Consider the following 52,518-nt stretch of genomic DNA (forward strand, 5'->3'; position numbering starts at 1 on the left):
TATATAGACCGCGATAACAAAGAAGGTGGAAATATTCCCATTGAGAAACTGGATGATCTGTTACCAGAACTTGGATTTGCCCCCGGCAGCCAGCTGGTCGTAAAACTCGATGTCGAAGGAATGGAAACGGAAGTGCTGGAAGGAGCCAGGCAATTCATCCAGCAAACACCTCAACTTCGTATTATTTTTGAACGTTATGAAGGGGACAATACTGTAAACGATAAATTAAGCTCATTGGCTGATTTTACTTTTGAAAGACTCGATGAGTTTAATTATCTCGCCATCAAAAAATAAATACCGGTAACTGTTTTTGCTAAGGGCAATACGTTTTAATGGACGTGTTGCCTTCGTATTTTGTGAAGGAAAACCACCCCAATAGCCAGAAGATGAATGATATATTATTTATATACATAACGAAAGTAAATGAGTTGTCATCGATCTATTTTGAAACTATTTCCCCTCACATAAATTATTGATTAACAAATATCAATAAGAATCACTTAAATTGATTCTTTAGGAATGAAACACGTATTCTATCCCGGTTCCGTAAAAAGTTATTATTTTGGAAGCGTTTTTACTTAAACTAATCCGGTAAATATATCTTATTAAATAGCTAATAATCAATAATTAATAAATAATTAAGAAGATGAGTAACAAGATCAATTTAGCGCTACAAATCATTCCTTCAGTGCCTTCTGAGCAGGTTTATGCAGTCGTAGATGAAGCTATTGCCGTGATCCAGGCATCCGGTGTAAAATACAGGGTATGCCCTTTCGAAACAGTGATGGAAGGAACCTACGAAGAGCTGATGGAAGTGGTTCGTAAAACCCAGGAAGTATGTTTTAAAGCAGGTGCATCTCAGTTATTAGTGTATATAAAAATGCAGATAAGAAAAGACAGCGATGTGACCATGGAAGAAAAAACAGGGAAGTATGACAGCATATAGTTAAATTTTTTTATCTTACCGACCGAACAAAAGGAGAGGAACTTATGCGATATGCCGCCCCATTGGATGATAATTCAAAACTGGTCACTAACCTTGTCATCATTCTTACATTAGTTTTTTTATGCAGACAGATGACTGATATTTCTCACGACTCTGTTACTACAACAATATTGCTGTTTATTCTGATACCGGTTATCGTGGTCGCCTGGAGCCTGAGCCCCCAATATTATACTATCACGGCAACGGCTATACTTATCAAGAGGCCGCTTTATAGTATCACCATTGAGATGGAAGATGTGGTAAGACTGAGAAGTATAACTGAAGAAGACCTGGGTAGCAGTTCCCGTTTACTGGCTTTTGGAGGTGTATTCGGATACCTGGGTACCTACCGCTCCAGCGAAATAGGGAAGTACCAACGCTGGTGTACCAACCGGGAAAACCTGGTGCTGATAGAATCCGATAAACAAAAATGGTTGATCAGCCCTTCAGAAGCAGAGGATTTTGTAAAGAAGGTCAATAAGATCATTAACATAGCAGCGATCTAATAAGGTAAGCACCTGCATAAAGCTATAAAAGCGAAGATCCGGACAGCCACAAACTGTACCGGATCTCCGCTTTTATAGCTTTCACTTTCTCAATTTTCAGCGTATAATGGATCAGGTTGAAAACGGGGGGAATATCCTTTTTTCAATGTTCTCTAAATGCCCATACACTCGCATTTGCCATTCTCAAATCCCCGTTGCACTAGCTTTGAATATTATACAATACGCCATACACTCCCTTTAGATAATCTTCAATTTGCCCCGAAAACACGTTCCCCGAATTATGTTATATTTATAGTAATCAAAATTATCTCTCATGGCAAAACAAATGTCTATCCTTCCCTTTACGGGAAAACTCGGCCCGCTCATTGGGTATAAGCGCAATGGCAACTACTTCCTGCGCTCGATGCCTGAAAGCGTGCAGCAAACGGCTGCTACCCGCCGCGCATCCAGGCGCTTCGGCATCGCCAGCCGGAAAGGCGCTTTTATCCGGCATGCTTTCTACGGCAACCTGGATATCCATTGTGACGGCGGCCACATCAATCGTCTCAACAAGCTGCTCATTGCTGCCGGCGATCATCATGCAGCCATCACAGGCTTCCGCTTCAATCAGCATACCGGAGTAGATCGTTTTTTTCCGGTGGCTCCCCGGCTTCTCCCTAACGGGATATTAAATATTCCCGCACAAACCATCGCCGGGTATAAAGGTATGGCTGCCTTCGAAGTAAAAGTGATCGCAACGCGCATTGATTTTAGATCACGTCAGGTGGCGGGTAGCGAAACGGTTACGCTCATGATAGATCCCGATACCAATTTCCAGGAAACAAATGTTTCGCTGGATGTACCCGGGCAGGGCTCACTGGTAGTAGTTTTCCAGGTAAGAGCGATGTACAAAGACGGTCCATCGCGCAGCAGACAATATATGGCTGCCGATATCATTGCTGTGGCAGCACCACAGGTACCCAAATATGCTCATAAACGCACCTACCCAAAGCGGAAGATATTGCTTCCCGGCCTTACCTATACACACGCATATCCAGCTATCATTCAACTGGAATAAATCTAATTTGCCCCCGGAGATATTTTGATGAATACCCCCCTATACCTGCTTCCTTTTGAATAATACATCTCTTTCCTCAGCTACCCCCTGGTAGGGAAGCAGCCCTGCTATGGCCATTTCCGACCTCCATCCGTTTGCTGATTCAATTTCATCCCGGTTATACATCCGAACGTCATCCCCGCATCAAGTCCACCTCTACTGCACTGCTTCTATAGGTACTAAGCGGGTGCTAAGCATAGCCTGGACGGAGCCTACATAATGAAAAGGCAATGCTGACTATAATGATGGGTGTTCTTAATGCACTATAAACTTTATGCTTAAAATTCACACTATCCCCTAACTTTTCAACTTGATCCCGTATATTTAAGTAACAACTTCTTAACCAAAATCTATCGCCATGAAGTCATTGTACGCTATGACGCTGGCGGGCGCTTTCCTTTTCTTACCCTTTTTGCTGCTCGCTCAGAATCACACTATTATTGGTAAAGTAACTACCTCCGGCACAACCGAAGGAGTACCCGGCGTCACTGTCCAGGTAAAGGGCCATGCTTCGGGAACCGCTACGGGGGTAGATGGAACTTACCGGCTCACAGTACCCGATGCCAACAGCATCCTCATTTTTACTTCAGTAGGTTACCTGTCGCAGGAGCAGCCATTGAACGGGCGCACCACAATCGATATCCAGTTACAACCCGATACCCGCAAGCTGGAGCAGGTAGTGGTAACTGCTATGGGTATTAAAAAGGAAAAGCGCGCATTGGGATATGCGGTCCAGGATGTAAGTGGGGCCGACCTGATGCAATCTAAGCAATCGAATGTAGTGAATGCGCTGCAGGGTAAAGCGGCGGGTGTACAGATTTCCAGCGGAGGGGGCGCACCGGGACAAGGTTCCCGTATCCTGATCCGGGGAATCAATTCCCTGGACCCCAGCCGGAACAGCCAGCCCTTGTTTGTAATAGATGGTATCACCATGGACAATGAAACAGACGTTGTCGGTAATAATGAGACCCGGGGTATGAGCAATGGTGCAGCAGATCTGAATCCCGATGACATAGAAAGTATTTCTATTCTGAAAGGCGGCGCCGCTACCGCCCTGTACGGCTTACGTGCAGGTAACGGTGCGGTGATCATCACCACCAAGTCCGGCAAGGCGGGTCGGCTGAAAGTCAGCTTTAGCACTACCGCCGGCTTTGAAAGAATAGGTAAAACCCCCGATGTACAAAATACCTATAGTCAGGGTAACAATGGCATATACGATAACCAGAGCTTCTGGCCCTCCTGGGGACCAACGGTGGCGGATGCACGAAAACTGGACTCTACCCATCCGGAAGTGTTGTACGATAAATACAAGCAAGCCTATAATACCGGCAGCCAGTTCCGTAATACCCTGGGGATCTCCGGTGGCACTGAAAAAGTCGTATATGCGGCATCGTTATCCCAGTTTAACCAGAACGGGATACTCCCTTTCAGTAACTATAAAAACTACTCGGCCAGGGTGAGTGGCAGTGCGCAGGTAAGCGAAAAATTTAAAATGGGTGTTTCTCTCAACTACATTAACTCCGGCGGTAACCGTGCTAATTTTGACCGTTACGGAGAGCAACTGGTGTACTGGTCGCCACGCTGGAATATACGCGACTATATAAAAGAAGACGGTACCCAGCAAACTTATGGAGGTACAGACAACCCCATGTACACTGTGTATAGTAACCGTTTTGTAGATAATGTAAACAGACTGATAGGAAATATCAATTTTACCTACAGTCCCTTCAAATGGCTGGACATCCTCTATAATGCAGGAACAGATACTTACAACAGCGGCATGACACATGCCGCTCCGGGACCCAAAGGAGTAGTAGGAGAAGTCCCGAGCACCGATAACAGTTTTGGTTTCGTAGATGAATATACCATCAACAAACGGGCGCTTTCTTCTACCCTGATCTTCAATTTCAAAAATAAGATCAGTTCCAAGTTAAGCTCCGATCTCAAAATCGGACAGGATATCTTTTCAAGAAAATTTAAACAGGTATCTGTTGAAGCAGATACACTGGACATACCAGACCTGTTGATTCTGCAGAATGCTAAAAAGGTGCTGACCTCACAAAATCTCCAGAACTATTACCTCATGGGTATTTTCGGCGACTGGACCCTTAACTGGGATCGGTGGCTATACCTGGACCTGACCAGTAGAATCGATATCAGCTCCTCACTACCCAGGGCTAACCGTTCATTCTTTTATCCATCTGCGAGTCTATCTTATCTGTTTACAGAACACCTGAAAATCCCCGAAAGGATTTTATCGTACGGAAAACTCCGGGTTTCCTGGGCCAGGATTGGGAAAGACGCGATACCTTATAATACAGGTTCCGGTTATATTCCACTCGTAGATGGTCCTATCGGAGGCTCCGCCATTGGCTGGACCCGCGACGACCGGCTGGGAGATCCTAATCTGAAACCTGAGTTCACCAATACTTTTGAAACAGGAGCGGAGCTACGTTTTCTCAATAACCGTTTAGGCGTAGACGTGACCTGGTATACTTCCAAAAGTACAGATCTCCTCATCCCGCTGAAGTTGTCGAATGCAACAGGTTACGAAGACTATTATACCAACATAGGATCCATTCGTAACAGCGGAGTGGAAGTCTCATTAAATGCTACTCCTGTCAAAACCAAAAACTTCAACTGGGACATCCGGATCAATTTCTCATCCAATCATAACGAAGTACTCAGTCTGGGTAAAGACTTAGAGGAAATAGACGTGGCCGAGCACTTCGGATACGCCGGTTCTACCGCTACCATGAAATACATTAAAGGTTACCCTGTGGGCGCCATCTTCGGTACCAGTTACCAGCGGTATTACGGTAGCGACAAGGAAGATCCGCTGATGATCGATTACAGCAAACCGATGATCATCGGACAAACCGGCAACAGTGCAGGCTTCCCTTTGATCAACAGCACACAGAAATACCTGGGTAATTCACAGCCTAAATGGATCGGTAGCATTACCAACACCTTTAATTATGGTCCGTTCAGTTTATCTGTATTGATTGATACCCGACAGGGCGTAAAAAAATACAATCAGCTGGCTAACTTCCTCGCCGCCTTCGGTGAGTCTGCGGTTACAGCCAACCGGTTTGACCAGACGGTATTTCCCGGTGTACTGGCAGACGGCTCTCCCAACACACAGAAAGTATACCTGCAGCAGGCAAAGGGACCTGATGGACGTAACTATGGTGCCGGATACTATCGCAATGCATATCGCGGGGTAACGGAGAATTTTGTGGAAGATGCTTCCTGGATCAGATTGCGCACCCTGAGCTTTACCTATCAGATTCCAACATCCCTGTTGAGTGCCACCCATCTGATTTCCGGCGCCAGCATTACACTTACAGGTAACAATATATGGCTGCATACCAACTACAGTGGCTTTGATCCGGAATCCAGTTCAAATAACTCTGGTAGTAATGTGGATGCTTTTGCAGGGTTCACGTACCCGACTACACGTAGTTTCCTGGCCACCCTTCAAGTTACCTTCTAAAACTGCTGATCATGAARAAACTACTCACAATATTAATATATGCATCAGTGCTGGGCATACTGCTCCAGGGCTGCGCTAAATCACTCGATATCAATGATAACCCCAATCAGGCTACTGTTCCACCGTTGAATGGTTTGTTGGTATCTGCTACTTATCACACCGCCACCAATGTATACCGGGTGAGCAATATCACTTCTTACCTGGTACAATACCTGGCATCACCCAACGCCGATGGTGCTACGGATACGTACCAGTCTACCGACTACAGCACTACCTGGAAGAATCTATATGATAACATGACCGACATTCATGATATGATAGATCAGGCAAGTAAGCAGGGAGCTGTCCGCCATGTGGGCGCCGGCGAAGTCATGATGGCCATCAACCTGGAAATGCTGAACGACTTATGGGGTAGCGTACCTTATTCCAGCGCATTCAATGCACTTGTTATTCAACCACCTTACACAGGGGATGACAGTGTGTATATCTACTGCTTGTCCTTACTGGATGATGGTATCCTGCAGTTGAAAAAAACAGATACCAAATACGAACTGGATGCTTCCAAAGACCTGCTTTTTGGTGGTAATACCAGTGCCTGGATAAAAACTGCTTACGCAATTAAGGCACGTATACTCAATCATATCTCTAAAAAAGGTACTTATAATGCTGCTGGTGTATTAGCCGCGCTGGCCAATGCGTATACCACCAATGCGGACGATGCGCAGATGCTACGGTTTCAGTCGCTCAGCCCCTGGAATCAGGCGGCCGTTAACAACACCAATAATAGCCTGGATGGTTGGCTCAGCGCTCATTTTGTAGATGCACTGAACGGGAAGACTTATGGCGTATTTGATCCCCGGTTGCCACTGATTACCGATACCACCAGGTTTGGAGATTACCGCGGCACCATCAACGGCGCCGGCCGGATAGGGTCAGGTACCAATAAGGAAGAATGCTACCTTTCACTGAAAGGCTTTTATTCCAGGCCTGGCGCGCCTTTGCTGGTTGCCACCTATGCAGAGTGCCGGTTTATTACTGCCGAAGCAGCGTTCAGGAGCGGTGATAAAAAGACTGCTTATGATGCTTATATACAGGGTATTACCGCCAATATGGATAAGGTGGGTGTGGATACCGCAAAGCGGAATGCTTACCTCCGGAATCCCGCAGTGGGCGTGGGTGAGGGGGCTATTACACTGGATCTTATTCTGAAGGAGAAATATGCTGCCCAGTTCCTGCATCCGGACACCTGGAATGATGCCCGTCGCTATGATTATAAATATAAAAATTTCAATCTCCCCGAAAATGCCCAGCTGACAACGTTTATCCGGCGGCTGGCTTATCCGGATACAGAGAAAAGCCGTAATGGCGCTAACATGCCTTCCGTGAAATTAACAGATCATATCTGGTGGGACCAGTAGGAGAATTACGAATTTCAAATTACGAATTACGGATTGATAAGGGGAGATGTAAATGAGGAAAAACTCATTCGCACATATCTCCTTATCAATCCGTAATTCGTAATTCGTAATTCGTAATTTGAAATTCGTAATTCGTAATTCCCCTAATGGAAGAAGTAGTAGCCGAGCAGTATCGCGCAGAGCATGCCGAAGAAATCGGCGATGAGACCCGCCGCCAGTGCGTACCTGGTCAATTTAATATTAACTGAACCAAAGTATACCGCGAGTACATAAAAGGTAGTTTCCGTAGTGCCTTGTATAATGCTGGCCAATTTGCCCACAAAGGAATCCACGCCATGTGTTTTCAGGATATCTACCATCAGCGCCCGTGCACCACCACCACTCAGCGGTTTCATAAAGGCTACCGGTAACGCAGGTACGAAATCGGTATTGACGCCCATCCAGGCAAATAACATCCCGATACCGCTGGTAATAAAATCCAGACAGCCGGTAGTACGGAATACGCTGATCGCTACCAGCATACCCACCAGGTAAGGAATGATCCGCACAGATACCTGGAATCCTTCTTTAGCACCTTCAATAAAGGCGTCATATACATTTATCTTTTTTGCCATACCAGCCACCAGGAAGGTAATAATAATCGCAAAAATGATCGCGCCGCCAAGAGCAGCGGTTTTAGGGCCTATCTCTGCCGGAGGCAAACTATTTACCCAGAACCATAGCAGGGCCATGATACCGGCAAATATGCCCAGGAAGATCAGTACCGGCAGCTTGAACAGGTTAATCCGCTGAAAAATGGATACGGTGACCATACCCATGATAAACGCCATAAAAGTGGAGATGACCGTGGGAATGAAGATATCTGCGGGGTTGGCGGCACCAGCTGCCAGCCGGATGGCGATCACCGAAGTAGGAATCAGTACCATCCCCGCCGTATTCAGCACCAGGAACATAATCTGTGGGTTGCTGGCTTCTTCCGGTTTGGGATTGATCTCCTGCAATTCCTTCATGGCTTTAAGCCCCATGGGAGTGGCCGCATTGTCCAGTCCCAGCAGGGTGGCGGAAAAATTCATCATCATAGACCCCATTGCCGGGTGTCCTTTGGGTACGTCAGGAAATAATTTCGAGAAAAAAGGATTGACCAGCCTGGAAAAGCGGTTGATCATACCAGCTACTTCGCCTATCCGCATGATTCCCAGCCATAACGTCATGATCCCGGCCAGACCCAGAGAGATCTCCGCACCGGTTTTAGCACTGGCAAACATGCCGTTCATAATGTCCCCGAAAACCGATGCGTCCTGTAAAACTACCGACTTGAAAACTGCTACAACAAATGCAATAAGAAAAAATCCCAGCCATACGTAGTTTAATGCCATTAGATTATTGGTTTATTCAATCAACAAATAAACTAAAATAAACCTATCTTTGCGCAAATTTTAAAAAATGGCTTTGCAAGTTGGAATTGTAGGATTGCCGAATGTAGGAAAATCGACTTTGTTTAATGCGGTGAGCAACAGCGCTAAGGCGCAGGCCAGCAACTACCGCTTCTGTACTATAGAACCCAATGTGGGACAGGTGGATGTGCCTGACGAACGTATGTATAAACTGGAAGAGCTGGTAAAACCGGAACGCGTGGTGCCTACAACTATCGAGTTCGTGGACATCGCCGGCCTGGTAAAAGGCGCCAGCAAAGGAGAGGGACTGGGTAATAAGTTCCTCGCCAATATCCGTGAGGTAGACGCTATTGTACACGTGATCCGTTGCTTCGAAGATGAAAACATTCTTCGGGAAGAAGGGGAAATCAACCCGGTGAGTGACAAGGAAATCATTGATACCGAGCTGCAGCTGAAAGATCTGGACAGCGTGGAACGTAAAGTATCCCGCACAGAGAAAATGGCGAAGACCGGTGGCGATCCTAAAGCAAAAATAGAATTTGAAATACTGAAAAGATGCCAGGAACACCTGGAAAAAGGTCGTAATATCCGCGAACTGGCCCTCAGCAAAGAGGAGCGCGTAGCGATTGCCGACCTGTTTCTCCTCACCGAAAAGCCCGTTTTATATGTGGCCAACGTAGATGAGGCTTCTCTTCACACAGGTAATAAATACTCACAGGCCCTGCAGGAAGCTGTGAAAGCAGAACATGCTACTGTGATCGTGATGAACAACACTATTGAAGCCCAGATCTCCGAAATGGACGAACCGGCTGATAAGGAACTGTTCCTCAGTGAATACGGTTTGACCGAGCCAGGTTTGAACCGCCTGATCCGTTCTGCCTACAACCTGCTGGAACTGATCACCTATTTCACTGCTGGTGTGCAGGAAGTACGTGCCTGGACCATTCACAAAGGCTGGAAAGCACCACAGGCTGCCAGCGTAATCCATACAGATTTCGAAAAAGGATTTATCAAGGCAGAAGTAATTGCGTACGAAGACTACGTAAAATACGGTTCTGAATCAGCTGCCCGCGATAACGGACGCCTGCGCATAGAAGGAAAAGAATACATTGTTGCCGATGGAGATGTGATGCACTTCCGTTTCAACGTTTAAGATACTTCATGAAAATATCCGTGAAGGTTACAACACTCGACGGGTCGGATTTATTCCGGCCCGTCACTATTTAACCCCCTAACGTCCACGCATATATAATTTTTATCCACGCTTTCCAATTTGTCCTTCCAATTTGTAATTCTTTTATTAGCTTAGCCGACTATTATTAATGTTAGCTCATGCGAATTGTCAGGAACGTAAAACTCTTTTTCCGGGAAGGAAACTCGGATAAGACCTATGAAATTGACCTTTGTGAAGTTGGCCCGGAACAGTATCTTGTCAACTTTAGATACGGAAAACGGTTTGGAACTCTGAAGGATGGTACCAAAACGGTAAGCCCTGTAGCACTTACCGCCGCCACTACTATATTCGATGCCCTTGAAAAGGAAAAACGAAGCAAAGGCTATCTGGGAGAACAGGAAGCTGTTCAGGATTTATCATTTGTACCGGTAGATACAACCCTGGTAACAGATGTAAAACACCGCGCTGTTTTAAGACGCCTGCAGGACGCCATCGAAGGCACTTCCAGTTATAAAACCAACTGGAAAACTTCACGCGTCATCTGGAAAGCAGGAGAATGGAAAATAAAAGAAGCGGTACCCTACCTGATAAAACTGGTAGAAAAAGGAGATGCACTGYAACGCTATTCCGCACTGTGGGCATTGGCCAAATGTGCCGATCCTGCTGCTATCCCGGTACTTCGTTCCTATGCGGATAACGGCTCCTGGCCGCTGAATATCCGGATGCTGGCGGCTAACGGTTTGCTCCTGGTGTTACCTCCGGAAGAACGTAGTGCACATGTACTTTCCTATTTACAACGCCTCCCTGAAATATTCCAGACCACCATCAGCTCCAATGATGTGGCCGCACTTTTCAATTTGTTACAGGAAAGAGTCCTCACACAACAACAACTGAACTATCCGTTGCTGGAAGACCTGTACCTGGTAGCTTACGAAAACAGAACAGTGGCACAGGCCATGGTGGCATTGTTACACCAGTTGCCATTAAGACCATCCTATTTTCAGCATATCCGCCACATTTTTAAACAGGCGGAACTGCGGGATGATCAGGGAATGGTGGCGCTGCTGGCCGCCAGATTTGAACGGGAAGCTTCCATGTTCGTAAATCCTGGTACCAGATTAGACTACGATGGAGAAACAGTGGTGCCTAAAGTATTTATACCGGAATTGGAAGAATCCTTCCAGGCGGATAAGGAACTGAAGCGTCCCACCAGTAAACTCGCGTACTCAGACAGAACACGCGCTTATCTGCATCGCCGCGTGCTGCGTGAGCTCCAGCAATTCGGGGCATCAGAAGATACCCGGTATGTTCGCCTCTCTACGGCGCTGCTGCTGCAATATGAAGAGGAAAGAGATGCCACAAAGGAATACCAGGTCCGCGATTACGGATATGTAAACGGCCGGTATGTTACCATCTATAAACAGTTTCCGGCTAACTCCCGTGCGGTATACCTTAATTATATACTCCGCGGTAATGCCTCCAACATGCTATTGTTGCCCGGCAACAAAGAATGGATGTTCAAGGAAGAGGATGCTGCAGAGAAGAATAAAACAGTATTGGGTGCCAATCCGGATGCTGCCAGAAATCAGGATAAGAATAACCTGCTGAAGAAGTTATTCGGCTGGCTGGGGGGAGCAGAAAAAAATATCACCGCGGCAGCAGTGCCACCGGAATATCAGGCGGAGAAAGCGCCGGCACCTCCTGTGAGCGATGTTCCTTACCTGCATTTATGGCAACAACTACCACAGGCTTTCATCCAGTTGCTGATTTCTGCACGGATGGAAGTGGTGCATATTTTTGCTATGGAGCAACTGAAATCACATCCCGACTATCGCAGCCTGAAAGATAAAATGGATGAAAAGGTGATTGCCGGATTATTGGCCAATCCCTTCAGCATTCCTTCTATGTTTGGTCTGGAACTGGCAAAGGAAAGATATAACCCTGCCAAACCGGAACTGGGCTTATTTTATGTATTGATAAAAAGCCCGCTGGAGCTGGCACGTATACAGGGGCTGCAATGGATCAGCGAAAATCAGGCAATCTGTTTCGGAGACGCCGACTTCCTCATGCAGCTGATCTTTTCACCCTATAAAGAAGTACGCAACTTTGTACGCAAGCAACTTAACGAAAGTTATCTGCCACTAGACAAAGCCCGCATACTCAGCACTAAGGCCATCAAAGGTTTACTGGAGCTGAAAACAGCTACAGATGCCGGTAACGACAACCTGAATGACGCTTGCAGTATCATCGAACACTTCTGCCGCGAAGCACTAACGGAAACGGGTATACCGGTAATAGAAGACCTGCTGAAAAGCCCGGTAGCTGCCTGTCACGCTTTTGCCGCCAGGTTGCTGCTGCTCAAGCAGGGACATTTCAATTACACCGAGATATCTGATGAGCTGTTACAAAACCTCCTGAACAATACTTTCCAACCCGTAAGAGCAGCTGGCGTGGATATACTGGGCGCCATGGGATCGAACGAATTGCTGGCAAGACCCGAACTGATACTCCATATTATATTAAATACGTACACGGACGTACGAAATGCGATTCGTCCGTTGATCAGCCAGTTGGTGCAGCAGGATAATCGCCTGGCCATATACCTGGTAAATGAGCTGGTACCACGCCTGATGCGTAAGGAAACTGCGGAAGGCATGCATGCCGATATTGCGGCCATCCTCAGTAATGAACTGGTCGATTATTTACAGGATGTAGATACAGCTACTGCTTTGCGCCTGCTGTATTCCAATTACAGATCGGCCCAGGAGTTTGGACTGGTAGTGCTGAACAAGTATATCCCTGCACAGGCATTGTCGCTGAAACAGGTGATTGCTACCGGCAACCACGAACTGCTGAGCGTAAGAGAATGGAGCTGGAATTTCTTCCATAAAAATGTAGAACGCATCCGTTATGAACGTGATGCCGCCATTGGATTACTGGATGCAAAATGGGAAGACACCCGGCAAAATGCCATGGAGTTTTTCCGCACACAGTTTGGAGAAAATGACTGGTCACCGGAAACACTGGTCGCCGTCGCAGACAGTGTAAGACCGGATATACAGGCTTTTGGTCGGGAATTGCTGATGTGTTTCTTCCGGGAAGCAGATGGCAGCACTTACCTCATGAAGCTGAGTCAACATCCCAGTGAGTCCATGCAGTTGTTTGCCACCAATTACCTGGAGCGCTATGCGGCAGGTAACCTGGATTACCTGCAACAGCTGGAACCCTATTTCCGGATAGTACTCAGCCGTGTAAATAAAGCCCGTGTTGCCAAAGAAAGGATCTTCGGATTCCTGGAAAAAGAAGCCGGGAAATCCGCGGAAGCAGCCACCTATATCGGACATATCATTGCTCATATTTCCGCTACAGTAGCCATTGGAGACAAAGCACGCTGTATTGATATCATGCGCAACATACAGCAGCAATATGCCGTTGAACTGCCTATTCAGATATTACCAACAGCGATCAGAGTATCTTAAAAAGTAATCCATTTTATGTTATTTAACTACAGATATAGCGGCAACTCCCAGGTGTACAGCAATGCCACTTCTGCAGGCATTTCATTTGCACCGGATACCCGCCGTGACCCGACTTTCTTTGTGGGCAAGCTGCATAAAAAAATAGCTTTCCGTGAAGCCATATCTGCCCTGCATGATGTAGTGGTATCTGATCTGCGCTTTAAACCCAAAGATAAAACCGCCTACAAAGAATGGGCTGCTCAGCAGGAATCAATCTGGCTGGCAGAGTTCATGAACCAGTACGATGCAAAAGCAGCCGACCAGCGCATAGACGCGCTGAGAGGAGAACTGCAGGGCATCGCACAGGAAAAGGACAAGGTCATGGGGCCGTTTTACAAAGCACGTAAGCAATATTTCGACTTTTTATATCAGAAAGACCGCGATGCCTGGTTTGTACTGGATCCCGTTATCAGTGTGCATCCGGATGAACTGTTCTTTGAATGTTTCAGTCAGGATGAATCTACTTACGGTAAACTGAGCGCCAGCTACAACGTATTCAAGGAAGTGAACGAGTTTGAATGCGGCACTACCAACATTGACTATTCTGCCGCTTTATATAATGAGTTCCAGAAGATCCGGGACTATAAGGAAACAGATTTCAAAATTGATCCGGGAGGCTTCCAGGTACAAACTTCCCAGGAAGAACTGTACCATGAAGTAAAGATAGATTTGCCGGATAGCTGGGTAAGAGGATTTCTGCAGGTAAGTTCAGCGATGACACTACCCGCGGCCAGCTTTGACCTGCATCCAATGGATGTATATAATTTCTGCTCCTGGCTGCGCAGATTTAAAGAGAAAAAAGGTCCCCGTTCCATTCGTTTTATACTGGAACCCGGCAAGCCGGTGCGTGCTGTATTTGAACCATGGAATCATGAAATCGTATGTGCGAGATCGTTATACACCGGTCCGCAGCGCAGAGAAATCAGGATATGGGGGAGGAGGAGAATGCTGATCCTGGAAAGACTGATTCCGATTGCCCGCAAGTTCACGGTGCATCTTACCGGGAACGGATTACCATCTTTTTATGTAGCAGACCTGGGCGATATGCAGTTCACACTGGGCCTCAGCGGATGGACAGCCAATGACTGGTCACGTGCCGGACAGTTTGACCTCATGGCGCCCAGAGCAGCAGTAGATGATGCCGCCAAACTAAAAGTGTTTGCTGATCTGAAGACAAGGTGGATGGCAAAACCGGAAACAATCGTTGCGGCTACAGGATTAGATAAAGCTACGGTATTGGGCGCATTGGGAATTTACACCCAGGCAGGTAAAGTGATCTTTGATCTGCATACCGGCTTTTACCGTTTGCGGGAACTCAGCCGGGAACCATTGCCGCTGGATGAACTGCGTTTTTCCAATCCGCAGGAAGCAGATGCCAACAGGTTTATAAAAGAAGGAAAGGTAACGGTTACCGCAACAGACATTCCTGGCGTTGGTTTACAACTGAAAGGAAATGTACAGGCGCCACATCGTGTATACCATCCCGTTATAACTATTGATGCAGATGAAAGATTAAGTGAAGGACATTGTGATTGTAACTTTTATGCTTCGAATAAATTATACAAAGGTCCCTGCGAACACATGCTGGCACTGCGTATAGCGCATTCGGAAAGTAAAGCGGTAAAATAATTTTCGGGGAGATATTTTATTTTCCGAAATTATTTTCTACCTTGCTGACTCGTTAATAACAAAGATCTTTGTAAAGAGGAATTGATTGCACTTGCGCCCGAAAAGGGACGAATGATGTTTCGTCATTCAGGTATTTTGACTATACATGCTTCACTAAATGCAATCTTTACTTTGGGAGGGGCCTACCATACGCATATTTCCGGTAGAAGCCCCAGGGGCTGAAATATGCGTATGGTAGGCCCCTCCCTGGAGTTGATTGATTTAGTCAATGGTTCGCACGAAGGCGATTTCCTCTTTACAGAATTTTGTTTCTTTCCCACTCAGCAAGGCTGTACAGCCGATCAGATTTCACCCGCATCATCTCAGCATTTTATTGTTTTTTTTTAAGCTATTGGGCTATTATATGTCATCAGCATTGCGTTGAGTCGTCATAAAATAACCGAATAAGAAAATGAATAAATACCAAAATATTTATCATGTCTTTAACCCGTCAACAGCTGTACGATCAAATACGTGCATCCTCTAAAGAGGAATATATACTGGAAGAAATGACGCGCCTGGGATTCTGGCCCAGAAGTGTTGGACAACCTGCTCCGGCAGTAACGCTCATCCGCAAGGAAGGAGAATTACACCGGCAGCTGAATGAACTCCTGGCCGAAAAGCAAAGGTACCGCAGCAGAAGATTGTTGCTGGAAGACATGCGTAAAGAACGCATGGCCAAGGCGAAATTAAAAAGAGTAGAAACCAAAAAACGCCGGGAAGAAGCAAGGGTAAAACGCGCGGCAGAATGGGCGACAGAAAAAAATCTGCACATCGTTTATCTTGGGGAAGAAGTCTCCGCAGGATTAAATAAAGTAATTCCTGATACCACACAACTGGAGAAATTCGGTTTGCCGGTATGGTCCGATGCAGTGGCATTAGCCAATGCCATGGGCATTACCATAGGTAAACTGCGTTACCTGTCTTTCAATCGTAAAGTAGGTCACCATACCCATTATCAGCGTTTCCAGATCCCTAAAAAATCAGGTGGTACCCGCGTGATTTCTGCCCCCATGCCACAGCTCAAAGCAGCTCAACACTGGATCCTGGAGAATATTCTCTATAAAATAAAAACCAACGAATCTGCCCATGGCTTTGTGCCTGGCAAGTCTATCGTTACCAATGCCGCCCCGCACGTAGGACAGGATATCGTTATCAATGTGGATCTGAAAGATTTCTTTCCTTCGATCGAATATAAAAGAGTGAAAGGCTTATTCTGCAAGCTGGGCTATGCAGAACAGGTAGCTACCATCCTGGGACTGATATGTACAGAACCGGAAGTAGATGAAGTGCTGTTGGACGGTCGTAAATATTATGTGGCTAAAACTGCAAGGCATCTTCCACAAGGTGCACCTACCAGCCCGGCCATCACTAACCTGATCTGTTATAAGCTGGACCGGCGTTTTGCAGGACTGGCCGCAAAATACGGTTACGCCTATACGCGATATGCAGATGACATGACTTTCTCCGCCAAAGGAGCTGCCGCAGATAAAGCCGGACAATTATTACGCGCCGTGAAAATGTTTGTAAAGGAAGAAGGATTTACCCTTCATCCCGACAAGCTAAAAGTGATGCGCCGCGGAGATAAACGGGAAGTAACAGGCATCGTAGTAAATGAAAAGCTAAGCCTGGACCGTACTACCTTACGCAAGTTCCGCGCACTGTTGCACCAGATAGGACACACAGGCTTATCCGGTAAAAGCTGGGGGAAAGGAAAAAATATTATCAGTAGCATGGAAGGCTACGCCAACTTTGTTTACATGGTGAAGCCAGACCTGGGAGTAAAGCTGAAAGCTACGTTGGCAGCCTTGCTGCAAAGGGAAGATATTAAAGCAGAAGCCCGTAGCATCTGGACTGGTGAGCAGTTGCCGTCAAAGGAAAACGGTACATCTGCAGTAACCCGTGCTCCGGTAAATACTGATACGATAACGCCAGCATCCACCACTCCGCATAGTATAGACGGAACTGCTGTCCAAACACCTCAGGCAGCCCCCGGAAATCCGGCAGGAGATAAGCCTGCCGCTTCGGACAAACCCTGGTGGGACGTTCTGTAAAGCACGTATCTGAAATAGAAAAAGGCCTTGCGTATTTGTCTTCCTGAAAATTATTTAACAGGAAGACAGCCACGCAAGGCCTTTAATATTTTACAGGCGATGTGCCGATGACAGCACCTGATAGTGTATTATCTGTTACAACGGATGGCGCATGATCATGTAGGAATAACAGCGGCCCGTTGTATAGTTACAGGTGATGTCGCTATCGACACCACCTGTTGAATAATTACAGGTTATACCCCAGTGAAATATAGTACTGTGAACCAATGGTTGGGTTACCCCATGATTGAATATATTTCTTATTCAATAAATTCACTGCACCCAGTTTCACGGTTGTTTTTGCCTTAGGGAAAAATTTGCTGACCATCGCGTCAAGTGTACCAAATGCAGGTATCTCGCTCAGTGCAGCCACGTTTACTGCGGGACCCACAAAAGAAGACTGCCATATGAAAGACTGCTGCCATTTCCATAAAACGTTGAAAGCAAAATTTGAATTAGCAATGTTACGATTGCCGAAATTCAGACTGTAGCGAACTTTAGGAGTATTGTACATAGCCAGGAAAGAACCAAGGTCTTTGGCGTTAGTCAGTTCATTATAAGATACGTTACCTCCGAAGGTGAAATTGAGCGGCAGACTGTAATCCAGTCCAAGCGCCCATCCCCATGAATGCACTGTTTCCTGTGCGCTTACCGGAACGGAGAATACGTTCCTGGTAGTAGCACTGGTAGGTTGAATGAGTACCTGGACGCCATTCATGTTTTTGAAATCATTTTTATAGATATAAGCATCGATCAGCAGTTTTTTTGCCACCAGTGCCTTGTATCCGATTTCATATGCCTGTATTTTTTCCGGTAAAAACTCATTAAAAGTGTATTGTTTAGGAGCACCAGCCTGCACAGATTGTAAGGAATACACCGGACCTTTATCCAGACCATAACGTTCCCGCAGGAAAGGCAAGCCACCGATCAGATGTGCCTGTGGCGTTACCAGGTCTATATATTGATCCTGGTTATGCGGAATGCGGAAACCTGTCTGATAGGAAACACGGATGTTTTGTGTTTCGAGGAAAGTATACACTGCTGATAGACGTGGACTGAACTGACCTTTAAAGTTCATGTTCTTATCGTAACGTACAGAACCCGTTAGTTTGAGGTGGTCGTTGATCAGTTTTTTCATGATCTGTACATATCCACCATATTCGTTGATACGGAACTCTTTGCCGTTATCATCCAGCGCAAATAACGTCTCTTCAGAATTCAGTGCGTAGCGGCGATAGTTACCACCAACCAGGATTTCGGCAAAGTGTACAAGGTTGTGGAAGTTGTACATAAACTCCGCCTGATAAAGATTGGTTTTATCAGTGAATTTAGCACCTACACCACTGGCATCTCCTGGGATAGCCTTGTTCTTTACTTTATCTGCTGCGGCATCAAATTCTGGTGTGCCCGGAAGTAAACGGCCTTTGTCTGCAATGCCTCTGGCGGCAGTGTTGTAGGCGTCCCGTTTACCATTTACAGCAGCCTGGGCTGCTGCCAGTGCAGCTGTTGGGGTAGCGCCACCCTGTAAAGCGGCACCATAGGCTTGCGCAAAGTTGGTGATGGAGTTGGTTGCATATGTACCGAAATATTCGCCATACCACTGCTGGCTGCTCTTCCAGGCTTCATTAATACCAGAAGCCAAAGTACCGCCGGCATAGCTGTCGCCGGACCTTTCCTGGGTAGTGTATAGTCTTACATAAAAGTCAGGGCTTCTCAGCTCCACTTTATACTGGCCCATATTGAAATTCTTCAGGGAGTAGCGATCGGCTCCGGTGTACACGGTAGTACCGGCACCATAACTGCCCTGTATGAGGGCTTCCAGGTTTTCCGTGATCTTATAGTGAAGGGCACCATTCAGTTTCAGGTTTTTGGTAGTATAGTCAACCACATCGGCTTCATTGTAGCCGGTACGGGTAATGCTACTGCTACCTGCACCCGGAATGGCAGCGTTCAGGATTTGTTGGGGTGTTACTGTGCCACCAAACATACCTGAAACCTGTGCCAGTTGTGTGGCAAGGGCGGATCCGGGAGTGGCAGCCTGCGCTGCCAGGGTGTTATACATATTCACGGTATTTTCATCTCCGTAAATATTTACCCCATTGTATCCCTCATTATTAGCACGGGTACCGTCCTGCAGCGTATGTCCGTTAGTGAGACTCTGATCACGGTGATCGTAAGCCTGCCAGTCCTTCGCCTGCAGATAGCCGATATTTAATTTAAACGCCACTTTGTTATTAAAAGCATGTGCATAGCGTACAGATACGTCATAAAAACCGGTGGTGGCATCGGTTCTGCCGTTATCATTCAGGAAGCCAGTCTTTACCTGTGCACTTACGCCCTGGTACTGAAAGGGATTTTTACTGGTCATCAGCACAATACCATTGAGCGCATTGGGCCCATAGAGGGCAGATGCAGCACCCGGTATGAGCTCTACGTTGTCCAGGTCCAGTTCGGGAATACCCACCATATTACCTACGGCGAAGTTAAGGCCGGGGGCCTGGTTGTCCATACCATCATTCAGCTGTAGTACACGGGTATTACCATTGCTGTTAAACCCGCGGGTGTTCACAGATTTGAATGTTAAACTCTGTGTGCTCATTTCTACGCCTTTCAGGTTGCCGATAGCATCATAAAAGGAAGGAGCGGGAGAGGCTTTTAAAGCACGTGCATCCAGTTTTTCAATGGATACCGGTGATTGCAGAATACTTTCCTGCACACGGCTGGCAGCTACCACTACTTCCTGGCCGAGGGTTTCAGTGGTGCTGAGTTCTATATCCACTTTCTCTGTGGCAGAACTGATTTCTTTTTCTTCCGTTTTATAACCCACGTAGGAAAATACGAGGGTCAGCGGAAAGGAATGGGTAGTTTTAAGGGTAAAGGTTCCTCCGCTACCGGTAATAGTGCCGGACGTAGCACCTTTAATACTTACTGTAGCACCGGGTAGCGCGTTGCCACCTTTTTGATGTACCACCCCATTAATAGTCGTAGGTGTTTGCGCTGAAATTACCTGGGTAAGGGATAATAAAAGCAACAGGGAGCCCCATAAGGCTTTGATAAAAATGCTTTTCATACTCAGTGGAGTTTTAATGGGTTTAGATTTGGTCAATTTAAATATACCGAAAAAAAATTGGTTTTAATGGATTGGTAAAAAGGGATTAAAATAAAAATGCAGCGGAATTTTCCGCTGCATTTTTATTAAACGTATATCGCTGAAATACAATTACTGTTTACTTCATCCATTCCTGCAGGATGCCGCCGATTTTTTCAAACTCTATGAGGAAACCATCATGCCCATACGAAGAATCGATTTCATGATAAGTTGCATTTGGCAGGTAGGCAGCCATAAACTGCTGTTCCTCCGGTGGACATAAAATATCACTACTGATGCCTATCAGGAGCGTTGGCTGCTGAATATGGGAAAGGGTAGCGGTAATATTTTCATGGCGGCCACGCGCTATATTATGGCTGTCCATGGCTTTGGTGAGCAGCCAGTAAGTTTGCGCATTAAACCGTTTTACCAGTTTATCGCCCTGGTAGTTGATATAGGAAGAAGCCCGGAAATGATCTGTCTTTTCCTTGTCCTCATCAGATTGTGCCCGTACAAAGGTCTGGTAGTTACGATAGGTAAGCATTCCAATGGCCCTTGCTGCTTTAAGACCTTTAGCCCCGGCACTATGACAATCGTTTTGCCAGGTGTCATCGGCTTCAATGGCCAGCCGTTGCGCGGTATGAATAGCAATACCCCAGGCGCTTTCGGCAGCTCCGGTACACAACAGGAACAGCCGGTCAGTAACTCCCGGTTCTGTGAGTGCCCATTCCAGGGCCTGATATCCGCCCATAGAGCCACCAATCAGCAAATGGATACGTGGAATCTGCAGGTGTTGTCTTAATAATACATGCGCCTGTACCATATCCCGGATGGTGATGGCCGGAAAGCTCTTGTACCAGGGCTTTCCGGTTTCAGGATTGATGGTATGCGGGCCGCTGCTGCCATAACAGGAGCCTATAATATTTGCACACACGATAAAGTGTTTCGCCGGATCTATCGCTTTGTCTGGTCCTATTAAACCTGTCCACCAGTCAGCTACATCGCTGTTTGCCGTTAAGGCATGACATACCCATACCACATTACTGCCATCCTCATTCATAGTACCATAAGTATGGTACGCGATGTGTAATCCTGGTAATACCTGACCGGACTCTAACCGGAATGCTGCTTTACTGTGAAATACCTTTGCCGACAATGCTTCTTTGAATTTGCGCAAAACTAGTGAAAATTACGAATTACGAATTACGAATTACGGGATAATGTAGAAGAGCTGCGCTTACTCCCTTCTACATAGTCTCGTAATTCGTAATTCGTAATTCGTAATTCTTTTATTTTATCTTTGTTGAAGAAATACAATAATCATGAAGATAGCATTACAAAGAGTAGACGACGGATTTAATATGGAGGCGGTAGATGAAGGCGGCCATAAAGTACTGATGGACTCATCTCTGGAGAATGGCGGTAAGAATAACGGGGTAAGACCTATGCAAATGGTCATCATGGGCCTGGGCGGTTGTTCAGCCATTGATGTGATGATGATCCTGAAGAAACAACGCCAGGAAGTAATTGATTTCCGCATAGAAATTGAAGCGGAAAGAGAACAAGGCAAAGAACCTTCTCTCTGGGAATCAGCCCATCTTATTTTCCACCTCAAAGGTAATATCGATGCCGATAAAGCTGCTCGTGCAGTAGAATTGTCTATGAACAAATACTGTTCTGTGGCGGAAACCCTGCGTCAGGGTAAAACAAAACTGACCTGGGAAGTGAAACTGAACGCATAAACTGCTGTAATTACCATATCCATGAGCAAAGACAGAAATCAATACCAACCGGATACCAATGCTGTAAGAATTCAAATACCCAGAACTGATCAGATGGAACACGCTTCACCGATGTTCCTGACTTCCAGTTTTTGCTTTGATAATGCAGAAGAAATGCGCGCTACCTTCGCGGATGAAACCGACTTTAATATCTACAGTCGTTTCAGTAACCCCAACGTAGACGAGTTTGTACAGAAGATGTGCGCCCTTGAAGGAGGAGAAGCTGGTTATGCTACCGCCTCCGGGATGAGCGCTATTTTCGCCAGCTTCATGGCCCTGCTCAAAGCAGGCGACCACCTGCTGTCTGCCCGCTCCATCTTTGGATCTACCCATACCGTTATCACGAAGTTCCTGCCTAAGTGGGGAATTGAAACTTCCTATTTCGACATGACTGATCCTGCCGGCATTGAAGCGATGATCAAAACCAATACCCGGATGATCTTCGTGGAAACACCTTCCAATCCCGGACTGGAAATCATTGACCTGGAACTCCTGGCGGGTATTGCCAATAAGCATAATATCATTCTGAACGTAGACAACTGCTTTGCTTCGCCGGTATTACAACGGCCTATTGCTGCCGGTGCTCACCTGGTTACGCATTCTGCTACCAAGTGGATAGACGGACAGGGACGTGTACTCGGAGGCGTGGTAGTGGGTAAAAAAGAATTGATTAAAGAGATCCATACTTTCTGCAGAAGTACAGGTCCCGCTATGTCCCCGTTTAATGCATGGGTACTGAGTAAAAGCCTTGAAACACTGTATGTAAGAATGGAACGTCATACGGAAAGTGCGCTCAAACTGGCGCAGGCACTGGAAAGTAACCCACACCTGTTGTCCGTAAAGTATCCTTTCCTGCCCAGCCATCCCCAATATACTATTGCTAAAAAGCAAATGAGCGGGGGCGGTGGTATCGTTTGCTTCGAATTGAAAGGAGGCCTGCAACAGGGCGTGAAATTCCTGGATTCCCTGCAACTGCTGTCACTCACCGCTAACCTGGGAGACAGCCGCAGCATTGCCTCTCATCCGGCCAGCACCACCCATGCAAAACTCAGCGAGGAAGAAAGAGCTATCGCAGGGATTACACCGGGGCTGATACGGATTTCTGTAGGGCTGGAAAATATTAAAGATATTCTGGAAGATATAGAACAGGCGCTGGAGAAAAGTAAATAAAAATCATTGCACAGCTGACTAAAAGTAAAAAGATACTCCGTCCCGGAAGCTTACTTTAGTCAGCTGTTGTTGTAAGACAGGCACTGTAGCAAATCAATCTGGTAAGGAGTTTAGTTAACTTTTGTTGTAAATAAGTCTGGCATTGTAGCGAATCAACCTTTTTCTGTAAATCAACTTGTTTTAGTAATCTACCCCTATGAGAAAAGCATTACTATTGTTGACGCTGGTTTGTTCCCATCCATTTTTTACGAAGGCACAAAATAATCCTCCTGCCTATGATCATAAGATCATTGCAGTGTTGCCGGTCAGGGCAGTATTTGCTGAGTATAAGAATTTACTGGACAGCGGTATACAGGCATTCCGGGCACTTGAGCTAAAGTATGGTGTTCAATTGCAGGAGGCTTTGTATGAAACCGTTGCCGGTGATACTACCCGGCTCTTGGTGGAAGTGCAGCCCTGGCAAACAACGGATTCTATTTTGAAACGGGCAGGAGTAGATCTTCTTAAGATTCCCTGGCTGGATATGTCCGCTATTACGAAAGTTTTAAAGGTGGATGCATGTATTGTGACTACCATGAAATGTACCCAGCCACAAACGATAGGCTTCTTCACATCAGACTTGCTGCCCGTTTCGTTGATAACTGGTGCGGCAAATACAGCTTTTGCGATAATAAGGGACAGGATTAACAGAGATAAAAAAATATTTAGTTTTAGCCTTAAGGATGGTAAGTCCGGCAATGAAATCTGGACCTTCTCCCAAATGGTAACTTCCAAAGAACTGGTATTGGAGAAAGATAAAATGGTGCTTTCATCTTCCATCTTTAAAAAGTTCAGAAAACGATTCCCTTATTGCGATTAGTCCCCACATTTTTTGGACTTTTCTCCTTATATTAGAAAGATGAAATCCTTTGCACATTTTCTCCTTATCCTCATCGTGGCTTATGTAGCCGGTATGGTATTGCCCTGGTGGAGTGTAGCCCTCGTGGCTTTTCTTGTCACCCTGCTGATGCCTTTGTCTCCCGCCAAATCTTTTTTCAGTGCCTTCCTCAGCATATTTGTGTTGTGGATGATCCTGGCATTTTATACAGATGTAAGGAACGATCATATCCTGGCAAACAGGATGAGTGAAATGATTCTGAAGGTGCGCAGTGCACCCCTCATGGGAGTGGTAAGCGCCTTCCTGGGAGCATTGGTAGCAGGCTTTGGTGCAACTACAGCTGCGTTCTTAAGAGCTACCAAAAAACCTGCAAATAAACCTGCCTGATTACTTATCATGGCTGTTAAAATTCTGATAAAACAGTTTACCAGATAGGCTGGTAAACCGTTCGCATTTACATTTGGGACTATGATGAAATACCTGTCTGCCCTGTTTTGTATTTTTATTTCCAGCTATTGTCAGGCGAATGTGATCAAAGGCCGTGTAATGGACGGAAAAGATCAGCCACTTCCTTTTGCTACTGTATTTATTAAGGGAACCACCATCGGCACCACCACGAATGCTGCCGGACAGTATCAGCTGGATCTGCCACCAGGACAGTACACTGTAGTTTGTCAATACATCGGATATAAACGGACAGAACTCCCCATTAACGTTAACGCACCTACGCAAACGCTTGACTTCCGGCTGCAGCCGCTTAATATGCAGATCAAAGAAGTAGTAGTGAAAGCGAATGGAGAAGACCCTGCCTACGCCATTATACGGCAAGCCATTAAAAAACGACATGTCTATCAGCAACAGGTAAAGGAATATACCTGTATGTCTTACATCAAAGGCACCATCGGGATGATTAATGTTCCTGGAAGGATTTTGGGACAGAAGATAGATAAGGAAGACATGGGGGTAGACAGTACCGGTAAAGGCATAGTATTTCTCTCTGAATCAGTCATTAAAATATCCGCCCGGCAGCCCGATAAAATAAAACTGGAAGTCATCTCTTCCCGCCAAAGTGGTGGCGGTATGGGATTGAGCTTTCCTGCTATTATTAGTTTCTATAATAATAACGTGGCCGCTGTCAGTAGTCAGATGGGGCCTCGCGGATATATTTCTCCCATTGCCGAAAATGCGCTTGCCTACTACAAGTACCAGCTCGAAGGGGAGTTTATCGAAGATGGTAAAACGATTAACAAAATAAAGGTAATACCACGTCGCAAACAGGAACCTTTGTTTTCAGGATATATTTTTATTACAGATGGAGACTGGCGCATTCACAGCACGGACTTAATTCTTACAAGTGAGTACCAGCTGGAACTGATAGATACGCTCGTAATACGTCAAACACATGTGCCCGTAACGGCAAACGTGTGGCGGGTGAAAGACCAGGTGCTGCGTATTACTTTCAATAAATTTGGTTTCCGGATGGGTGGTACATTTGTAAACGTATATTCAGATTATAATGTGCATCCCAATTTTCCGCCGAAGTTTTTTGACAATGTGTTCCTGAAATATGATACTGCTTTTGATAAACAAAAACATGCCTATTGGGACAGCATCCGCCCGGTACCGCTGGAACCAGATGAGGTAAAAGATTACCACGTAAAAGACAGCACCGCCCAGGCCGCCCGGGATTCCTCTTTTTCCCGATATCACCTGGACTCATTGAAACAGAAACAAAAGCGTGTCAAACCCATGAGCATATTGTGGAATGGTGTAAAGCATAAGTATTATTTCCGTCGCGACAGTAGTATCCAGTTTCATTCACTCAACGTAAGAGGACTGGCGAAATCGCTGAAATATAATACCGTAGAAGGTCTTGCACTCGCCGTAGAACCAGAACTGATCATTAATACCGGAGAGGAAACCAGTTTACGCATCGCTCCTTATGTGAGATACGGTTTGAGCAATACTCACCTGAACGCCTACACGGAGATTGATTTTATAAACAACAGCCGGATCCGCAAACGCTACGGACAAAATACCTGGACGCTGGCAGGAGGGAAGCGTATTTCTCAGTTTAATAAGGATAATCCAATTGACAATATCACCAATGAGTTTTATACCCTGTTCCTGAAAGAGAACTATATGAAACTCTACGAAAACTGGTTCGCCAATCTGAAATACAGTCGTACGTTTCAGACAAATGACCGGTTATCTGTTGGCGTGAATTATGAAAGCAGGATGCCGGTGGAGAATACCACAGACTTTGTGTTCTTCAAAAATGATAAGAAAGCATTTACGCCCAATCACCCATATGAACTGGCAAATGTACCTTTTGAAAAGCACCAGGCCTTAGTGGTAGATATGAGCTTTACGTTTCAGCCAGGGCAACGGTTTATGGAACTCCCGGATCGAAAAGTCCCCTTTGGCTCCAAGTATCCGACCTTTAGAATTGAATATAGTAAAGGGATTCCGGACATTGCCAACAGCATAGTCGATTTTGATAAATGGAATTTTTCCGTGCAGGATAATATGAACTTTAGACTTCTCGGTGAATTCCGCTATCATATTGGCGTGGGTGGTTTCCTGAACGACCGGAATGTGCAGATACCCGATTACCAGCATTTTAATGGCAACCAGACCTTCTACAACATCAAGTACCTGAATAGCTTTCAGCTGGCGCCGTACTACCAGTATAGTACCACTGCCGCTTTTTACACAACCGCCAATGTGGAGCATCATTTCAATGGATTACTCACCAATAAAATTCCGTTGTTTAACAAGCTGAAATGGAACCTGGTAGCGGGTGCCAATGCTTTTTATGTAAATGGAGATAATAACTATGTGGAAGTATTCGGTGGTATTGAAAATATTATGAAGATGATCAGGGTAGATGTGGTGGCGGGTTACCAGAGTAAAGAAGATACCCGTATAGGTGTTCGCGTAGGCTTTGGAGGGATTCTGGGTAACGTCATCAAGTTTAAAGTCGACTGACAATGATGCCGGGGATTTCGTTACCACCTGTAATAGCTTGCCAGGTAACAAAATCCCCGTATCTCAACACACACAGACCAAGTTAGAATTTCACAGATTTCTTTCTGCTACTTTTCAACTCCTTCTTCTCATCAAAGAAATAAGCGAGTAATCTGTAAATCCAGATACCAACTACTGCATAAATAAAGTAAGTAATGTAAATACTCATAAAATAACATTTTCGGGTTAAACAATATTGCTTCTCTATATCAATTTTCAAAAAGGGTGCCAATCGGGGTTGTAACTTAAAAGCAAAGTTATATACAATAATTATCAAATAGTTATAAAATCAGAAATATTTTTTTGGGTGTTAAATGAACCTTTGGTTGACGGTTTACGTTAGTAAGATAATCATATTTGGACAAGCGCAGTGCACATTTTACTCACACGTACGTACCAAATGTATCGTCATCTTTTGAATTATCAGCTATGAGAAAAATAGCCCTCTATGCGCTGCTGGCCGGAATTATCCTCGCCGCAGCTGCCTACATTACGGAAATGAATGACCTGCCGGGAGCAGTGGAACTGAGAACCCCCGGTTTTGTGGGTTACATCTTCATTATCAGCGCAATAGCCTGGTTTTCTCTACAAGTCCTTTATAACTGGAGTAAAGAGGTAGACCCTTACCACTACTGATATTCCTGTATTTTTGCTACCTTTGCGCCCTGATCAGCTGCTCTTTTATAATTAAAGAGGGTTTGATTGAATTTTGTTCACTAGAGCAAGTGTCCTTAAAATTCAGGTGAATTATGGCATTACACAACAGAGTATCCGCCGCCGAGTTGAAACAACGGCTGGCAATGGAAACATTTAAACGCGTGACTGTTTCTTTCTACCAGTACGCAAAAATCCCCGATCCGCAATTATTTCGAGATCAATTGTACGCATCTCTCTTTCAGCTGGACACATTTGGACGCATCTATGTTGCACATGAAGGAATTAATGCCCAGGTGAGCGTTCCGGCGCATCATTTTGAGGCATTTAAGCAACAGTTGTATGCCATCGACTTCCTGAACGGCATCCGGCTCAATATCGCGGTAGATGATGACGGTAAATCCTTCTTTGTCCTGAAAATCAAAGTCCGGGATAAAATTGTAGCAGATGGTATAGAAGACCCCTCGTTCGATATGGCCAACCGTGGCCGGTATGTGGACGCTAAAACGTTCAATGAGCTCACAGCCGATCCCGACACCGTAATCGTGGATATGCGGAATCACTATGAGTATGAAGTGGGACATTTTGAAGGCGCCATAGAAGTACCATCAGACACTTTCCGCGATCAGCTGCCCATGGCAGTGGATATGCTGGCAGATCAGAAAGAAAAGAACATCATTATGTATTGCACCGGCGGTATCCGCTGTGAAAAAGCATCTGCCTACATGCTGCATAATGGATTTAAAAATGTATTTCACCTGGAAGGCGGTATCATTGAATACACCAACAAGGCAAAAGAACAAGGGTTACCGGTTAAATTCAAAGGTAAAAACTTTGTATTCGACGACAGGCTGGGAGAGCGTATCAGCGATGATATCATCAGCCATTGCCATCAATGCGGTGAACCTTGTGATACCCATACCAACTGTTTAAACGATGGTTGCCATCTTCTCTTTATCCAATGTGAAGCCTGCGCGAAAAAGTACGATGGCTGTTGTAGTGAATCCTGTCAGACGGTACATGCGCTACCAGCAGAACAACAGGCTGAAATGCGTAAGGGCGTAGAGAAAGGATTGATGTTTAATAAATCAAGACGTAAACGAATGCAGGAATAAAAAAATCCGCCCCGCGTTGTATCTTCTCGGCAGGGCGGAGTAGTTGACCATAAAATTGAATCGGCCGGAGTAATCTGGCCTTTCCTTTTTTATGACCATTCTATCAACCTATATGCGAACTAAAGTGGTTAGCTATTAGCTGTTAGCTTTTAGCTTTTAGTAAATGCAGCAAAGATGAACATAACATAATCTCCGCTGCATTTACTAACAGCTAACAGCTAACAGCTAAAAGCTAACAGCTAACAGCTCTCTTACAGTAAATCTTTCTTGCCTTTATATGCTCCGTAGAAAATGATGGGGAATACCAGCAAAGTCAGTACTGTTGCGGTAATCAATCCACCAATTACTACGATGGCCAGCGGCTTTTGTGTTTCGGAACCAATACCATGTGAAATCGCTGCAGGTATCAGACCAATAGCAGCCATCAGGGCAGTCATCACTACCGGCCGTATACGACTCTGGACCCCAAGCCTGATCGATTCATTCAGCGAAAGCCGCGCTTCCAGGTTTTTATGGAATACGGAGATGAGGATCACCCCATTCTGTATACAGATACCAAAGAGCGCAATAAAGCCCACCCCCGCAGAGATACCAAAGTTCATATTGGTAACATGCAGCGCCAGGATACCACCAATCAGCGCAAAAGGCACATTCATTAATACGAGACCAGCATCTTTTACGCTGCCCAGCATTATAAATAACACCATAAAAATGGCGATGATACTGATCGGTACTACCTGTCCCAAACGTTGGGTGGCACGTACCTGGTTTTCGAATTCACCCGTCCAGCCAATGCTGTAGCCTTTAGGCAGCTTCACGGCTTTATTGATTCTGGCCTGTGCTTCTGCAATGGTACTACCCAGGTCACGGTCACGCACAGAGAATTTCACCCCAATAAAACGCTTGTTGCTGTCGCGGTAAATGAATGCAGGGCCTGTGATGGTTTTAATATCTGCAATCTCTTTCAACGGTATTTTATTGTTGTTGATGGTAGGTACCATCAGGTTGGCGAGGTCGTCTTCCGTTTTCCGGTAGTTTTCATCGTAACGAATCCTGATATCAAATTTTTTCTCGCCTTCATACAGTTGTGTAGCTGTTTTACCACCAATTGCCATTTCAATCACCGCCTGCGCATCACCGGTGGCCACACCGTATTGCGCCATCTTGTTATCGTCCAGGTTGATGCTCATTTCCGGCTGACCGATATTCCGGATTACACCAAGATCTTTAATACCCTGCACTGTTTTCAACTGTGCTACTACCTGCTGGGACAAGGCTTCCAGCTTTACCAGGTCGTCGCCAAAGATCTTCACCCCATTGGCGGCCTTGAAACCTGCTACCGCTTCAGATACGTTATCACTGATAGGCTGGGAGAAGTTCAGGATAATACCGGGATATTTTTTCAGGCGCTGCTCCATCTGTGAGATGAGTTCGTCCTGCGTAATTTTGCGTTTCCATTCCTCTTTTGGCGCCAGATCTACCTGGTACTGCACAAAGTAGAAGCCGTTAGGATCGGTACCATCATTAGAACGGCCTACCTGCGACAACACCCTTTTTACTTCAGGGAATCCACCCAGGTCTTCCCGGATGGCATGTGCCATTTTGGTGCTTTCTGTCATCGACATACTCATCGGCAGCTCTGTAGTCACCCACAGCGAGCCTTCATTCAGCTGAGGCAGGAACTCCGTTCCCAGGAATTTGGCAGAAATAAAAGTCAGCACCATAAAAGCCAACGCCAGGGTAATACTTAAACGTTTGTTCCGGTAGGTCCAGCCAAAGCCTTTCATGACAATGCGGTCGAAGAAAATAACCAGCACGTTATGCTTCTCTTTCACATTTCTGTTAAGCAAAATAGAACACAGCACCGGCACCAGTGTTAAGGTAAACAGGAGTGCGCCCAGTAATGCAAAGCCCAATGTCCAGGCCAGCGGAGAGAACATTTTGCCTTCTACTTTCTGGAAAGAGAAGATAGGAATGAGGGAGATGATAATAATGAGTTTGGAGAAGAAGATGGCCTTCGCCAGTTCTCCACCGGTTTGCTTGATCCATCCCAGCTTGGCCATCTTGTTAAAGCGCGCCATGCCATACTTTTGTGCCTTGTGATCAAGCATCACGAAGATACCCTCTACCATCACTACGGCCCCGTCTATGATGATACCGAAGTCAATCGCCCCCATCGACAGCAAGTTGGCACTCATGCCTTTCAAACGTAAACACATGAAAGCAAATAACAGCGCCAGCGGGATAATGATAGATACGATCACGGTAGTACGCCAGTCGGCCATGAACAGGAATACGATCACGGTAACGAAGATGATACCTTCCGCGAGGTTGTGCATCACCGTGTGGGTACAGAACTCCATCAGGTTATCCCGGTCGTAGAAGGTCTCCATTTTAATATCATCCGGCAAAATGGTTTCATTCAGCTCCTTCAGTTTCTCTTTCAGTTTGATCAGTACTTCTGAAGGATTTTCACCTTTACGCATCACCACAATACCTTCTACCAGGTCATCATTTTTATCAATACCTACCTGTCCCACACGTGGGGCAGAGGCTTCGTGCACGTTGGCAAGATCTTTTACCAGCAGGGGTACTCCATTGATATTTTGCACAATAATATTATTGATATCGGGGATGCTGTTCAGCAAACCAATACCACGAACTACATATGCCTGTCCATTTTTTTCAATTACATCACCACCTACGTTCACGTTACTTTTGGTAACAGCCTGGTATAATTCCAGCGGGGTGATGTCGTATTTGGCGAGTCTTACGGGATCGGCAGAAATTTCATAGATCTTCTCCTGCCCACCAAATGCTACCACATCTGCTACACCGGGTACACTACGGATCTGCCGGTCTATCACCCAGTTTTGCCAGGTCAGCAGGTCGCGCGAATCCCGCTTACTGCTTTTCAGGTAGTAACGGAAAATTTCGCCGGTAGGACCGTATGGTGGCTGCACCTCGGGTTCGGCGCCTTCCGGAAGTCCTAAGCCTCCCAACATATTGTTCACCTGCTGTCGTGCAAAGAAATCTTCCACGTCATCATCAAACATTATTTTTACCACGGACAAACCGAACATGGTAACAGAGCGCACACTGGTTTTCTTTTGCACCGCATTCATAGCTACTTCTATGGGCAGTGTTACAAAACGTTCTACTTCCTGTGCACTGCGACCGTTCCATTTGGTAACAATCACGATCTGCGTATTGGTTACATCCGGAAATGCTTCAATAGGCGTATGCAAAAAGGAAAACACGCCTGCAGCAATCAGCGTAGCCACACTGATGAATACAAACAGTTTATTCCTCAGCGAAAAAGCTACAATATTTCTAATGAATTTATTCATAACTCCTGTTCTTTAGAATGCCACTCTGGTCCTTATTCCCACGATATTAACCGGTCCGCGGTCGCTGTTGTAAGCAGGATGCAGCACAAACTGGTAATCAGGGCTCAGGGCAATATGTAGCCTGGTAATGTTACATTGATAGAAAACTTCAGCAATCATTTCGGGTGTGTAGTTCAACTGACCATCGCCAACCATAAAGCCGGAGCCGCCGGCAGCGAGGTAGTTACGGTGATCTTTGGATAACCCATTTACCACCAGTGCTACGCCTACGTTGTCCTGTGCGCGATGCCAGCGCTGTCCGTTTTGCAACCATCCGGCGCTAATGGAACGATCTATTTCCGTGTAGGCCCAGGTTTCATTATGACCGTCATTCCAGGATGCTTTCAGAAAAGCGCCGCCGTCTTTCGTGATCTCCTGGTCTATATTAACAGCGAAACCATATTTGGTACGACCGTCTTTTCTGACACCGGTAATGTCCGGTGTATCTACCGCTACTTTCACCGCCTCATTATAATTACCCATAGGAGCCTGGTTAATGAATGCCATTACACGCACATTTCCTTCATGTTTATTCAGTGTATGCGTGTGCGTTACCTCCACTACTTCTCCATTGGATTTTCCGTAGTGATAATTAAGGGTAGGACCATTAGCAGTGGTAGGTTCCAGCGAAGTCGCTGCCTGTACCTGCCAGTTATCTTTGCGGTATTGTACGGTCAGCGCCATGGTATAGCCACGTACATCGGCAGGATAATCCCAGGCGGCATTACTCATCAGCGACCAGTTCAGGAACTGGGTGCGGGGATCATGACTGTATACGTTCTGATCGAAGAAGTCGGCCAGACAGTATTTACCGCCTATGAAGCGCAGGTAATGTGTAGGAGTGGTGCCGGCTACATTGTTGATATCATCCTCATCTTCCTCCACATGGGATGTTAACGGTAACGTATAAACGCCGTATGCACGTGCCAGGTATATAGTTGGTTTGGGATTACCCACGCGGAATGTTTCTCCGTTAGGGAAACCCGCAATGCCGGTGGCATGGCTGAGACCTTCACCACCGGCGAGTTCCGGGTTGATATATAATTCCAGATTTTTTAGCGGACGAATACCTGCGTAAATGGTGCTGGTAATGGAGGTAGCACCTTTTTCATGGGTAAGAAAGCTGTTAGGCCCGGAATACTTCGCCTGGAAGTCCGGATGCCATTGTGTTACCAACGTTTGCTGGAAATGGAAAGAGTAGGGGATAATGCTATCCGTCTTCTTATCCTGCGCCAGCAAGCGGGTACTGCTTAATGCCAGTATACCTATGGAAAATAATTGCTTCATTACCTGGTTAGTCTTTAAGTGCATCGTAAATGAGCAATTGATTTTTGGAGATTACTTTCTCCTCCGCACTGAGGCCGGATGACAGGTAAGTAATATCGCCGGAAGTTTTAGCTACTTCTACCTGACGCACTGCAATGTTGAATTTGTCTTTAAATACCAGCACATAATTTTTACTGTTATCAAAGATGACGGCCGCAGAAGGAACCGCTATTTTTTGATCGTTATCCTGGTATTTTACATATACCGTTGCAAACATTTCCGGCTTCAGCAGCATGTTTTTATTATCTATGCTGATTCTTACCTGCATGGTTTTGGTAGCTGGATCCAGGAAGTTATATATCTTATCAATCTTGCCATGGAAAGGCTCATCAGGGTAGCTGACCGTAACTACGTCTGCCTGGTAACCCTCTTTAATACGGGCAATATCCGTTTCAAAAACATTGGCCATTACCCACACATCATCCAGTTCAGAGATGGTGAAAATGTTGGCGCTGTTATCCGAACGGATCTCCATATTGTTGTTGATATTTTTTTCAATGATATAGCCGGAGATTGGCGCTGTTACCAGGTAGGTAGCACCTTTACCTTTTTTGTAAATTTTAAACAGGTCATTGAGGCGGTTGATTTCTGCATCTGATTTCTGTACTTCACCTTTGGCATTCACTACATCTTTTTCGGTGCTCAACCGGCTGTCGTACAAGTCCTGCGCTACTTTCAGGTTTTTATCTGCCACATTATGATCAGATTTTGCCTGCGCCAGTTGCTTTTCATAGTCAGCAATTTCCGCACTATGTATCACGGCCAGTACCTGACCTTTTTGTACATAATCACCCAGCTGTACTTTAATATCTTCTACATAACCACTCACCAGCGGATATACTTTCAATACCTTACCACCGTTAGGTGTTACTTTGCCGGAAAGACGAAGCTCATTCAGTACCGGTTGTATATGCGCGGTATCGATGCGTATATTTTTCAGCATGGTATCGCTGAGCACAAAAGTGGTCTTCTCTGAATCCTCTGCCTGGCTGTGTTTGCAGCCACTCCATAAAATGGTGGCCAGCAGCGAAAAGCCAATAATGATGATAGGCTGTTTCATGCGCTTAATTTTTAAATAGTTCTTGTCCTGTTGCATAGTTGAGTTCTTCGTAGGCATTTACCCGGTTGGATAAAAACTTGTTAATATTTTTTGCGTTGTCGCTGTAGCTGTTGAAATAATCAATAAACTGCAGCAGGGAGATATTGCCTTTACTGAAGTTTTTAGCCACTTCCTCAATAAGAGTGTCAAACTCACCCTGGAACTGATGCAGGTCAAATCCTTTGTAACGCTTTTCCAGCGCTATGATACGCTGATAGGCATTGAGTACTTCTGTTTGTGCGATAGATTGTTGTTGCAGCAGTTGTTGTTGTTCGCTGCCAATCTGTAATTGCGCTGCACGGATATTCCCCTGGTTGCGGTTCCATGTCGGAAGGTCAATACCCAGGGTAAGACCCACAAAATTTGGCGTATAACTGCCTTGCTTATCATAGGTAGCACCTACGTGCAGATCCGGTACTGCCAGCGATTTTTGGAGGCGATAGTTCAGCTGGGCGGTCTGGTATTGCATATCTGCTATCCTGACGTCAGGTCTGTTTAATGATACACTATCGAGCAGCTGGGGGAGTTGTATTTTATCCAGGTTGTATGAAGCCAGATCTGCAGGTTGCAGCCTGGCCTCATAAAAATCCCTGGTATGTAACAATTGTTGCAGGTTTTTCTGAGATTCTAATTCCTGTTGTTTCAGGTCGGCAAAGTCATTCTCAATGCCTACCTGCAGGGCCTGTAGCCTTACCAGGTCTGCATGTGCCACTACGCCTTTTTTATCGGCAGTGACATAGGCATCTACAATTTTCTGCAGATTTTCCAGCTGCTCTTTTAACACCGTCTCCGTTTGTTGCTGGTAGTACATATTGTAGAAGTTCTCCCGGAGCTGTAAACGAAGGGTACGTAGCAATTCATCAAAGTTTGCTTCACTCATTTTCGCTGCGGCAGCAGCCAGTTGTATGCTTTTATTTCTTTTACCGGCGAGTTGTATTAGCTGGTCCAGGTTGTACTGCGTTTCACCACCGGCACCAACATTAAACGGTTTAAATTTATCGGTACTACCAAAACCAAGTACGGTGCTGAAAGAAGGATTGCTCCACATTTTAGCCTGTCGTATCAATGCTTTGGAAGCATCTATCTGGTAACGTTGTGCCAGCAATGCATAATTTTTTACCAGGAAGGAGTCCTCTACAGATTGTAAGGTAACGGTCTGTGGAGACGTTTGTGCCTGTGAAGGTTGAATATAGCCCAGGCAGGAAACACACGCTGTCAGGAACAGCATCCTTATAGTTCGCATAATGCCAAATTTCATGACACAAAGCTCACAAAGGCGAATTAAAGGGGCCTTTAAGGAAGATTAAAAATGGCTTAAAGAATTATAGATGGGGGAGCATCACGGTAAAAGTAGTGCCTTCTGCTTGCGTAGAAGTAACAGTGATATGCCCGTTGTGAATTTGCACGATCTTCTTACAGATCGACAAACCAAGGCCATGGCCACGGATTTGAAGTGCATTGTGTCCACGGTAAAAGGGCTCAAATATTTTATTGATTTCATCAGGAGGAATACCAATTCCCGTATCTTTTATCTGCACTGTAATGTACTGTGTGAAAAAATCGATAGACACCAACGCGGTATTGTTCCCCGAAAATTTGCAGGCATTATCAATCAGATTCAGGAAAAGTACCTTCAGCAGGTTTTCATTTCCATAGCAGGTCACCAACGAATCATTATCGGGCACTTTCACAAAATGGATTTCCACTTTACTGGCCGTCTTTTGTTTGAGCCGGATCAGGGTGGTCATCTCCATCAGCAGTTCGTCAATACGCACATTGCTCAATACAAACTCCTGCTGCCGCATTTCTGACTGTGCCAGCTGTAACAGGCCATTGGAAAGATCCGAGAGATTCTCGGCATCTTCCAGCACAGAAGTCAGCAACGCCAGGTATTCCTCCCGGGATCTGTCTTTCGACAAAGCTACCTGTAACTGGCTGATGATGGCTGCCAATGGGGTACGCAGCTCATGTGAAGCATTGCTTACAAAGCTCTTCTGGAGATGGAAAGACTCACTGAGGCGTTGCAGCATCGTGTTGAAGTTGGCACCCAGCTTGGCTATTTCATCTTTACCTTTTACGGCCACCTGTGTATCCTGCATATTATTAGCATTGATACTATCTACCTGCTGCACCAGCTGGTCGATAGGTTGTACCATTTTTCGCGCAAAGAAATAACCCACACCAACCAGTACGATAACAGCTGTGATCAGCTCCAGCAGCAGGATCTGGCGGAGGTTCTGCAGGTTCTGGAAACCATATTTATCAAAGGAAGAAACGATTACAATAACAGAAACATCTCCTTCAGTATAATATACGCCTACTACTTCGCCGCTTCCTTTATCGTAACTGTATAGCTTATTTTCTTTAATGTAGTTAAGCAAACTGGGATACGTACGGATGGTCGTATCTTTCAGGTTACTATATAGCAGGTCGTAATTAGGATTATATACCAGGATCGTTTCTTTATAAAGATCCTGGAAGGTGGTACGATCCAGTTTACGCAGCAGATCAACCTTTACATTGCCATCTTCAATAATCACATTGGCAATGGAACGGGCGCGGTATTCCAGTCGCTCCAGGTATTCTGCCTTCCGTGATTTAGCCGAAAAATAATAGGCCAGCACCGCAAATGCAATGAGCATCAGCGTAGCCGAAATGGTATAATAGAGCGCTATTTTGTACTTGATCTTCAATCAGAAAAGGGAAGGAGGTTTATTCTTCAGAAAGATAATATCCCATACCGGTTTTGGTATGCAATAGTTTCTGTTCAAAATCCTTATCTATTTTTTTGCGGAGGAAGTTCATATATACCTCAATCACGTTGGTACCGGTATCAAAATCGATATCCCATACCTTTTCAGCGATGGTAAGTTTGGAGATGACTTTGCCTTTGTGCATGGCCAGGAATTCCAGCAACTGGTATTCTTTGGCGGTGAGGGCAATTTTTTTGCCGCCGCGGGTAACATCTTTCTTCTCGCGGTCTATTTCCAGGTCGGCGATACTTATTTTGTATTGGGTGCCGTGTGTGGCTTCAGAGCCGGCTCTTTTCAGGAATACCCGGATACGCGCCAGCAGTTCACGGAAGTCGAAGGGTTTTATGAGGTAGTCATCGGCGCCCAGTTCAAAGGCCTGCATTTTATCTTCCATACCACCAAGGGCGGTGAGCATGATTACCGGAACCCGGTTGTTTTTATGGCGGATCACTTCACACAGTTCATAGCCGTTGTGATGGGGGAGGTTCAGGTCCAGGATCACCAGGTCGTAATTATTGCTGGTGGCTAATCCTTTGCCAATGCGGCCGTCGTAGGCTACATCCACGTCAAAACCATTTTCTTCCAGCCCTTTCTTCACGGCATTGGCCACTTTTACTTCGTCTTCAACTACCAGTATTTTCTGCATACGATATGAAATTACGAATTACGGATTACAAATTACGAATTTGCGCGGAGATCTTCGCGTTTACTATCTTCCCGCAAATGCGTAATTCGTAATTCGTAATTCATAATTCTTTATTCTTTCCTCAGCTGGTCAGATTCGCTTCCAGCTGCATTATTTTTTCAAACAACTGTTCATATTGCTGATTTGCCCGGTCCAGGTATTTTTGTACATCCTGGTATTCGTTTTCTACCTGGGCAAATTTTGTTTTGTCATTGTAAACATCAGGTGTTCCCAAACTGGCTTCCAGGCTGGCTTTTCGTTCTTTCAAGCTGGCCACCTGACCTTCTACCTGCGAAAACTGCTTTTGCTGTTTCTGCAATTCGCGCTGTACTTCTTTGTTGATAGCACCTTTGCCTGCGTCTACGGTTGCAGCGGTATTTTGCTGACGGGTATCTTTTTTCGTTTCTGCGTTAGCGTTAGTCTTTGCAGGTGCCTGCTGTTGGGCTGCCATTCTCTTTTTCCAATCTTCATACTCATTGTAGGTGCCCTTGAATTCCTTGATCTCACCATCCACAATTTCCCAGATCTTATTGGCGGTCTGGCTCACAAAGTAACGATCATGCGATACCAGTACCAGGCTACCATCGTATTTGTTCAACGCATCAATCAGCATCTGAACAGAGTTCATGTCAAGGTGGTTGGTAGGCTCATCGAGCATCAGGAAGTTCGCCTGACTGATAATGGTTTTAGCGAGTGCCACACGTGCTTTTTCTCCTCCGGACAGGATCTTGATCTTTTTGAATACATCATCACCGGTAAAGAGGAAACAGCCTAATAACTGGCGTAATTCCAGTTCTGTACGACCGCTGCCAAAGTTTTTCAGTTCATCCAGGATTTCACTGCCCATATCCAGCGATTCCAGCTGGTGCTGTGCATAGAAACTGGTTACTACGTTGTGGCCGGGTACTCTTTCACCTTCCATCGATTCCATACCGAAGATGATCCGGAGCAGGGTTGACTTACCTTTACCGTTGGCACCGATCAGGGCGATCTTATCACCGCGGTTGATTTCTGCACTGGTGTTTTTAAGGATTTCTATGTTCCCGTAGCTTTTGCTGATATTATTCAGGGTACATAAAATCTTACCAGGTGTTTTATCTACCGTAAAGTTAATTTTGATTTTAGACGGACCATTATCGGTTTGCTCTACGCGCTCCAGTTTATCCAGCCTTTTGGCGATACTCTGTGCCTGTGCTGCTTTGGAAGCTTTGGCTTTAAATCGCTCAATAAAGCGTTCCTGCTGACGGATATAGTCCTGCTGGTTTTCATATGCACGCTGCTGCATTTCACGGCGGAGTTCTTTTTCCACTTCGTAATCAGCGTAAGAGCCAGCGTAGTGGTGCAGTTGCTGTTGGTATACTTCCACGATCCTGTTGACCATGCGGTCCAGGAAGAACCGGTCATGCGATACAATGATCACCGCACCGTTATAACCAATCAGGTATTTTTCCAGCCATTCRATAGATGGAAGATCCAGGTGGTTCGTGGGTTCATCGAGCATCAGTACATCCGGCTGCTGCAGGATTAACCGGGCCAGCAGCACACGCATACGCCATCCACCGGAAAACTGGTTGTAGGGGCGGTCCAGGTCGGCTGTGGTAAAACCTAAGCCTTCCAGTACCTGGGCCGTTTTGTGCTTCATGTTGTAGCCATCCAGTGCCTCAAATTCATGGAGGGCATCGCTGAATTTATGCAGCAATTCTTCTGTCTGGCTATCTTCCAGCTCTTTGGTAATACGCTCAATATCTTTTTCCAGTTCCAGCGCTTTACCAAAGGCCATCATGCCCACAGTAAGAATAGATTCATCGGTTTCAAAGCTGAGCAGGTCCTGGTTAAAGAAACCAATTGTCAGATTTTTACTTTTATTAATACTTCCTTTGGAAATGGAATATTCCCCATTGATAATGCGTAACAGGGTAGACTTGCCGGTACCATTCAACCCGATAAGACCAACACGGTCGCCCGGTTCTATATGCCAGGAAGAATCTTCCAGTATAACCCTGGATCCAAACTCAAACGTAATGTCCTGTAAAGCGATCAACATAAAAAATAAAAAAATTGGATAAAAAACGTGCAAAGTTAAGGATAAATGTCCGTATTTGGTGGATTTTGTCTGATGTTACGCATGACAAATGCCGCGGTATTTATTTAGTTTTGCTCTAAAGCACAAAATTATGAGTTTTAAAGTATGGGTTCCCGTTGGGTTAGTGGTACTGTCAACTGCCCTGTTTGCATGCCATCAGGAAGCACCTAAAGAGGAGCAGTCCACCGGTACTTCCGCGGCTTTACAGGCGCCTTACAGCCAGGTGTTTTATGATTCCCTTGGCAATACCCTGTCGGCTTATTATCAACTGTCCGATGCGCTGGTAAAGGCAGATAGCACCGCTGCCAATGTGATTGCCGCCACATTGAAGCTTCATATAGATAGTTTACCGGTTACCCTTCTACAGATGGATAGCAGCCGTCTGAGCAATATTACCGGCATCACCGGTAGCATCAGTGCGGAGTTAACCGGTTTTGAAGGTGAAACAGGATTGGAAGGTAAACGTGCTTCTTTTCAGATGGTGTCAGATATGTTATTTGATCTTGTTAAGAATACCGGGTTAAAAGGGCATACCATCTATCATCAGTACTGCCCCATGGCATTTGATGACAAAGGTGCCTACTGGCTGAGCGACAAGCCAGGGATACAGAACCCTTACTTCGGACATAAAATGCTGACCTGTGGCGAAACCAGGGATACTTTGAGTTATAAATAACTTGTTGTTGAATCGTGAACAGTAAATCGTAAATTACTGGTATCTTTTTGCTGTTCATGATTTAACGGTATGTTCACACGATATGGTCCCTTTGTCTTATTCCTTTACTTGCTATGCTCCTTTAACGGAGTGCTGGGACAGCAATATACCGTTAGTGGGTTCATAAAAGACAGTACAAACGGCGAATCCCTGCCAGGAGCCACCATACAGGTTTTACACTCTTCTAACGGCGTACAGACCAACAATTACGGATTCTATTCCCTTACGCTGCCCGCCGGAAATTATATACTGCTTTACTCTTTTCTTGGTTTTGAATCCAAAGCCATCGCCCTTTCACTGAATGAAAATATTAACCAGAACCTGGAGTTGTATCCGCATTCCTACCAGGCGAAAGAGGTGGTGATTACCGACAAAAGAAAAGATGCCAACGTTAAAAGCACCGATATGGGCAGGGCAGAGCTATCTTCTCTGCAGGTAAAGAAGCTGCCGGCCCTGATGGGAGAGGTAGACGTACTCAAAGCCTTACAACTGATGCCTGGCGTACAGGCCGCCGGCGAAGGTAACGCCGGGTTTTATGTGCGTGGCGGCGGTCCGGATCAAAACCTCATCCTGCTGGATGAAGCGCCAGTATATAATACAGGTCATCTTTTCGGTTTCTTTTCTGTATTTAATGCAGATGCTATTCGTAATACCACACTCATCAAAGGCGGTATGCCTGCGAACTACGGCGGCCGGCTGTCTTCAGTAGTAGATATTTCCATGAAAGAAGGTAACAATAAAAATTTCCAGGGAGAAGGGGGAATTGGACTGATCTCATCCCGGCTCTCCTTCCAGGGGCCGCTGAAGAAAAACAAAGCCTCTTTTATTGTAAGCGGAAGACGTACTTATATAGACCTGCTCACAAAACCATTTATCAATAATACTGCCTATAAGGGGTCGGGCTATTATTTCTATGACCTGAATATAAAAATGAATTATATCTTTTCGGATAAAGACCGTATTTACCTCAGTGGCTATATCGGCAAAGATGTTTTCAGCTTCAATAACAGTGATCGTTCCTTTGATGTGAAGATCCCCTGGGGCAATACCACCGCTACTTTGAGATGGAACCATGTATTCAATAAAAAGCTATTTGCTAATACTTCCCTGATCTATAACGATTACAAATTTCAGTTCAGCGCGCTGCAGAATAATTTTGATATCCGGCTTTCCTCTGGTATCAGTGACGGTAACATAAAAACAGATTTCGATTACTATGCCAATGTGAATCATCATATCAAATTCGGCGGCAACTATATCCACCACACCTTTACCCCGTCTACGATTGGGGGGCAACAGGATAGTACTAAATTTTCCCCGGAAAATGCGTTTAAGAAATATGCCCACGAGGTAGCGCTGTACCTGATGGATGACTGGGAAATATCACCTCAGCTGCAACTGAATGCAGGTGTACGTTACAGCGGTTTTATGCAGATAGGACCATATACCCGTTATACCCGTGATGCTGCCGGCAATAAAACCGATAGCACAGTATATCGCCGGGGACAGTCGGTAATCAGCTATGGAGGCCTGGAGCCACGGATCATTTTGCGTTGGTCCTGGAACGATCAAAGTTCCGTGAAAGCAGCGGTGACCCGTAATTACCAGTTCATTCACCTGGTATCCAATGCCGGTACCACACTGCCTACTGATGTATGGGTGCCCAGTACCTACCTGGTAAAACCACAGGTGTCGTGGCAATACACCGCCGGGTACTTCCGTAATTTCAGCAACAATGCCTACGAGGCTTCTGCAGAAGTGTACTATAAGGATATGCATAACCAGATCGAATACCGTGAGGGGTATACGCCTTCTCTCGATGATCCCGAAAAGGATTTTGTGTTTGGGAAGGGGCAGGCTTATGGCCTGGAATTATTTGTCAATAAAAAGAAGGGACGATTTACAGGCTGGCTGGGTTATACACTGGCCTGGACCTGGCGTCAGTTTCCGGATTTAAACGATGGTAAGCGCTATCCGGCGAAATATGATCGCCGGCATGATCTGGCGCTGGTAGGCACTTACGACCTCAATAAGCATTGGAGTTTCTCCGGTATATTCATTTATGGTACTGGTAACACTACCACGTTACCGGAAACTTTCTATTTTATGGAAGCCACGTTGGTACAGGGTTATGGCAGCATCAATTCTTACCGGATGGCAGCTTATCACCGACTGGATCTGTCAGCTATTTATACGCCAACGCCTAAGAAGCCCAAGCGGCGTATTAAAAGCAGCTGGACGTTTTCTATCTATAACGTGTATAGCCGCAAGAATCCTTATTTTATTTATTTCGATCAGCGGGGAAGTCCGTTGAATGGAACGTTGGAGGTGAGTGCGAAGCAAGTGTCGTTGTTTCCGATTTTACCCTCGGTGACGTATAATTTTAGGTTCTAGGGAAGAAAAGATGGAAGCTTTATACAGGAATGGAGGCGGTACATATGGGTATTGGAGTGGAAATACACGATGGAAGGGGAGACTATTTCACCAGAGCGAATCTCATCAGGGTAAATATGGCGGCCACAATAGCAATAAACTGAGCTACCGTAAGCACGCCATAGTAGTCTTTCAAGTTAGATTTAGCATTTGCCAGATCTACTTTACTTGCCATCTGAGTGTCGATCTTAATCTCCAGGTGTTCTACCTTTGTGGCAATTGCATGGATGTCCTGTTTAAGCTCGCTTTTAATTGCTAGCATTTCGGATTTAAGCTCGCTCTTTGTTGACTGCAATTCGGCTTTGGTGGCCAGGAGTTCATCTTGTCTCGCCTCATGTCTTTCCCAAAAATCGCCAATCGCGGTTACAAATTCCAGCGCCTTGTTGTCTGGCAAATGCAGATCCTGTCTGACAAGATCATACAATTTTAAAGTTCCTGCATTCATATGTAATGTTTTTGTATTACACGAGTAAAATTAAGTTATTCTGGTTTTTAATATCCGGTTTTAAATAGATATTTCTTTTGGCTATATTATTTTTTTATTTAAAGGATTAATTTGTAAAAAGAATTATCGGGTTTGACCTTTTATGAAAAATATTAAACATGAGGCGAGGATGAGCGTGAGGAGGCTGTAGTAAAAAAAGGCTAAGCACTTGATGACTCTTCTGTCGCGGGTGTATCGTTGCTGCTGTTGCTCCTCGTACATAATAGCCGCCATGCCCAAATTCTTCTTCATCATTTTCTCCTCCGCGCTTTCATAAATCGCAATAATCAATTCTTTCGCCTTATCTTCCGGGACATACAATTCTTTCGTCAGTGTGTCGTACAGTTTAAAGTAATTTCTGATCATTGTATAATATCTTTAGTTTATAATTGTAAAAATAGCCCCTTTTTCAACTGTACCCACACCGCTGTATAAATATTTATTTTTAAAATCCTTAAGTTCAATGACATGGTAATCTAAAAGCTAACAAACTATTTCTTAACTTCGCAAACATTTTATAAAGGAAATATAGCCCATATGAAAAAGTATGGTGCTAACAGCAAAACGTATGATAAATATCACTTTTCCGGATGGCGCAGTTCGTCAGTATGAATCAGGAGTAACTGCATTGGACATTGCCAAATCCATCAGCGAAGGATTGGCACGCAAAGTATTGGCCGCAAATGTTAATGGGCAGGTAGTGGATGCTACGCGCCCGATTTTGACGGATAGCACGCTGCAACTGCTCACGTGGGTGGATAAAGATGGTAAGGCTACGATGTGGCATTCCTCCGCGCATTTGATGGCGGAAGCCCTGGAAGCCCTGTATCCCGGCGTAAAACTGGGTTATGGTCCTTCTATTGAGAATGGATTCTATTATGATATTGATTTAGGAGACCGTACTATTTCGGAAGAAGACCTGAGAAAGGTAGAAGCCAAGATGGTGGAGCTGTCTAAACAAAATAGCGTGTATGTGCGCAAAGAAGTTAGCAAGGCAGATGCACTGGCTTACTTTACAGAAAAAGGCGACCAGTACAAACTGGAAACCATCAACGAACTGGCAGATGGAAGTATTTCCTTCTATACCCAGGGCGGATTTACAGATCTGTGTCGCGGGCCACATATTCCGAATACCGGCTTTATCAAATCCATCAAGCTGACCAGCATTGCCGGTGCTTACTGGCGTGGCAGTGAAAAAAATAAGATGCTTACCCGCATCTACGGCATCACTTTCCCTAATCAGAAGGAACTGGATGAATACCTCACGCTGATTGAAGAGGCTAAAAAACGTGATCACCGTAAACTGGGTAAAGAACTGGAACTGTTCGCCTTCTCTGAGAAGGTGGGACTGGGTCTGCCTATGTGGTTACCTAAAGGAGCGATGCTGCGTGAACGCCTGCAACGTTTCCTCCAGGAAGCACAGCTGGCCAGCGGTTATCTGCCGGTAGTAACACCACATATCGGTAACAAAAATCTGTATATCACTTCTGGTCACTACGAAAAATATGGCAAGGATAGTTTTCAGCCCATCCATACACCGGAAGAAGGTGAGGAGTTTATGCTGAAACCAATGAACTGCCCACATCACTGTGAGCTGTATAAAGTGTCGCCAAAGTCTTACAAAGACTTACCGGTACGCTTTGCGGAATTCGGTACCGTGTACCGCTACGAGCAGCATGGTGAACTGCACGGATTAACACGTGTAAGAGGATTTACTCAGGATGATGCGCATTTGTTCTGCCGTCCTGACCAGGTGAAAGAAGAGTTCCAGAAAGTGATCGACCTGGTGATGTATGTATTCAACAGCTTAAGTTTTACAGAATATACCGCGCAGATTTCCCTGCGTCACAAAACTGACCGTGCTAAATACATGGGAACGGAAGAAAACTGGGAGCTGGCAGAAAGAGCGATCATCGAATCGGCCGCAGAGAAAGGCCTGAATACAGTAGTGGAGTATGACGAAGCTGCGTTCTATGGTCCTAAGCTGGACTTCATGGTAAAAGATGCACTGGGCCGTAAATGGCAGCTGGGTACCATCCAGGTGGATTATAACCTGCCAGAGCGTTTTGAACTGGAGTACATCGGAGCAGATAACCAGAAGCATCGTCCGGTAATGATTCACCGTGCGCCATTTGGTTCACTGGAAAGATTTATTGCAGTACTGATCGAGCATTGCGCCGGTAAGTTCCCGCTTTGGTTGGCTCCTACACAGGTAAAAATCCTGCCTATCAGCGACAAAAGCCAGGACTATGCAGAAAAAGTAGCAGAATTGCTAAAAAAAGCGGAAATTCGCGCTGAAATAGATGACAGAAGCGAAAAAATCGGTAAGAAGATCCGGGAAGCAGAGCTGGCAAAAATTCCGTACATGCTCGTACTTGGTGAAAAAGAAGCTGCCGATGAAGTAGTAGCCGTTCGTCGTCAATCTAAAGGTGATTTGGGAACTATGCAACTCGGACAATTTACAGCAATGATAAATGAAGAGGTGGCAAACCGGAAGCCAATAGAGTAACAACGTAAATGAATGTGGAAAAAAGGTATATAAAACAATGAACATTACTCAATTGAGGTATGTTTATTGCTATGATTTTCCCCTTATTTTTGTAAATATTGTTTTTGGTCCATGGACGATATGTGGACCATGGACTACAAAAGACAATTAATTAATTAATTTTATTTTTCTTAATGCAACAAAGACCCAGACCAAGTTTTGGCGGCAACAACCGGGGCAGAAACCCCAACTTCCGCAGGGAACAACAACAAGAACATCGCACCAACAGGATGATACGCGTTCCTGAGGTAAGGCTTGTAGGTGAAAATATTGAGGTAGGTGTCTACAGAACCGAGGAGGCGCTGAAAATGGCGGAGGAACAGGGTTTAGACCTGGTTGAGATTTCCCCGAATGCCGTGCCCCCCGTTTGTCGTATCATCGACTACAATAAATTCCTTTACGAAAAGAAGAAGAAGGAAAAGGAAATGAAGGCGAAGGCGCACAAAAGCGAAGTGAAAGAAATCCGCTTTACGCCCAATACCGATGACCATGACTTCGACTTTAAAGCCAAACATGCAGAAAGCTTCCTGAAAGACGGTAACAAGGTGRAAACCTACGTACAGTTTAAAGGTCGTGCGATCATGTTTAAAGAACGTGGCGAGTTAATTCTCCTGAAGTTTGCTGAAAGGCTGGCAGAAGTTGGTGGTTTGGAAAGTATGCCTACCATGGAAGGTAAGCGTATGATCGCCATCTTCGCTCCTAAAGCGGCTAAGAAGAAGGAAAAGGAACCTAAGGAACCAAGAGAACCGAGGGAACCAAGAGAGCCAAGAGAACCTAGAGAAGCAAAGGCACCTGTTACACCTCCACCAGCAGCTGATGCAGCACCGGCGGATGATGCTAACGCGTAGCCAATGGTTATATCTGATTAAGAAAAGCAGCACAACAGGGTGTTATACCCCGTTGCGCTGCTTTTTCTTTTGTCGGGTAGTATACTATTGTATCTCTTTTAATACTTTCCTGGCTTTTGAACGGATGCCCGGTGTAGGATTGTTTTCCAGCTGATCTTCAATCAGGAGGCGGATCTCGTTTTTGATCTCCGGGTAATCTTTTGCAAGATTAGCTAACACTGTCATGGAAAACGACTTTACCGCCACTGTTTCCAGCGGATCTTCCAGGAAGGCAAAGCAACTATTCATCACGGGGCCATGCAGGCTTTCCGGGATGGATAAGTTTTGCAATACCCCCAATACATTTCTTTTAACGGCTACAGGTACCCCTTCATCTTCCATTCTGCCTACGATGAGCGGCAGGTGAGGAGCAAGCAATGCCGGATGTTTGTCGGCAACAAAACGAACCACCCAGGCAGACCGTTGTACCACCCGGTATTCATCCTGCAGAAATAATTGCATGAGCTGATCAAAACGACTGGCATGGGAACCTATCCATTTCGCAATGCGAAGGGATTGTACGCGGGAATGTTCTGCTAATATTTCGGAACGTAAATCCATATTGCCGGCAATTTAATGCAAGCAATTTAATTACTGTGCTCCAGCAAATAGGATAATGTTTTATGGCGTATCCTGGCCACATCTTCCGGGTTTACCGGCTGATCTGTTTCTTTACCCATATCATCCCATATCCTGATCTGGATGTATTGCGAAAACAAAGGGTCATTGCGGAAAGCCAATGCTTCTTCTTCATTCATAGGGCCTCCCTGGTATTCCAGGGTTTGTTTGCTGGCTTCGGAAAGCGTATCGTAGTAAGCACTGTCAGACCAGGTCAGGTAACGTTTGGCGGCTACGTGGCTGCCCACCAGTTTAGCCATTCTTTCCGGAAAGCCGCACTCCAGCAGGTAAGCACTGCCCAGGTCATCATGCGCCAGACTACCATATTCGCCCATCTGTTCCGTGTGCTCAAAAAAATGACCAATGTCATGCAGGAACGCAGCTACAATCATTTCGTCATCAAACCCTGTCTTTTCCGCTATCAGCGCGGCTTGCATCATGTGCATCAGCATAGTTACCTCTTCGCCGTATTCCTCATTGCCGTAATTGTTGTACAGATCGAAGATTTGTTCGATGACGGAGTGTGCATGTAATTCGTTGTCGGTCATTTTCGTACGTTAATAAGGGTTAGTACTGTTTTTCATTGTATGCTGTGGCATTATCGCAAAAGTAATAGCTGTTGCCGCTATATCAGCATGCATATTGTTATATTTTTATTAAGACCTCATTATTGTTTGAAAGATGAATGTGCGGTAAGAAGGCACACATTTACAGGCGAAATAACATGGAGGAGGGATAATGTAATGCCTGACAGGAAGCACGGAATCAGCTTTTAGCTTTTAGCAGTTAGCTTTTAGCTTTTAGTAAATGCAGCGCAGATAATATCATGTTGGTTTTCGCTGCATTTACTAAAAGCTAAAAGCTAAAAGCTGATTCGCTATTCTTCTCCCGCTTCCTCACCATCGCCGTGACCAAGTATATCACGTACAGGTTTTACTGCCTGGTAAATACCGCGGTTGTATTTATTTCCTAAGATGATCAGGGTAGTAGAGTCTTGTACAAAACGATAAAATACCGTGTTATTGCCATGCCACCAGCCATTATGATAGATAATGTTTTTGGTACTGTCCGGATATACCATCAGGCGCCAGCCAAGACCGTAGTTACGTACGCCGGGCTTTTCATGGCTGTAAGGTGTATAGGCGGCTTTCAGGGTTGCAGCATTTAATAACTGCCCGGAATAGAGCGCCTGATCCCATTTAAGCATATCACGTGCACTGCTGTATATTCCTTTGTCGCCCATTACACCATCAAAGTAAGTATCTGGTTCAAACTGCCCGTTGTATTTATGGCTCTGGGTTTGGTGGGGACGTGCAGCAGAAGCAGGATCGTATACAAATGTATTCACCATGCCCAGGGGACGGAAGATGGTTTGTTCCATGAACTCCGCATATTTCTGTCCGCTTACTTTTTCAATGATAGAAGCCAGCAGGAGATAATTGGTATTGCAATACTGGAAATGCGTTCCCGGCAAATGTTGCATGGCGGGCTTATGTGCCTCCATTAGTTTGATCACTTCATCATTGGTGATGAAGCGTGATTCTTCTTTCCACAAACTATCACAAAAATACAGATAGTTAGGTAAGCCACTGCGGTGGCTTAGCAACATGCGAACATTGATTCCTTTATAAGGAAATTCGGGAAAGAATTTTTGCAAAGAGTCGTCCAGATTGAGTTTCTCTTTTTGTGCTAACCACAATACAGCCGCGCCGGTAAAGGTTTTTGAAACAGAGGCGAGTTGAAAAGAAGAACTGTCGATAACAGGTATTTTAGTTCTTGAATTCTCGTAACCATGATATTGTTCAAAAATGATAACGCCCTTTCTGGCTACCAGCATAGCACCGTTGAATCCGCTGCGTAATAATTTACCATTGTAAAATGCTTCCAGTTCATGTTGCATTTGTATGGTTCGGGGCGATTTCAATATCGCCTCTTTTTCTGCGGTGCTTAATCCCAGGGTATAAAGAGCGCTGTCTGATATTGTTTTTTTCCTTTCAGCTTCCCGTCTTGCTGCATTGCTCTGGCAACTTGATATTATTGCAATTCCCGATATAGTTAAGATGATACTTACTGCTTTCAATCGCTTCATTAGAGGAGTGTACTACTTTCTTAATTCAATATGACCCTTTAAAAATACAAAGCGCTAAATTTATGCCCAAAGTAAAAGACTGCCAAATAAATAGCCTGTTTTCAGATCCTTTTAATTGATTTTTAAGCTGAAATGCTGAAAAAACTTAAAAAAATGCCCCTGATAAGTGCCTTTTTTTGATAAAATCGAATTTGATCACACTACTATTTGAATATTCCCCAACATCGAGTAGGTTTGTGCCCTGTTTCCCCGCTATCAGCAATTATTAAGCCAATTGCAACATATAGATACACATATAATTTAGTATAATATTATGGACCAGCAAAAGTCGACAAGTTATCCGAAAGAGAAGATCAGCATTTTATTATTAGAGAATATCAGTGATGCTGCGGTAGCAGAATTTACCACCGCAGGGTATCATGTACGCAAATTGGCGGGCGCTCTGAGTGAAGATGATCTGATCAATGAGATCAAAGATGTGCATCTCCTGGGTATCCGTTCTAAAACCAAAGTAACCCGTAAAGTACTGGAATCGGCCAGGAAGTTGCAGGCGATTGGATGTTTTTGTATAGGTACCAACCAGGTGGACCTGAAAGCTGCCACTGAACATGGCGTAGCAGTATTCAATGCACCTTACTCCAATACCCGTTCCGTGGCTGAGCTGGTAATAGGATTGTCGATTATCCTGATTCGCCGTATTGTAGATAAAAACGCTGCTGCACATAACGGCATCTGGATGAAAGAAGCAACCGGCAGCTATGAACTCAGAGGTAAAACATTGGGTATAGTTGGTTATGGTAACATCGGCAGCCAGGTAAGTGTACTGGCAGAAGGGATGGGGATGAACGTTATCTACTACGATGCGGAAACCAAACTACCTTTAGGAAACGCGGAACAGATCCGTACCCTGAAGGAACTCTTTGGCAAATCAGATATCATTTCATTGCATGTGCCTTCCAGCAAAACTACCGCCAACATGATCACCAAGGAAGTGCTGGCAGATGCTAAACCAGGCGCCATCTTTATTAACTATGCACGTGGGGAAGTAGTAGACCTGGAAGCACTGAGAGATGCATTAACCAGCGGCCAGTTATCAGGTGCTGCCATTGATGTTTTCCCGGTAGAACCAGAAAAAAATGGTGCGGCATTCAGCACACCACTGCAGAAATTATCGAACGTCATTTTAACACCGCATATTGGTGGTAGCACAGAAGAAGCGCAGCATAATATTGGTCTGGATGTGAGCAGCAAAATGCTGAACTACCTGGAAAAAGGTGCCAGCTTTGGTTCTCATACGGTTCCTTCTATCAGTGTACCGCCCATTGAAAACACACATCGTATTCTGCATATTCATGAAAACGTGCCGGGTGTGTTATCGGCCATCAACACCGCTTTATCTGCCAATAAAATCAATATCCTGGGCCAGTACCTGAAAACCAACGACCAGATTGGTTACGTGGTGCTGGACGTAGATACGAAACTCTCTCAGGAAGCGCTTGCATTATTGAAAGAGGTAGCACACACGATTAAGACAAGATTGCTGTATTAAGCTGTCTTGTGCGAAAATTTTATGGAAAAGCAGGGATTGTTCCCTGCTTTTTGTTTTCTTCCAGAAGGATAGTTATTAACCATTTATTATCGTCTCTAAACCCATTGAAGTTGCCTTCGCTGACAGATGTGGCCAGTTACATCGCAAAGCACAAGCATCTGCCAGGTATCCCTGATGCAGCCGAAATCGCCCGGAATGGACAAGACCTGGGAGAAATGAACCGTAAGCTCCTGGAAAAGGTAGAAGAACTGACACTGTATATCATTCAGCAGGATAAAAGAAATAATGAGCAACAGGCACAGATAGATATGCTGATAAAACAGGTGAACAAATAATTATTCACCCGCTATATCTCCCTATTCACCGATTCTTTTTACTCATATGCGCTTTTTTTGAGCATATTTTGAAAATTCTTTGTTAACCTTGTACTGCAACTGAAAAAAATAGCACATGAAAATGAACAGGGCACTGATAACCGGAGCTGGTTTAATAGCCGGGCTTTTGTTATATGTAAATGCTTCCGCGCAAGATAGTGAACCAAATAAATGGGCCCCGGCCAACATTAAAATTGACGGACAGGCCACAGAATGGCCCAAACCCCTGCAGTTCTATAACAACGTTACTAAGTTATTTTACACCATAGCCAACGATCAGGAAAATATATACGTAATCGTGAGTGTACCCGATCCGCAAAGCCAGATGAAAATCATGCGTTCCGGTATTACGGTTTCGTTAAATGCCACTGGTAAAAAGAAAGGAGGTGCCTCCATTACTTTCCCGCTTACGGAGAATGTAAG

At 45.2% G+C, this 52,518-nt stretch carries 40 protein-coding genes; 24 read left to right on the plus strand and 16 right to left on the minus strand.

The window, feature by feature from the left end:
* The 6 genes from AC1DP6_RS32635 to AC1DP6_RS32660 all read left to right on the plus strand — a co-directional run.
* A partial coding sequence (locus AC1DP6_RS32635; protein ID WP_477058618.1) for an FkbM family methyltransferase occupies positions 1–294 on the plus strand: 294 nt, incomplete at its 5' end.
* Between the two features lie 352 nt (positions 295–646).
* Positions 647–946 carry a thiamine-binding protein gene (locus tag AC1DP6_RS32640; protein ID WP_441577039.1) on the plus strand — a complete coding sequence of 100 codons (300 nt, stop codon included), beginning with the start codon at positions 647–649 and terminating at the stop codon, positions 944–946.
* A 44-nt stretch (positions 947–990) separates the two neighbouring features.
* The gene (locus AC1DP6_RS32645; RefSeq protein ID WP_477058619.1) at positions 991–1,491 is read left to right on the plus strand and encodes a PH domain-containing protein; all 501 of its coding nucleotides are present in this window, start codon (positions 991–993) and stop codon (positions 1,489–1,491) included.
* Positions 1,492–1,804: 313 nt separating this feature from the next.
* On the plus strand, positions 1,805–2,548 hold the full coding sequence (locus tag AC1DP6_RS32650) for a hypothetical protein (RefSeq protein ID WP_477058620.1): 744 nt from the start codon (positions 1,805–1,807) through the stop codon (positions 2,546–2,548).
* A 397-nt stretch (positions 2,549–2,945) separates the two neighbouring features.
* Entirely contained in the window at positions 2,946–6,083 is a 3,138-nt protein-coding gene (locus AC1DP6_RS32655) for a SusC/RagA family TonB-linked outer membrane protein (RefSeq protein ID WP_477058621.1), read from the plus strand.
* Positions 6,084–6,094: 11 nt separating this feature from the next.
* Positions 6,095–7,501 (plus strand): SusD/RagB family nutrient-binding outer membrane lipoprotein, encoded by a 1,407-nt coding sequence (locus AC1DP6_RS32660; RefSeq protein WP_477058622.1) that lies wholly within the window; start codon positions 6,095–6,097, stop codon positions 7,499–7,501.
* Between the two features lie 143 nt (positions 7,502–7,644).
* On the opposite strand, the gene AC1DP6_RS32665 is transcribed toward AC1DP6_RS32660, so the two are convergent.
* Complete coding sequence (locus AC1DP6_RS32665; protein WP_477058623.1) at positions 7,645–8,877, minus strand: nucleoside recognition domain-containing protein; 1,233 nt, start codon at positions 8,875–8,877, stop codon at positions 7,645–7,647.
* Positions 8,878–8,944: 67 nt separating this feature from the next.
* On the opposite strand from AC1DP6_RS32665, the gene ychF reads away from it, so the two are divergent.
* From ychF to AC1DP6_RS32685, 4 genes are all read left to right on the plus strand, one after another.
* Positions 8,945–10,048, plus strand: a complete 1,104-nt coding sequence (ychF, locus tag AC1DP6_RS32670; RefSeq protein WP_441577045.1) for a redox-regulated ATPase YchF — start codon at positions 8,945–8,947, stop codon at positions 10,046–10,048.
* Positions 10,049–10,227: 179 nt separating this feature from the next.
* Positions 10,228–13,548 (plus strand): HEAT repeat domain-containing protein, encoded by a 3,321-nt coding sequence (locus tag AC1DP6_RS32675; protein WP_477058624.1) that lies wholly within the window; start codon positions 10,228–10,230, stop codon positions 13,546–13,548.
* A 15-nt stretch (positions 13,549–13,563) separates the two neighbouring features.
* Positions 13,564–15,216 carry an SWIM zinc finger family protein gene (locus tag AC1DP6_RS32680; RefSeq protein ID WP_477026443.1) on the plus strand — a complete coding sequence of 551 codons (1,653 nt, stop codon included), beginning with the start codon at positions 13,564–13,566 and terminating at the stop codon, positions 15,214–15,216.
* Positions 15,217–15,692: 476 nt separating this feature from the next.
* Complete coding sequence (locus AC1DP6_RS32685; protein WP_477058625.1) at positions 15,693–17,309, plus strand: reverse transcriptase family protein; 1,617 nt, start codon at positions 15,693–15,695, stop codon at positions 17,307–17,309.
* A 226-nt stretch (positions 17,310–17,535) separates the two neighbouring features.
* Here the strand turns inward: AC1DP6_RS32685 and AC1DP6_RS32690 are convergent, their stop codons facing one another.
* Both AC1DP6_RS32690 and metX read right to left on the minus strand, forming a co-directional pair.
* Entirely contained in the window at positions 17,536–20,418 is a 2,883-nt protein-coding gene (locus tag AC1DP6_RS32690; protein ID WP_477058626.1) for a TonB-dependent receptor, read from the minus strand.
* A 157-nt stretch (positions 20,419–20,575) separates the two neighbouring features.
* Positions 20,576–21,613, minus strand: a complete 1,038-nt coding sequence (gene metX / locus AC1DP6_RS32695) for a homoserine O-acetyltransferase MetX (protein ID WP_477058627.1) — start codon at positions 21,611–21,613, stop codon at positions 20,576–20,578.
* A 145-nt stretch (positions 21,614–21,758) separates the two neighbouring features.
* Between metX and AC1DP6_RS32700 the strand changes: the two genes are divergently transcribed.
* The 5 genes from AC1DP6_RS32700 to AC1DP6_RS32720 all read left to right on the plus strand — a co-directional run bounded on the left by AC1DP6_RS32700 (position 21,759) and on the right by AC1DP6_RS32720 (position 27,255).
* On the plus strand, positions 21,759–22,178 hold the full coding sequence (locus AC1DP6_RS32700) for an OsmC family protein (protein WP_441577051.1): 420 nt from the start codon (positions 21,759–21,761) through the stop codon (positions 22,176–22,178).
* 21 nt (positions 22,179–22,199) lie between these two features.
* Positions 22,200–23,387, plus strand: a complete 1,188-nt coding sequence (locus AC1DP6_RS32705) for an O-succinylhomoserine sulfhydrylase (protein ID WP_477058628.1) — start codon at positions 22,200–22,202, stop codon at positions 23,385–23,387.
* Positions 23,388–23,583: 196 nt separating this feature from the next.
* On the plus strand, positions 23,584–24,246 hold the full coding sequence (locus tag AC1DP6_RS32710; protein WP_477058629.1) for a hypothetical protein: 663 nt from the start codon (positions 23,584–23,586) through the stop codon (positions 24,244–24,246).
* A 39-nt stretch (positions 24,247–24,285) separates the two neighbouring features.
* Positions 24,286–24,651 carry a hypothetical protein gene (locus AC1DP6_RS32715; RefSeq protein WP_477058630.1) on the plus strand — a complete coding sequence of 122 codons (366 nt, stop codon included), beginning with the start codon at positions 24,286–24,288 and terminating at the stop codon, positions 24,649–24,651.
* A gap of 81 nt (positions 24,652–24,732) precedes the next feature.
* A complete protein-coding gene (locus tag AC1DP6_RS32720) occupies positions 24,733–27,255 on the plus strand; it encodes a DUF5686 and carboxypeptidase regulatory-like domain-containing protein (RefSeq protein ID WP_477058631.1) in 2,523 nt (840 codons plus the stop codon).
* 82 nt (positions 27,256–27,337) lie between these two features.
* On the opposite strand, the gene AC1DP6_RS32725 is transcribed toward AC1DP6_RS32720, so the two are convergent.
* Positions 27,338–27,463, minus strand: a complete 126-nt coding sequence (locus tag AC1DP6_RS32725) for a hypothetical protein (RefSeq protein ID WP_291923810.1) — start codon at positions 27,461–27,463, stop codon at positions 27,338–27,340.
* Positions 27,464–27,723: 260 nt separating this feature from the next.
* Here AC1DP6_RS32725 and AC1DP6_RS32730 point away from each other — a divergent pair, with 260 nt between their 5' ends.
* Positions 27,724–27,930, plus strand: a complete 207-nt coding sequence (locus AC1DP6_RS32730) for a hypothetical protein (protein ID WP_477058632.1) — start codon at positions 27,724–27,726, stop codon at positions 27,928–27,930.
* Between the two features lie 113 nt (positions 27,931–28,043).
* Positions 28,044–29,063, plus strand: coding sequence for an oxygen-dependent tRNA uridine(34) hydroxylase TrhO (gene trhO / locus AC1DP6_RS32735; RefSeq protein ID WP_477058633.1), 1,020 nt, complete (start codon positions 28,044–28,046; stop codon positions 29,061–29,063).
* A gap of 251 nt (positions 29,064–29,314) precedes the next feature.
* Here trhO and AC1DP6_RS32740 read toward each other — a convergent pair whose 3' ends face one another.
* The 7 genes from AC1DP6_RS32740 to AC1DP6_RS32770 form a co-directional block, all read right to left on the minus strand.
* Positions 29,315–32,413: an efflux RND transporter permease subunit gene (locus AC1DP6_RS32740; protein ID WP_477058634.1), complete on the minus strand. Its 3,099-nt coding sequence runs from the start codon at positions 32,411–32,413 to the stop codon at positions 29,315–29,317.
* A 12-nt stretch (positions 32,414–32,425) separates the two neighbouring features.
* Positions 32,426–33,739, minus strand: a complete 1,314-nt coding sequence (locus AC1DP6_RS32745; protein ID WP_477058635.1) for a carbohydrate porin — start codon at positions 33,737–33,739, stop codon at positions 32,426–32,428.
* Positions 33,740–33,746: 7 nt separating this feature from the next.
* Positions 33,747–34,838: an efflux RND transporter periplasmic adaptor subunit gene (locus AC1DP6_RS32750; protein ID WP_477026451.1), complete on the minus strand. Its 1,092-nt coding sequence runs from the start codon at positions 34,836–34,838 to the stop codon at positions 33,747–33,749.
* A gap of 4 nt (positions 34,839–34,842) precedes the next feature.
* Positions 34,843–36,120 (minus strand): TolC family protein, encoded by a 1,278-nt coding sequence (locus AC1DP6_RS32755; protein WP_477058636.1) that lies wholly within the window; start codon positions 36,118–36,120, stop codon positions 34,843–34,845.
* Positions 36,121–36,199: 79 nt separating this feature from the next.
* Positions 36,200–37,570 (minus strand): HAMP domain-containing sensor histidine kinase, encoded by a 1,371-nt coding sequence (locus AC1DP6_RS32760; protein ID WP_477058637.1) that lies wholly within the window; start codon positions 37,568–37,570, stop codon positions 36,200–36,202.
* Positions 37,571–37,589: 19 nt separating this feature from the next.
* Entirely contained in the window at positions 37,590–38,276 is a 687-nt protein-coding gene (locus AC1DP6_RS32765) for a response regulator (RefSeq protein WP_133811153.1), read from the minus strand.
* 121 nt (positions 38,277–38,397) lie between these two features.
* Complete coding sequence (locus AC1DP6_RS32770; protein ID WP_477058638.1) at positions 38,398–40,359, minus strand: ABC-F family ATP-binding cassette domain-containing protein; 1,962 nt, start codon at positions 40,357–40,359, stop codon at positions 38,398–38,400.
* Positions 40,360–40,489: 130 nt separating this feature from the next.
* On the opposite strand from AC1DP6_RS32770, the gene AC1DP6_RS32775 reads away from it, so the two are divergent.
* Both AC1DP6_RS32775 and AC1DP6_RS32780 read left to right on the plus strand, forming a co-directional pair.
* Positions 40,490–41,074 carry a DUF3347 domain-containing protein gene (locus AC1DP6_RS32775; RefSeq protein WP_477058639.1) on the plus strand — a complete coding sequence of 195 codons (585 nt, stop codon included), beginning with the start codon at positions 40,490–40,492 and terminating at the stop codon, positions 41,072–41,074.
* A 69-nt stretch (positions 41,075–41,143) separates the two neighbouring features.
* A complete protein-coding gene (locus AC1DP6_RS32780) occupies positions 41,144–43,507 on the plus strand; it encodes a TonB-dependent receptor (protein ID WP_477058640.1) in 2,364 nt (787 codons plus the stop codon).
* An 82-nt stretch (positions 43,508–43,589) separates the two neighbouring features.
* On the opposite strand, the gene AC1DP6_RS32785 is transcribed toward AC1DP6_RS32780, so the two are convergent.
* On the minus strand, positions 43,590–43,991 hold the full coding sequence (locus AC1DP6_RS32785) for a hypothetical protein (protein WP_477058641.1): 402 nt from the start codon (positions 43,989–43,991) through the stop codon (positions 43,590–43,592).
* A 123-nt stretch (positions 43,992–44,114) separates the two neighbouring features.
* Positions 44,115–44,396, minus strand: coding sequence for a hypothetical protein (locus AC1DP6_RS32790; RefSeq protein WP_477058642.1), 282 nt, complete (start codon positions 44,394–44,396; stop codon positions 44,115–44,117).
* Positions 44,397–44,598: 202 nt separating this feature from the next.
* Between AC1DP6_RS32790 and thrS the strand changes: the two genes are divergently transcribed.
* Together thrS and infC are read left to right on the plus strand one after the other, a co-directional pair.
* Positions 44,599–46,539 carry a threonine--tRNA ligase gene (gene thrS, locus AC1DP6_RS32795; RefSeq protein ID WP_477058643.1) on the plus strand — a complete coding sequence of 647 codons (1,941 nt, stop codon included), beginning with the start codon at positions 44,599–44,601 and terminating at the stop codon, positions 46,537–46,539.
* A gap of 173 nt (positions 46,540–46,712) precedes the next feature.
* Positions 46,713–47,426 (plus strand): translation initiation factor IF-3, encoded by a 714-nt coding sequence (gene infC, locus AC1DP6_RS32800; RefSeq protein ID WP_477058644.1) that lies wholly within the window; start codon positions 46,713–46,715, stop codon positions 47,424–47,426.
* Between the two features lie 84 nt (positions 47,427–47,510).
* Here infC and AC1DP6_RS32805 read toward each other — a convergent pair whose 3' ends face one another.
* The 3 genes from AC1DP6_RS32805 to AC1DP6_RS32815 form a co-directional block, all read right to left on the minus strand.
* Positions 47,511–48,026, minus strand: a complete 516-nt coding sequence (locus AC1DP6_RS32805) for a hypothetical protein (RefSeq protein ID WP_477058645.1) — start codon at positions 48,024–48,026, stop codon at positions 47,511–47,513.
* Positions 48,027–48,052: 26 nt separating this feature from the next.
* Positions 48,053–48,631: an HD domain-containing protein gene (locus tag AC1DP6_RS32810; protein WP_477058646.1), complete on the minus strand. Its 579-nt coding sequence runs from the start codon at positions 48,629–48,631 to the stop codon at positions 48,053–48,055.
* Between the two features lie 329 nt (positions 48,632–48,960).
* Positions 48,961–50,172: a serine hydrolase domain-containing protein gene (locus tag AC1DP6_RS32815; RefSeq protein WP_477058647.1), complete on the minus strand. Its 1,212-nt coding sequence runs from the start codon at positions 50,170–50,172 to the stop codon at positions 48,961–48,963.
* A 313-nt stretch (positions 50,173–50,485) separates the two neighbouring features.
* On the opposite strand from AC1DP6_RS32815, the gene serA reads away from it, so the two are divergent.
* The 3 genes from serA to AC1DP6_RS32830 form a co-directional block, all read left to right on the plus strand.
* Positions 50,486–51,721 (plus strand): phosphoglycerate dehydrogenase, encoded by a 1,236-nt coding sequence (gene serA, locus AC1DP6_RS32820; RefSeq protein WP_477026462.1) that lies wholly within the window; start codon positions 50,486–50,488, stop codon positions 51,719–51,721.
* An 8-nt stretch (positions 51,722–51,729) separates the two neighbouring features.
* Entirely contained in the window at positions 51,730–52,056 is a 327-nt protein-coding gene (locus tag AC1DP6_RS32825) for a hypothetical protein (protein WP_477058648.1), read from the plus strand.
* Positions 52,057–52,171: 115 nt separating this feature from the next.
* Positions 52,172–52,518: hypothetical protein (locus AC1DP6_RS32830; RefSeq protein WP_477058649.1), on the plus strand; the 347-nt coding region annotated here is incomplete at its 3' end.

It is taken from the genome of Chitinophaga sp. 01L420 (assembly GCF_056399985.1).

Bases quoted from the DNA above. Each gene is read 5' to 3' on its own strand.
- AC1DP6_RS32755 (WP_477058636.1), bottom strand. From the start codon at position 36,120: ATGCGAACTATAAGGATGCTGTTCCTGACAGCGTGTGTTTCCTGCCTG.
- AC1DP6_RS32680 (WP_477026443.1), top strand. From the start codon at position 13,564: ATGTTATTTAACTACAGATATAGCGGCAACTCCCAGGTGTACAGCAAT.
- AC1DP6_RS32690 (WP_477058626.1), bottom strand. From the start codon at position 20,418: ATGAAAAGCATTTTTATCAAAGCCTTATGGGGCTCCCTGTTGCTTTTA.
- AC1DP6_RS32705 (WP_477058628.1), top strand. From the start codon at position 22,200: ATGAGCAAAGACAGAAATCAATACCAACCGGATACCAATGCTGTAAGA.
- AC1DP6_RS32810 (WP_477058646.1), bottom strand. From the start codon at position 48,631: ATGACCGACAACGAATTACATGCACACTCCGTCATCGAACAAATCTTC.
- AC1DP6_RS32645 (WP_477058619.1), top strand. From the start codon at position 991: ATGCGATATGCCGCCCCATTGGATGATAATTCAAAACTGGTCACTAAC.
- AC1DP6_RS32655 (WP_477058621.1), top strand. From the start codon at position 2,946: ATGAAGTCATTGTACGCTATGACGCTGGCGGGCGCTTTCCTTTTCTTA.
- ychF (WP_441577045.1), top strand. From the start codon at position 8,945: ATGGCTTTGCAAGTTGGAATTGTAGGATTGCCGAATGTAGGAAAATCG.
- AC1DP6_RS32750 (WP_477026451.1), bottom strand. From the start codon at position 34,838: ATGAAACAGCCTATCATCATTATTGGCTTTTCGCTGCTGGCCACCATT.
- AC1DP6_RS32685 (WP_477058625.1), top strand. From the start codon at position 15,693: ATGTCTTTAACCCGTCAACAGCTGTACGATCAAATACGTGCATCCTCT.
- AC1DP6_RS32665 (WP_477058623.1), bottom strand. From the start codon at position 8,877: ATGGCATTAAACTACGTATGGCTGGGATTTTTTCTTATTGCATTTGTT.
- AC1DP6_RS32815 (WP_477058647.1), bottom strand. From the start codon at position 50,172: ATGAAGCGATTGAAAGCAGTAAGTATCATCTTAACTATATCGGGAATT.
- AC1DP6_RS32700 (WP_441577051.1), top strand. From the start codon at position 21,759: ATGAAGATAGCATTACAAAGAGTAGACGACGGATTTAATATGGAGGCG.
- AC1DP6_RS32785 (WP_477058641.1), bottom strand. From the start codon at position 43,991: ATGAATGCAGGAACTTTAAAATTGTATGATCTTGTCAGACAGGATCTG.
- AC1DP6_RS32740 (WP_477058634.1), bottom strand. From the start codon at position 32,413: ATGAATAAATTCATTAGAAATATTGTAGCTTTTTCGCTGAGGAATAAA.
- AC1DP6_RS32710 (WP_477058629.1), top strand. From the start codon at position 23,584: ATGAGAAAAGCATTACTATTGTTGACGCTGGTTTGTTCCCATCCATTT.
- AC1DP6_RS32775 (WP_477058639.1), top strand. From the start codon at position 40,490: ATGAGTTTTAAAGTATGGGTTCCCGTTGGGTTAGTGGTACTGTCAACT.
- AC1DP6_RS32715 (WP_477058630.1), top strand. From the start codon at position 24,286: ATGAAATCCTTTGCACATTTTCTCCTTATCCTCATCGTGGCTTATGTA.
- serA (WP_477026462.1), top strand. From the start codon at position 50,486: ATGGACCAGCAAAAGTCGACAAGTTATCCGAAAGAGAAGATCAGCATT.
- AC1DP6_RS32650 (WP_477058620.1), top strand. From the start codon at position 1,805: ATGGCAAAACAAATGTCTATCCTTCCCTTTACGGGAAAACTCGGCCCG.
- AC1DP6_RS32730 (WP_477058632.1), top strand. From the start codon at position 27,724: ATGAGAAAAATAGCCCTCTATGCGCTGCTGGCCGGAATTATCCTCGCC.
- AC1DP6_RS32780 (WP_477058640.1), top strand. From the start codon at position 41,144: ATGTTCACACGATATGGTCCCTTTGTCTTATTCCTTTACTTGCTATGC.
- AC1DP6_RS32640 (WP_441577039.1), top strand. From the start codon at position 647: ATGAGTAACAAGATCAATTTAGCGCTACAAATCATTCCTTCAGTGCCT.
- thrS (WP_477058643.1), top strand. From the start codon at position 44,599: ATGATAAATATCACTTTTCCGGATGGCGCAGTTCGTCAGTATGAATCA.
- AC1DP6_RS32720 (WP_477058631.1), top strand. From the start codon at position 24,733: ATGATGAAATACCTGTCTGCCCTGTTTTGTATTTTTATTTCCAGCTAT.
- AC1DP6_RS32805 (WP_477058645.1), bottom strand. From the start codon at position 48,026: ATGGATTTACGTTCCGAAATATTAGCAGAACATTCCCGCGTACAATCC.
- AC1DP6_RS32790 (WP_477058642.1), bottom strand. From the start codon at position 44,396: ATGATCAGAAATTACTTTAAACTGTACGACACACTGACGAAAGAATTG.
- AC1DP6_RS32745 (WP_477058635.1), bottom strand. From the start codon at position 33,739: ATGAAGCAATTATTTTCCATAGGTATACTGGCATTAAGCAGTACCCGC.
- trhO (WP_477058633.1), top strand. From the start codon at position 28,044: ATGGCATTACACAACAGAGTATCCGCCGCCGAGTTGAAACAACGGCTG.
- AC1DP6_RS32725 (WP_291923810.1), bottom strand. From the start codon at position 27,463: ATGAGTATTTACATTACTTACTTTATTTATGCAGTAGTTGGTATCTGG.
- AC1DP6_RS32765 (WP_133811153.1), bottom strand. From the start codon at position 38,276: ATGCAGAAAATACTGGTAGTTGAAGACGAAGTAAAAGTGGCCAATGCC.